Genomic DNA, 56,891 nt, shown 5'->3' on the forward strand with positions numbered 1-56,891 from the left:
AGCATGGGGGCGCTGTTCACGGTGCCGATCGTGCGAACGCCGTGGACGGAATTCATCGCGTGGCTGCGCCAGGGTCCGGGGCAGTTGGTGGGACTGAGCCTCCAGACCGAGGAAGGCTATCGCGATGCGCCCTATGCCGCCCCCACCTTCCTGCTGACCGGCAACGAGGCGCAGGGTCTGCCCGAGGATTACGAGGCGGCGTGCGACCTGCTGGTCAAGCTGCCGATGTGCGGCAAGGCCGACAGCCTGAACGCGGCGGTGGCGACCGCGGTGATGGCCTATGAGGTGCTGGCGCGGCACGGCCGCGGATGATCGCCGCGCTGGCAATCGCCGCGGCGACCCCGCCCGCCATCTACCGCGCGCTGGGAACCGAGCCGTTCTGGAACGTCGCGATCACCGGTCGCCGCGCGCGGATCGGCGAGCCGGGGCGGCGCGACGTGGTGGTGGCGGTCGATCACCCCGAACGCCGGCCGCGCGGCTGGCGCTGGCGGTCCCGGGCGCTGACGATCACGACCGAGCGGACTGCATGTAGCGACGGAATGAGCGATCGCGTCTATCCCGACCGTGTCACGATCGTCTGGCGCGGCCGGCGGCTGGAGGGATGTGGCGGGCACCGGCCCTAGGTCGGATCGACCCTCAGGCCCACGATCCGTTCATGCTGAGGAGAGGCTGAGCGAAGTCGAAGCCTCGTCTCGAAGCGCATGCTGGGAAACATGCCACCGATAGATTCAGGATCGTCCGGGAGACGATCCGATCTGGGCATCCCTTCGAGACGCCGTTTCGACAAGCTCAACGGCTCCTCAGGGCGAACGGAGGCGAATGTCGATCGGCCCTAGCGCCATCGCTATTCCGCCGCATCGTCCAGCGCTGCCAGCTTGGTGAGCGGGCGGGCGATCTGTTCGCCGACCGGGAGCGCCTCGATCGAGCGGTTGCCGGTGTCGACGTTAAGCGTCTCGAACCGTTTCGCGCTGGTCAGCACCTGGCTTTCGAGGCTGCCCACGAAGGCGTTATAGGCGCCCATCGCGGTATCAAGGTTCTTGCCGAGTTTCGACACATGCCCGCCCATCACCGCGAGGCGCGCGTAGAGTTCCTTGCCGAGCGCGGCGATCTCCTGCGCCTGCGCGGCCAGTTTTTCCTGTCGCCACACCGCCGAGACGGTGCGCGCGATCGCGATCAGGTTGGTCGGCGTGGCCAGTAGCACGCGGCGGTCGAAGGCGAAGTCCCACAATGTCGGATCATGTTCGAGCGCGGCGGACAGGAAATGTTCGCCCGGCACGAACATCACCACATATTCGGGCGCATCGGCGAACTGCGTCCAATAGGCCTTGGCTCCCAGCGCGTTGACATGCGCGCGCATCGAGGCGGCGTGCGCGGCGAGGCCCAGCTGGCGCTCGCCCTCATCCACCGCGCCGAACGCATCCTGGTAAGCGTTGAGCGATACCTTGGCGTCGATGATGAGCGACTTGCCGCCGGGCACGCGGACGATCGCGTCCGGACGCAGCCGGCCCTGCCCGTCCTCGGCCGCGACGCTGACCTCCATCTGGAAATCGGTGTGCTCGGCAAGGCCGCAGCTTTCGAGGACGTTGCGCAATTGCTGCTCGCCCCACCGGCCCCGCGCCTTGGGCGCGTTGCGCAGCGCGTTAACCAGCTTGGCCGCCTCGCCCGAGACGCGCTCCTGCCCGGCGCGCATCGCCTCGATCTGCCCATGCAACTGGCCGAAGGCATCGCGGCGCTCCGCCTCGATCTTTGCCACGCCTTCCTCATAGCGCAGCAGCCGGTCGTTGACGGGTTGCAGCAGCGCCTTCAGCCCCTGCCCGGCCTGTTCCTCCGACTGGCGCAGCCGCGCCTCGGCACGCTCCAGGAACGCCTTTTGCGCGTCGGTCAGCGCGGTCTGCGCCACTTCCTTGAAGCGCAGCGTCATCTCGTCCGCGGCGACCTTCAGGTCGGCGATGCGCTGCTCGGCGGCGCGACCCTCGGCGGTCAGGCGCGAGACGTCGAGGCGCGCGGCCTCGCGCTCGTCACGCGCCTGCGTCAGCTCTTCCCGGAGCGTCTCGGCTGCTTTCGCGCGCTCCTCCGCGGCGGCCAGATCGGTGATCGCGCGGCGAAACTGCTCGGCCTGCGCATCGCGGTCGGTGCGCAGCGCCGCGACCTCCCGCTTGCCCGCTAGCCAGCCGATGAGAAGGCCCAGTGCGACGGCGACGAGCGCGATGAGGAGATATTCGACCATGCGCGGAACATAGATCGAACGACGGCGTGGCGGCAACCGCTAATCGGCCGGGGCGGGTGCGCCATTCAAGCGGATGCTTCGTCGTCCCGGAGCGCCTGCTTACAGGTGCAACTGTCCCGCTGGACCGAGGGCGTCGTGTATGCGGCGCGGTGGATGCCGGAACAGGTCCGGCATGACGGTGGGACTTTCCGCTTCGGCGGGGTCAGCCGCGGCGCAGCTTGTCGAGCTTCTTCATCAACATGCTCCGCTTCAGCCGCGAGATATGGTCGATGAACAGCACGCCGTTGAGATGATCGATCTCATGCTGCATGCACGTCGCCATCAGGCCGTCATACTCGGCCTCCTGCCGGGCGCCGTCGGTGTCGAGCCACGTCACACGGCAGCGCGCGGGGCGCGTCACCTCGGCATATTGCTCCGGGATCGACAGGCAGCCCTCGTTGTAGGTCGACAATTCCTCGCTGACCCAGGTGATTTCCGGGTTGATATAGGCGTGAGGATCGCGCGCCGCCTCGGGCGCGGCTTCCTCGCCTTCCTCGATGCCGTCCTGCAGGTCGATGACGACGATGCGCTTCATGATGCCGACCTGGATCGCGGCGAGGCCGATGCCACGCGCGGCGTACATCGTGTCGAACATGTCGGCGACGATGCCGCGCACCTCGTCGGTCACCTCCGCGACGGGGGCGCAGGTTTCGCGCAGGCGCGCATCGGGGACTTCGACGATCGGAAGAATGGCCATGCGCGCCAGCTAGGGGCGCGGCCCGACAGCGTCAAGCGAGGGGGCTACCACGCCATCGTTCATCCGGTGCGTGGCGAAGGCTTTTGTCCCAAGCCCCCTTCAAGACGCGGTTCCGGCAGGCTCAACGGCTCCTCAGAGCGAACGGAAGTGAAGGGACGCGGATACGGACGGCGCGGATCACGCCACCGGGCGGCGGGCGCGCAGCGCCTGCGCCAGCGTGCCTTCGTCGAGATAGTCGAGTTCGCCGCCGACCGGCAGGCCGTGCGCCAGCTGGGTGAGGCGGATGGGGAATTTCTCCAGCCGCTCGGCGAGGTAATGCGCGGTCGTCTGCCCCTCCAGCGTGGCGTTCATCGCCAGCACCACTTCGTCCACCCCGCCGCCCGCGACACGTGCGAGCAGGCTGTCGATCGCCAGATCCTCCGGCCGGACGCCCTCCAGCGCGGACAGCCGCCCGCCCAGCACGTGGTAGCGGCCGGGGAACAGCCGCGACCGATCGAGCGCCCACAGGTCGCTGACATCCTCCACCACGCACAATGCGCGATCGTCGCGGCGCGGATCGGCGCAGATGCCGCACGGATCGGTGGTGTCGACATTGCCGCAGATCGAACAGGTCGCCAGCCGTTCCTCCACCGCGACCAGCGCGGCGCGCAAGGGGACGAGCGCGCCCTCGCGCTTCTTGACCAGATGCAGCACCGCGCGCCGCGCCGAGCGCGGGCCGAAGCCGGGAAGCCGCGCCAGCGCGCTGGTGAGCGCGTCGATCTCCTGAGATGCCATGCCGGAACAGATAGGGGGTTGCGCGACGCGCCGCCAGCGTGTCGAGAGCGGGCCATGCGGATCATCTTCATGGGGACGCCCGAGTTCGCGGTGCCGACGCTGGATGCGCTGGTCGCAGCGGGGCATGACGTCGTGGCGGCGTACAGCCAGCCGCCGCGGCCGGGCGGGCGGCGCGGGCGCGAGCTGGTGCCCTCGCCGGTGCAGCGGCGGGCCGAAGCGCACGGTATCCCGGTGCGTAGCCCGGTGTCGTTCCGCGAGGACGGCGCGGTTGAAGCGTTCGCGGCACTGGGCGCGGATGTCGCGGTGGTGGCGGCCTACGGCCTGATCCTGCCGCAGGCGGTGCTCGATGCGCCGCGCCTGGGGTGCCTGAACGTCCACGGATCGTTGCTGCCGCGCTGGCGCGGGGCGGCGCCGATCCAGCGCGCGATCATGGCGGGCGATGCCGAGACGGGCGTGGGAATCATGCAGATGGAGCGCGGGCTGGATACCGGGCCGGTGCGGCTGGAGGGGCGCACGCGGTGCGCGGGCAAGACGACCGGCGAGCTGACCGAGGAGCTGGCGGCGATGGGCGCCGCGCTGATGGTCCGGGTGCTGGCGGACCCGGATGCCTTTCCGCCGGTGCCGCAGCCCGAGGAGGGCGTCACCTATGCCGCGAAGATCGCCAAGGAGGAGGCCCGGATCGACTTCGCGCGCCCAGCGATCGAGGTCGACCGGCTGATCGATGCGCTGAACCCCGCGCCGGGCGCGTTCCTCGAACATGGCGGGGAGCGGATCAAGGTGCTGCGCGCCGACATCGAGGACGGGCGCGGCGCGCCGGGTGAGGTGCTGGACGACCGGTTGCTGATCGCGTGCGGCGAGGACGCGATCCGTCCCTTCCGGGTCAAGCGCGCGGGGCGTGGCGAGATGGGGGTGGAGGACTTGCTGCGCGGCTTCCCGGTCGCGGCGGGAACGCGCCTTTGACCCGCTTCGCGCTGACGGTGGAGTATGACGGCCGCCCGTTCATGGGCTGGCAGCGGCAGGCGCACGGGCCGAGTGTGCAGCAGGCGATCGAGGACGCCGCCGCGACGATCACCGGCGAGACGGTGACGTGCCATGCCGCCGGGCGCACGGACGCGGGGGTCCATGCGCTGGGGATGCGCGCGCATGTCGAGATCGCCAAGCCGATCGAGCCGTTCCGGTTGATGGAAGCGCTGAACGCGCGGTTGCGGCCGGCGCCGGTCGCGGTGCTGGCGTGCGAAACGGTCCCCGACGACTGGCATGCGCGTTTTTCGTGCCTGGGCCGCGCCTATGAATATCGCATCGCCAACCGGCGCGCGCCGTTGACGGTCGAAAAGGGGTTGGCGTGGCAGGTGCCGCAGCCGCTGGACGCCGGAGCGATGCATGAGGCCGCGCAGCTGCTGGTCGGGCGGCATGACTTCACCACCTTCCGCTCGGCGCATTGCCAGTCGGCCAGCCCGGTCAAGACGCTGTCGCGGCTGGACGTGGCGCGCGACGGCGACCGGGTAACGGTGCGCGCGGCAGCGCGATCGTTCCTGCACCATCAGGTCCGCTCGATGGTCGGGTGCCTGGCGATGGTGGGCATGGGGCGGTGGACGTGCGACGACCTGGCCGATGCGCTGGCGGCGGCGGATCGCCAGCGGCTGGGGCTGAACGCGCCGCCCGACGGGCTGTTCTTTGTCGAGGCTGTTTATTGAAGCGCGCGGCGCTTCGGGGAAGCTATCTACTGAAGCGCGCGGCCAGTTCGACATGCGTCGACCAGCGGAACTGGCCGACCGGCTGCACCCAGTCGAGCCGCCAGCCGCCCTCGCACAATGTCTTCGTATCGCGTGCGAAGCTGCTGGGATTGCAGGAGACATAGGCGATGGCCTGCACGCTGGAGGCGGCCAGCTGCACCGCCTGTTCGCGCGCGCCGGCGCGCGGCGGATCCAGGACGATCGCGCCGAACCGGTTCAGCTCGGCCGTGGTCAACGGGCGGCGGAATAGGTCGCGATGTTCGGTGAAGACCAGCCGCTGCGTGCGGGCCGCGGCGGCCTTCAGCGCGGCGATCGCGTCGCGCGCGCCCTCCGCTGCATAGACGCGGCCGGGCAGCGCGAGCGCGAAGGTGCCGAGGCCGGCGAACAGGTCAGCGACGGTGCCGGCATCGCCGATCGCCTCGCGCACCGCGGCGACCAGCGCGGCCTCCCCCTCGCGCGTCGCCTGAAGGAACGCGGCGGGGGGTAGCGGAACCGCCACGCCGCCCAGCGTGACCGTCACCGCATCGGGTTCCCAGCGGGTTTCCGGCCCCATGCCGTCGTCGAACGCGAATCGCGCGAGGCGATGCTCCTGCGCGAAGGCGGAGATCGCATCGGCATGGGCCAGCCCCTCCGGCGCGATCCCGGTGACGATGAGGTCCACGCCCTGATCGGCGAGCGCCAGATGGACGTCGAGGCGGCGTTTCGGCTTGAACGAGGGGAGCAGGCGCTTGAGCGGCTTGACCAGCGCGAACAGTTCGGGCGCGAGGACGTGGCATTCCTGCACGTCGACCAGCTGGTGGCTCTTTTCCTGCGCGAAGCCGAGCCGGCCGGCGGGATCGAAATGGAGCGTCGCTCGGCGGCGGGTGCGCGGCGGCGACAGCTGCGGCGCGCGGATCGGCGCGGACAGCCCCTGCGCGGCGAGCGCGGAGGCGACCCGTTCGACGATGAAACCGGACCAGCTTTGGTCGTCGAGATGCTGGAGCCGGCAGCCGCCGCACGCCGGGAAGTGGCGGCACGGCGGCGCATGGTGATGCGGGCCGGGCTGGACGGTACCGTCCGCCGCGATCGTATCGCCGGGCGCGGCGAAGGGGATGTGGCGGCCGTCGTCGGTGACGCCGTCACCGCGCGCGGCGACGCGGACGATCGTGGTCATGCCAATATCCCTGCCAATCGTGCGGCAAGATCGTCCGCGATGAACGCCGGGCCGGCGCGGCGCGCGGCCTCGGCATGGAGCCAGACGCCCGCGCCGGCGGCGGCGAAGGGGTCGCGCCCGCCCGCCAGCATCGCCGCGATCGCCCCGGCCAGCACGTCGCCGGTGCCCGCGGTCGACAGCCAGGCGCTGGCCGCGGGAGCGAGCGTGGCGCGACCGTCGGGGGCGGCGATGACGGTGTCGGCCCCCTTGAAGACCACCACCACGCCGCTCGCCCGCGCGGCGGCACGCGCGGCGTCGAGCTTCGATCCGGCGGGGGCGCCAAACAGCGCCGCGAACTCGCCGGCGTGCGGGGTCAGGATCATCGGCGCGGTGCGGGCGGCGAGCCGCTGCGGCGTGACCAGATGGAGCGCGTCGCCGTCGATCACCAGCGGATGCGCGGCCGCCAGCGCGCGGTCGAGCAGCGCCTGCGCCTCGTCATCGCGGCCAAGGCCGGGACCGACGACAAGCGCGCCGATGCGCGGGTCACCAAGCGTCGCATCGTCGAGGCGGCGGCGGACCAGGGCGTGCGGCGCGCCGGGGATGGTGGGGCCGAGCAGCGCGACATAGCCAGCGCCGGCATGCATCGCGGCGGTCGCCGCCAGATGCGAGGCGCCGGCCATCCGCCCCTTCACCACCGCGACCATGCCGCGCGTGAACTTGTGGCTGTCGGGCGCGGGCGCGGCGAGTGCCGGGGCGGCCAGGACGTGCGCGGCGGGGGCGCTTTCCACGCCGATCGGTATGAGGCGCACCGCGCCGCAGCGGCTGGCGCCGGGCTGGAGCAGATGCGCGGGCTTCACCGCGCCGAGCGCGAGCGTGACGTCGAACGCGGGCACGTCGCCGAGCAACGCGCCGGTATCGGTGGTGATGCCGCTGGGCAGGTCGACCGCGATCGACAGCGTCGCCGGCGTCGTCAGCCGCGCGAGCGCGGCGGCATCGGCGGGGTCAAGCGGGCGCGACAGGCCGGTGCCGAACAGCGCGTCGACCACCACCGGCGCGCCGCGCGCGGTGGCGAGCGGTTCGACCACCCCGCCCCACCCTGCGCGCGCCACCCGTGCGGCATCCCCGCGCGGATCGCCGGCGGCGGCGATGCGGACCTTGCGCCCGGCGGCGAGCAGGCGCGCGGCGGCGACATAGCCGTCCCCGCCGTTGTTGCCGGGGCCGCACAGGATCAGGATCTCATGCGGGCCGGCGAGCCGCAGCACGGCGTCGGCGACACCCTGGCCGGCGCGCTGCATCAGCGTACCGACACCGGTGCCCGCGGCGATCGCGCTGTCTTCCGCGGCACGCATCTGCGCCGCGGTCAGCACCGGCAGACCGGAAAGGGGGATCATTGCGGTCGGGCCGTTTCCGATGGCGTGGGCGACGGCGCCGCCGCGGGGGAAGGCGTCCCGGTGGGCTTCACCGTGGCGGGAAGGCGATAGATATCGCTGCCGACCGCGACCTCTATCTCACCCGCGTCGACGATCCCGACCTTCGCCGGCTGCGCGCCATCCGCCGCGGTGACGCCACGGCCATCGCGCGTCACCAGCAACCGGCGGAAGCCGCCGTCCGGGTGATGGACCGTCAGCACCAGCCGCCCGGCGGTGTCGGTGCCGCGATCGACGCGGCACGCGCGCTGGAACGTGTCCGCCCCGGCGAGCGCGCAGTTGATGCGTCCTTCGTCGGCGGCGGCGCTGGTCTGATCGGCCTCCACCTTCGCCAGTACCGACGTGTCGGTGGTGCGTTCCTTGCACGACACCAGCAGCGCCAGCGCCGTCAGCACGACGGGGAGGATGGACCGATCAGATATCCGCGTAAACATGCCGCTCCGCTGCCGCGCCGGGGTGGGTGACCGCCCCCTTATAGGCAGGGCCGACATTCTGCGCATAGCGCCACAATGCGCCGGCGCCATAGTCATTCTGTCGCGCGGTCCAGCGCGCGCGGCGATCGGCAAGCGCGGCGTCGTCGACCATCAGGTCGATCGTCCCCGCTTCCGCATCGATGCGGATCGTGTCGCCGTCCTCGACCAGCGCGATCGGGCCGCCGTCCGCCGCCTCCGGCCCGACATGGCCGATGCAGAAGCCGCGCGTCGCACCCGAGAAGCGCCCATCGGTGATGAGCGCGACCTTTTCCCCCAGCCCCAGCCCGTAGAGCGCGGCGGTGGTGGACAGCATCTCGCGCATCCCCGGCCCGCCCTTTGGCCCTTCGTAGCGGATCACCACGACCTCGCCCTCGCGGATCGCGCGCGCCTCCACGGCGGCGAAGGCATCCTCCTCGCAATCGAAGCAGCGCGCCGGGCCCTCGAACTGGAGCCGGTGCATCCCCGCGATCTTCACGATCGCGCCATCGGGGGCGAGCGTGCCGCGCAGGCCGACGACGCCTCCGGTCGGGGTGATCGGCGCCTTCGCGTCGTAGATCACCTTCTGATCGGGGTTCCACGTCACCTGATCGATATTCTCGCCCAGCGTCCTGCCGGTGACGGTCATGCAGTCGCCCTGCAGCAGCCCTTCGGACAGCAATGTCTTCATCAGCATGTAGACGCCGCCGGCCTCGTACATGTCCTTGGCGACATATTTCCCGCCCGGCTTCAGATCGGCGATGTACGGCGTCGACTTGAAGATTTCCGCGACGTCGAACAGGTCGAACGCGATCCCCGCCTCATGCGCCATCGCGGGCAGGTGGAGCGCGCCGTTGGTCGATCCGCCGGTGGCAGCGACGATGCGCGCCGCATTCTCGAACGCATCGCGGGTGCAGATGTCGCGCGGGCGGATGTTCTTCGCCAGCAGTTCCATCACCTGCGCGCCCGCCGCGACCGCGATCTGTTCGCGCGTGGTGTAGGGCGCGGGGACCATGTTGCTGTTGGGCAGCGACAGGCCGATCGCCTCACCGACGCAGGCCATGGTATTGGCGGTATATTGCCCGCCGCACGCGCCGTGACCGGGGCAGGCGACCTTTTCGAGCGCATGCACCTCGCTGATCGGGCAGGTGCCCGCGGCATAGCGGCCGACCACCTCGAACACATCCACGACGGTGACGTCGCGATCCTCGAACCGGCCGGGCAGGATCGATCCGCCGTAGACGAAGATCGAGGGCACGTTGAGGCGCAGCATCGCCATCATCATCCCCGGCAGCGACTTGTCGCACCCCGCGAACCCGACCAGCGCGTCATAGCAATGGCCGCGCACCGACAGTTCGACCGAATCGGCGATCACCTCGCGGCTGACCAGCGAGGATTTCATCCCCTGGTGGCCCATCGCGATCCCGTCGGTCACGGTGATGGTGTTGAAGCGGCGCGGCATCCCCCCGCCCTGCTCCACCCCGCGGCGGGCGGCATCGGCCTGCGCATCGAGCGTGGTGTTGCACGGCGCGCTGTCGTTGCCCGCGGAGGCAAGCGCGACGAACGGGCGCGCGATCTCCTCCTCCGACAGGCCCATGGCGTAGTAATAGCTGCGGTGCGGCGCGCGCTCCGGCCCGACCGAGACGTGGCGGCTGGGCAGGCGGGATTTGTCGAACATGTGGGTCATAACGCGCACGCCTATGTCGCGGAAGGCGGGTCAAACGCAAGGATATTAGCGTTGCCGCATGACGGCACCGCGTGCCATGCTCGGCTAATACAGCAGGGAGGATTCAAGCATGATGAAAGCGATTCTGGCCGCCGGTGCGGCGCTGCTCGCGATCCAGCCGGTGATGGCGGCGATGGCGAACAAACCGGGCGCGGTGCCGCTGATCGAGCGCGCCAAGCTGTTCGGCAACCCGACGCGGACCGGGGGCAAGCTGTCCCCCGACGGCAAGTGGATCACCTTCATCGCGCCGCGTGACGGGGTGCTCAACATCTGGGTCGCGCCATCCGACAAGCCCGACCAGGCCCGCCCGCTGACCGCCGAGAAGGGGCGCCCGATCCGGCAGAGCTTCTGGGCGCCGGACTCGCGCTCGATCCTGTACGTCAACGACAAGGGCGGAGACGAAAATTTCCTGCTGTACGGCGTCGATATCGCCACGGGCGCGCAGAAGACGCTGACCCCGTTCGAAAAGACCCGCGTGATGGTGATCGGCGCCAGCCAGACGATCAAGGACCGCATCCTGATCGGGGTCAACAACCGCGACCCGCGCTGGCACGACGTCTATGACCTGAACCTCAACACCGGGCAGTTGACCAAGGTGATGCAGAACGACGGCTATGCCGGGTTCGTCGCCGACGATCAGCTGAAGCTGCGGCTGGCCAGCAAGGCGCGACCCGATGGCGGCAGCGACTATTTCCGCGTCACCGGCACGACGGTGGAGACGACGCCGGTCGCGCAGGTCGGGCTGGAGGATTCGCTGACCACCGCCCCGCTGGGTTTCACCACCGACGGAAAGACCCTGTACTGGACCGATTCGCGCGGGCGCGACACTGCCGCGCTGATCGCGCAGGACGTGGCAAGCGGGAGGACCGCGATCGTCGGGCAGAGCGCTAAGGCGGATGTCGACGGCGGGCTGTTCAACCCCGTGACCGGTCAGCTCGAGGCCTATTCGGTCGATTACCTGACCAACGAATATGTCCCGGTGGGCGATGCGGTGAAGGCGGACCTGGCGTTCCTGAAGGCGCAGAACAAAGGCGAGTTTTCGATCGGCAGCCGCACCGATGCCGACGACAAGTGGCTGGTGACGTTCGACCCGGTCGATGCGCCGGTCGCCACCTATGTCTACGATCGCAAAGCCAAGGCGCTGACGCAGCTGTACGTGACCCGCCCGGAACTGGTCGGCGCACCGCTGGTCGCGATGGAGCCGGTGGAGATCAAGGCGCGCGACGGGCTGACATTGGTGTCGTACCTGACGAAGCCGAAGGGCGCGACCGGGCCGGTGCCGATGGTGCTGTTCGTCCATGGCGGGCCGTGGGCGCGCGACGGATACGGCTATAACGGCTATCACCAGTGGCTGGCGAACCGCGGCTATGCGGTGCTGTCGGTCAATTATCGCGGATCGACCGGGTTCGGGAAGAATTTCGTGTCCGCCGGCGACCTGCAATGGGGCCGCAAGATGCACGACGACCTGATCGACGCGGTCGACTGGGCGGTGAAGCAGGGCGTCACCGCCAAGGACAAGGTGGCGATCATGGGCGGCTCCTACGGCGGCTATGCCACGCTCGCCGGGCTGACGTTCACCCCCGATGCGTTCGCGTGCGGCGTCGATATCGTCGGGCCGTCGAACCTGTTCACCCTGCTCAAGACGATCCCGCCGTACTGGGAAGCGGGCAAGCAGCAATTCTACAAGCGGATGGGCGATCCGACCACCGAGGCGGGGCGCGCGCTGCTGAAGGAGCGCAGCCCGCTGACGTTCGTGGACCGCATCAAGAAGCCGCTGCTGATCGGCCAGGGCGCCAACGACCCGCGCGTCAACGTCGCCGAAAGCGACCAGATCGTCGCGGCGATGGCGGCCAAGAACATCCCGGTCACCTATGTGGTGTTCCCCGACGAGGGCCATGGCTTTGCCCGGCCGGTGAACAATATCGCGTTCAACGCGGTGGCGGAAAACTTCCTGGCGCCGTGCCTGGGCGGACGGGCCGAGCCGGTCGGCGGCGCGCTGGCCGCGTCCACCGCGCAGGTGAAGCATGGCGCGCAGTTCGTGAAGGGGCTGGACGCGGGGACGGCGACCGAGGGTCAGTAGGCGGTTCGTGGGCGCGCGCGGGAGGGGGTGACCTCTTCCGCCGCGCCCCGTCCCGCTCCTATGTCCCGGATCAGCGTGAGGGTTGGCGCATCATCCAGCCGACCCGAGACGTCGCCCCAGCGAAGGCCGGGGCCTTCAGCGGTTGTCGCGACGTGCTATCGCCGGGAGATCCCAGCCTTCGCTGGGATGATGACCGGTGCGACCAATGCCGCAACAGGTCCGGCATGACGAACCGGGTACCCGCTGCGATCACGCCTCAGCCAAGCTGGGCGAGCGCCTGGTCGACGCCGTCCATCGTGAACGGTTTCGACAGGCGCGGGCGGTCGCGGTGTTCGGGGGCGATTTCCTCCCCGCCGCCGCCGGTCGCGAAGACGAACGGGATGCCGCGTGCGGCGAGCGCGTCGGCGATCGGGAAGCTCTTCTCCCCGCTGCGCAGGTTCACGTCGAGGATCGCCGCGTCGATACCGCCGGCAGCCACCATCGGCAGCGCGGCGGCGACGCAATCGGCGGTTCCGGCATGCCCCTTGTCCAGGGCTTCCAGGAAATCCTCCAGCATCATCGCGATGAGGGGTTCGTCCTCGACCAGCAAAACGCGCATCGTCATATATCCCGCCATAGCGTGATGCGGCGCGCGCGCAATGGCTTCACGATGCCGCAGGCGTCCCCTGTTGCGCCAGCAGGACGTCGCGGGTCGCCTCCGCCAGCTGCTGGACCGAGAAGGGCTTGGGCAGGAACGACACGTTGTCGAGGTCGATCGAGCGGCGCAGCTGTTCCTCGGCATAGCCCGACATGAACAGGATCGGGATGCCGGGATGCAACTGGCGCAGCGCCTGCGCGAGCGTCGGGCCGTCCATCACCGGCATCATCACGTCCGAGATCACCAGCGTCGGGCGATCGACCCCGGCGAGCAGCTCCAGCGCCGCCTCGCCATTCTCCGCCGCCAGCACGGTATAGCCCTGCCGCGCGAGCGCGCGTTCGGCGACGGCACGGACCATGTCCTCATCCTCCACCAGCAGGATCGTGCCGGTCCCCCACAGATCGCTCGACCGTTGCCGCGCGGAGGGGGTCGGCACCGTCAGCAGCGTCGCCGGCTCCTGCCCGCTTGCCGCATGGACCGGCAGGTAGATGGTGAAGGTGGCGCCCTGCCCCGGCTTGGAATCGGCGAAGATGTAGCCGCCCGACTGCTTGACGATGCCGTAGACGGTCGACAGGCCCAGGCCGGTGCCCTTGCCGACTTCCTTCGTCGTGAAGAACGGCTCGAAGATCTTGGGCAGCACCTCCGGCGGGATGCCGGTGCCGGTGTCGGAGATTTCCAGCGCGGTGTAATCGCCGATCGGCACGATATCGCTGCCGCGGCGGCGCACCTCCGCGATCGGGACGGAGCGGGTCTGGATCGTCAGCTTGCCGCCATTGCCCTTCGCCAGCATCGCGTCGCGCGCGTTGACGGCAAGGTTGACGACCACCTGTTCCAGCTGCCCCGGATCGGCGCGCACCGGCCCCAGATCCCGTCCGTGCTTGACCTCCAGCACCACCGTTTCGCCCATCAGCCGGCGCAACAGGTTCGACACTTCCGACACGACGTCGGGCAGTTGCAGCACCTGCGGACGCAACGTCTGCTGGCGCGAGAAGGCGAGCAGCTGACGCGTCAGGCTGGCGGCGCGGTTGGAATTGGCGCGGATCTGCTGGATGTCGTCGTAATCGCTGTCGCCGGGGGAATGGCGCATCAGCATCAGGTCGCAATGGCCGATGATCGCGGTCAGGATATTGTTGAAATCATGCGCCACGCCGCCGGCCAGCTGACCGACCGCCTGCATCTTGGTGGCCTGCGCCACCTCGCGCTTGAGGCGGTTTTCCTCGTTATTGTCCTTGAGGCTGAGCAGCACCGCCGCCTCGCCCAGACCGCGCGCGGCGGCGATCGACAGCGCCACCGGTTCGTCCGGGTGATCCTTGAGCCGCACGGCGAGGTCGGTGGAGCGCGCCGCCCCGCTGGCGAAGCGGCGCACCGCATCGGCGACCGCGCTCTTGTCCTCGCGCACCACCAGATCGCCGGGATAGACCGGCAGCTGGCCCGGCTCGACTCCGGCGGCGCGCGCGAACGCCTGGTTCATCTGCACGAAGCGGCCGTCGCGATCGACCAGCGCGATGCCGAACGGCATCAGCATCAGCAGCGCCTCGACATCCTCCGCGCTGCCGGCGACGCCGGTGTCGACGTCGACCATCGCGATCAGGATCGGCGCTTCCTCATCGTCGGACAGCGGGATCTGCAGCAGCCGCAGCGGGTTGGCGCCCTCCCCTTCGGAGATGAAGCGGACGGTGCCGCCCTGGTCCTCTGCCAGGAAGCGCGCGAGATCCTCGCCGGTCAGCACGCCGTCGGGGGTGCCGGTGGCGCGGGTGCGCAGCACCGCGTTGGCGGCAAGGACATGGCCGTGCGCGGTGACCAGCGCGGCCATCACCCCGGAGGCGCCAAGCTGCGCGCCCAGCGTGCCGTCGATCGACTCGGCGAAGCGCGCCGGCTGCCCCGACGGCGCCGGGCCATGCGCGAAGCGCCAGACCAGGATATCCTGTTCCTGCCCCGCGCGGGTGATCGTCGCGTCGATCGCGCCGACCGCGCCGCGCAGCGCCGCCGATGCGCGACCGTCGCGCCACGCCGCGCGGCCCGCGACCGCCAGCTGCCCCGCGCCGTCGCCCGCCAGCGGCAGCGAGGGCGGCGTGGGAAAGCCGGCGAACAGGTTTTCGTAGCAGTCGTTCGCGCACACCAGCCGCCCGGACCGATCGGTGACGGCGATGCCGTCGTCGCTCGATTCGACCAGCGCGCGGATCAGTTCCCAGTCATGCTCGACCGCAGTCGCAGGGGTATCGACACGCCGCAGCATCGCGATCGCCAGCGCGACGCCTGCCAGCACGATCGCCGCGCCGAAGAATCCTGCCGCGATCGTCGCGTCATGGACCAGCCACAACACCAGCCCCGCCGCCGCGAGGCCGGCCAGCGCCGCCAGCGCCAGCCCGATGCGCCAGCGGCGCCGCTGCGCCCCGCGTCCGTCGATCACCCCCAGCGGCATCGCCTTACCAGATCCGCACGCGCGCGTCGGGGGCCAGGTACAGGCGGTCGGTCGGCGCCGGGCGATAGGCGTCGTACCAGGCATCCATGTTGCGCACGATCCAGGTGCGCTGTTCGGACGGCGCGTGCGGATCGGTCAGCAGCCGCTGGCGCAGGTTCGCCTCGCGATAGTTGCGCCGCCACACCTGCGCCCAGCCGAGGTAGAAACGCTGGTCGGCGGTAACGCCGTCGATCACCGGGGGCTTGGCCCCCTTCAGCGAGGCGAGATAGGCGTCGTGCGCGGCAGCCAGCCCGGCGAGGTCGGCCGAATTCTCGCCAAGCGTCAGCTGCCCCTTCACATGCAGGCCGGGCAGCGGCTGATAGGCGTCGTACTGCGCGACCAGTTTCTGGCTGAGCGCCTTGAACCGCGCGACGTCGGCGTCGGTCCACCATTGCGTCAACCGGCCGCGCGCGTCGAACTTCGCCCCCTGATCGTCGAAATGGTGGCTCATCTCATGCCCGATCACCGCGCCGATGCCGCCGTAGTTGACCGCCGGATCGGCCTTCGGATCGAAGAACGGCGGCTGGAGGATCGCGGCGGGGAAGGTGATCGCGACCAGGCCGAAATTGGCCTGCGCATTCACCGTCATCGGCGCCATGCCCCATTCCCAGCGGTAGATCGGCTTGCCCAGCTTCCCGACGTTATAGTCGTGCTGCCACTGGTTGGCGCGCAGCATGTTGCCGAACGCATCGCCCGCGCGGATCGACAGCGCGGCATAGTCGCGCCAGCGATCGGGATAGCCGATGCGCGGGACGAAGGCGGCGAGCTTGGCATGCGCCTTCGTCTTGGTTTCCGGCGCCATCCAGTCGAGCGTGTCGATGCGGCGGTTCATCGCGGCGATGATGTTGCGGACCATGTCGTCCGCCGCCGCCTTGGTCGCGGGCGGGAAGTAGCGCGCGACATAGACCTTGCTGACGTCGTCGGTCAGTGCCGAGGAGGTGAAGCCGACCGCGCGCTTCCACCGTTCGGACTGTTCGGGGGTGCCGTTGAGCACCGTTTCGTTGAACGCGAAGCTTTCGCGGTCGATCGCGGCCGGAAGGACGTCGGCGAAGCCGTCGAGGCTGCGCACGATCAGCTGGTCGCGCAGCACCGCGATCGGCGTCTTCGCGATCAGTGCCGCTTCCCCCGCGATCGCGGTCGGCTGCCCCACGATCAGCGCGTCGGGGGAAAGGCCGCCGGCCTTCAGATAGGCGGCGAAATCGAACCCCGGCGCGGCACGCGCGAGATCGGCGAGCGTCATGCGGTTATAGGTCTTGTCCGCGTCGCGGCTGTCGATACGGGTCCAGTGCGCCCGCGCGATCTGCGTTTCGAACGCGACGATCGCGGCGGCGCGCGCGTCGGCATCGCCTTCACCGGCCGCCTCCCCGGATAGCGTCAGCAGCCGCGCCACATGCGCGCGATAGGCGGTGCGCGCCTCCACCAGCTTGGCATCGTCCGACACATAATAGTCGCGGTCGGGCATCCCCAGACCGGACTGGCGAAGGTTCACGACATAGGCGTCGGGATTCTTGCTGTCCTGCCCAACGTACAGGCCGAAGGGCGTGTCGACGCCGTTGCGATCGGCCTGCGCCAGCAGCGCGGCATAGCCGGGCTTGTCCGCCGCCTTGATCGTCGCCAGCCACGGGCGGATCGGGGCAAGGCCCGCGCGCTCGATCGCGGCGGTATCGAGAAAGGCGGCATAAGCGGTGCCGATCTTCGACCGGGGATCGCGACGCGCCGCGTCGAGGAGCCCGCGGGTGCGTTCGCGCGACAGATCCTGGAGGACGGAGAAGGCGCCGTAATTCGCCTCGTCCGCGGGGATGACGGTGTTCTTCGCCCAGGTGCCGTTGGCGAAGGCGTAGAAATCGTCGCCCGGCTTGACCGAACGGTCCATGCCGGCGGTGTCGAAACCGAACGTGCCATATTGCGGCGCATCGGCGGTTCGCGTGGCAGACTGGGCGATCAGCGCAGCGGGGACGAGCGCGGCGAGCGCGGACAGGGTGATGAAGCGGCGACGCATGTACGAAGGCATCCTTTGTTGATGATCCTCCCCCCAAGGATGCCCGTGTCTTAGAGCGGGAGTTTGCCATGCGCCAGCGTGGCGAGTGGGCGGTTAGCGATGATCCTCGCGATGCTGGTGGCGATGCCGCCATTTGCGCCCGATCCACGCGCGCCACCCGAGCATCGCCGCGCCATAGCCGAGCGCCGCGGAGGCGCCGGCGATCACCAGCAACCCGACGATCAGCGCCGGGCCGGCATCCCACGCCCATTGCAGCCAGCTGGTCGCCGCCTCCGCCACCGGCTGCGCCACCGCAGTGGCGTGCGAGTGCAGCAGCCACGCGCCGATGCGATAGGCGGCGAACAGGATGAACGGCGTGGTCAGCGGATTGGTGACGAACGTCACCAGTGCCGCGACGGGCACGTTGGCGCGGAACGGAAAGGCGATCAGCGCCGCGATCGCGATCTGCGCGACCGGGAACAGGATGCCCGCGATCATCCCCAGCGCAACGCCGCGCGGGACCGAGCGGCGGGTGAAGCGCCACAGTTCGGGCGCCAGCACGCGATGCGCGACCGGGCGCAACAGGCGAATGCGCTCCATCGATTCGCGGGTCGGCAGGTTGCGCCGGCTCCACGCCGCGATCCTGTCCCACCCCGTCATCGGACGCGACGCCACCTCAACCGTGCTCGCGCAGGACGCGCCCGGCCTCGCGCTTCCAGTCGCGTTCCTTGATATGTTCGCGCTTGTCGTGCGCCTTGCGCCCCTTGGCGAGTGCCAGTTCCACCTTCGCGCGCCCCTGCCCGTTGAAATAGACGGTGAGCGGGACCAGCGTCATGCCTTCCCGCGCCACCGCGCCGTGCAGTTTGTTTATCTCACGCTCATGAAGCAGCAGTTTACGGGGCCGCTTGGGTTCGTGGTTGAACCGGTTGCCGTGGCTGAATTCGGGGATGTTCGAGTTGACCAGCCACACCTCGTCCCCCGACACCTCGGCATAGCTTTCCGCGATCGATCCCTCGCCGAAGCGCAGGCTCTTCACCTCGGTACCGGTCAGGACGATCCCGGCCTCATAGGTGGTGTCGATCGCATAGTCGAACCGCGCGCGGCGGTTTTCGGCGACGACCTTCTTCTTGTCGAACGTGGCGGGTTTGGGACGCGGCATACGCGGGTGATGTAGGGGTTCGCGGCGAGGAGGGAAAGGAAGATAGCATATCCGTGCTCCTGCGAAGGCGGGAGCCACGGGTCACGCCACCCGACAGCGGCCGTCCTGCGCGACCCCGGGGTTCCGGCGTTCGCCGGAACGCCCTGGCTACAGCCCCGCCGCGGCCAGCCCGGCATCGACCGCCGCCCGGCTCGCCTCCGACGGCCAGGTCATCGGCAGTCGCAGCCCGTCGGGGAAGCCGGGGCGTACCTTCGTCATCGCATACTTCACCGGGCCGGGCGAGGCATCGGTGAACAGCGCGACGTGAAGCGCGAAGAGCCGGTCGTTGAGCGCGCGCGCCAGCACATAATCCCCCGCCGCGCAGGCCGCCTGGAAATCGGCACACAGCCGCGGCGCGACATTGGCGCTGACCGAGATGCAGCCGACCCCGCCGGTGGCGTTGTAACCCAGCGCCATGTCGTCATTGCCCGACAGCTGGCAGAAGTCCTCGCCCAGCGCGATGCGGTGGTCCGACACCCGCTGGAGCACGCCCGACGCGTCCTTCACCGCGACGAATACCTGGGGGAAGGCCTGGACGATGCGTACCAGCGTGGAGGGCTGGATGTCGGTCACCGTGCGGCCGGGCACGTTGTACAGGACGATCGGCAGCGGCGATGTCGGCGCGAGCGCCGCGAAATGCTGGAAGATCCCCTCCTGCGACGGGCGGTTGTAATAGGGCGGGACCATCAGCGCGGCATCGGCCCCGGCCTCCTTGGCGGCGATCAGGTTGCCCGCCGCGACGCGCGTGTCGTTCGATCCGGCGCCCGCGATCACCGGCACGCGCCCGCGCGCCTGATCGACGCAGACGCGGACGATCGCGAACTGTTCGTCCTTCGTCAGCGTCGCCGCCTCCCCCGTGGTGCCGCAAGGAACGAGCGCGGCGGAGCCTTCGGCGATCTGCCATTCGACCAGTTCGCGATAGGCGCTCTCGACGAAATCGCCATGCTGGTCGAAGGGCGTCACGAGCGCGGGGATGGAACCGGAGAACATGGGCAGCGATTGCTCCTGGAGCGTAAACAGGGGGCGTCGTTCAGGCCAGATACGGCTAGCATCGCTAGTCTGTCCACCGATGGTGTCCGTCGAACAGTGAAGGCAGGTGCGTTGATCCTTTTCGTTGCAGCAGCAGGGGCGGTCGCGATCGTCGCCGGGGGCCAGTACGGGCCGACCAACCTCGTCCCCGAGCAGCTATCCGCGCCGGCGCCCTCCCCCGCCCCCGCCGCGCCGCTGCCGGGGATGGCGCAGCCGATCGCGCAGTGGAAGGCGCTACAGCAGACCGATGCGCTGCCGTTCGACAGTTACGCCGGGTTCCTGGCGCAGCATCCCGGCTGGCCCGGGCAGAACGCGCTGCGCCGCACCGCCGAGAAGAAGGCGGCGACCGATCCCAATACCCCGGCGGCCAGCGTCGTCGCCTTCTGCCGGCGGTGGTCGCCGCTGACGACGCAAGGCTGGGTGGCGTGCGCGCGCGCCTATGCCGCGACGGGTGCGACGGTGCAGGCACAGGCGGCGGCGCGCGCCGCATGGCGGCTGGGCACGCTGGCCCCGCAGGACGAGGCGACGATCACCAACCAGTTCGCGGGCGCGCTGACCAGTGCCGACCACGACCGGCGGATGGACACCTTGTTGTGGCAGGGGGCGACCAGCGCGGCGGCGCGGGTGCTGCCGTACACCAGCCCCGCCGCGCGCCCGCTGTTCGAGGCGCGGCTGGCGTTCCGCAGCGATGCCGCCAATGCATCGGCACTGGCGGCGGCGAACGATGCGGCGGGTGCGCGCGATGCCGGCTATATCGCGGACAAGGCGACGTGGCTGCGCGGCAACGGCGCCTCCCCCAGTGCGCGCGGCTGGCTGGCGCGGACGCGCGCGGCCATGACGCTGCCGGGGAATGTCGAGAAGTTCTACGAGGCGCTGCTGGTCAATGCGCGCGGTGCGGCGGCGGACGGCCAGTGGCAGACCGCCTATGACATCGCGCGGCAGATCGACGATGCCTATCCGGCGGGGACCGACGTATCGACCAAGCCCTATGGCGAGCGCGACGATTATACCTCGCTGGCGTGGTTGGCGGGTCAGGCGGCGCTGAAGCTGGGGCGCCCCGCCGATGCGCGCGCGATGTTCGAACGCTATGGCCGCGGCAGCCAGTCACCGCAGACGCGCGCCAAGGGCTTCTACTGGGCGGCGCGCGCGGCCGAGGATGCGCGGATGGTGGATACCAACGCGTTGTTCGAACGCGCCGCGGGGTTCCGCGACCAATATTACGGGCAGCTGGCGATCGAGCATCTGGGCCGCGCGCTGACCGCGCCCCCGCCCGCCCCGGCGCCGATGATCCCGGCGGCTGCGCGCAACGCCTTCTACGCGCGCGAGACGGTGCGCGCGGCACAGTTCCTGGGCAGCGCCGGCCTGTACCAGGACCAGACCGCGTTCGTGAAGCAGATCGCCACGGACGCGACCAGCGATGCCGATCATTACCTGGCGGATGAACTGTCCCGCTTGCTGCGCCGCCCGGACCTGGGCGTGCTGGTGGGGCGCAGCGCGATGCAGAACGGGCTGACCGAATATAGCGCCAACGGTTTCCCCACGGTGGCGGTGCCGGCGGGGTATGAGAGCCAGTGGTCGATGATCCACGCGGTCGCGCGGCAGGAAAGCCAGTTCGATCGTGCCGCGCGCAGCCCGGTGGGTGCGAGCGGGCTGATGCAGCTGATGCCCGGCACCGCGCGCGAACAGGCGGGCAAGCTGGGGCTGCCCTACGATCCGGCGCGGCTGGTCAACGACACCGGCTACAACATCCAGCTGGGGTCGAGTTATTTTCAGCGGATCTTCAACCTGTACGGCAGCTATCCGCTGGCGATCGCGGCGTACAATGCCGGGCCGGGCAATGTGAACAAGTGGCTCCGCGCCAACGGCGATCCGCGCACCGGCGGGGTCGATGCGGTCGACTGGGTGGAGGCGATCCCGTTCGGGGAGACGCGCAACTATGTCCAGCGCGTGCTGGAAAATGCCGTCGTCTACGACCTGATGAATCCGCCGCGCGCGAAGAGCCGCGGGCCGCACAACCTGAGCTGGTATCTGGGGCGGTCGCGGGGCGGTTGAGGGGTTCACGCGACGCCGCGAAGACGCGAAGGTGCCGCGACGCGGACATCGCGATCGGTAGACGAGCTGGCGTGCCGTGCTTCGCCACGCCTCCGCGCGGGATGAATGTCTTCGCGGCCTCGCGGCTTCGCGTGAGGCCCTCTTCATCCTGCGGCCCTTTGCGCCTAACCGCAGGCCGATGACCGATCGCCCCAATTACATCACCCCCGCCGGCTTCGCGACGTTGCGCCAGGAGTACGAGCGGTTGTTCGCGCACGAGCGCCCCGCATTGGTCGAGACGATTTCCTGGGCGGCGGGCAATGGCGACCGGTCGGAGAACGGCGACTATATCTACGGCCGCAAACGGCTGCGCGAGATCGACCGGCGGCTGGGATGGCTGTCGCGGCGGATGAAGGCGGCCAAGGTGGTCGATCCGGCGCAGCAGCAGGACCGGTCGCGCGTGTGGTTCGGCGCGACCGTGACGATCGCGGACGAGGACGACAATGAGCGCATCCTGACGCTGGTCGGCGACGACGAGGCGGAGGCGGGCGCCGGGCGCGTCGGGTGGAATGCGCCGATCGCGCGGGCGCTGCGCGGCGCGGCGGCGGGCGACCTGCGCCGGGTCACGTTGCCCGCCGGGGAGCGCGAATATGAGATCGTCGCGATCGCCTATCCCGCGCCCTCCCCCTCGCTAAACGATTGACGTCACCGCAATGGCGGTCGATGCACCGGGCATGGCCACCAACGACATGACCCCGACGCGCAACGTCGCGCTGCTGATCGACGCGGACAATGCCTCCGCCGCGACGCTGGACCCGGTGCTGACCGTGCTGGCGGAGCTGGGCACCGTGAACGTGCGGCGCGTGTACGGCAACTGGTCCAAGCCCGCGCTCAATTCGTGGCGCGACATGACGGTGAAGCACGGCATCGAGCCGCAGCAGCAGTTCGACCTGACCAAGGGCAAGAACGCCACCGACATGAAGATGACCATCGACGCGATGGACCTGCTCTTCCGCGGCAAGGTGGAGGCGTTCGGGATCATGTCGTCCGATTCGGACTTCATGCCGCTGGCCATGCGCATCCGGCAGGAAGGCATTCCGGTCTACGGCTTCGGCACCAGCCGCGCGCCCGAGGCATTCCGGCGCGCGTGCACCCGCTTCATCGACGTCAACGCCATCTCTCTGCCGGTCGAGGAGGATGCCGCGCCGGTGCCGACGCCCGCCGCCGTTCCGCCCCCCACCCCGGCGGCCAGCCCTGCGCCGGCCGCCACCCCTGCGCCGCGCGTGCCGGTGCAGACCGACGTGCCGATCGCCGAATCGCTGCCGCCGCCGATCGCGGCGCGGCCCAAGCTGCCGGTCGACGACGAGCTGCTGAAGCTGTTGATCGACGCCTATGATGCGTCGAAGCGCGACGAGAAGGGCTATGTGAACCTGTCGGCGATGGGACAGCTGGCGGCCAACCGATCGAGCTTCGACGTGCGCAACTATGGCTACAAGAGATTGTCGGACCTGATCGAATCGGTCGCCAATTTCAAGCTGGAGCGCCGCGAAGGCGGCCAGTCGTACGTGAAGCGGGTCCGCTGATGCGCGCGCTGCTGATCGCCGCAGCGACGCTGGCCGCGCTGCCCGTCGCCCTCCCCGCTGCCGCGCAGACCCGCGTCGATCCGGCGCGGCTGTCCGCCGACGTCCGCACGCTCGCCTCCACCGACTTCGGCGGGCGGGCGCCGGGCACGCCGGGGGAGAAGAAGACGCTCGACTGGCTGGTCGCGCAGTTCAAGGCGATCGGGCTCGAACCCGGCGGCCCGGACGGCAAGTGGCTTCAACCCATCCCGCTGATCCACACCCGCATCGCGCCCGATGCCTGGATGACGATCGGCGACACCCCGCTCAAACAGGGTCGCGACATCGCGGTGACGACGGTTCGCCCCGAGGATGCGATCGCGATCACCGCCTCGCCGATGGTCTTCGTCGGCTATGGCGTGTCCGCGCCGGAGGTCGGGTGGGACGATTTCAAGGGCGTCGACGTGAAGGGCAAGACGGTCGTCTTCCTCATCAACGATCCCGATTTCGAGGCGCAGGCCGGCGACGACGCCAAGGGCCGGTTCGGCGACCGGCGGATGACCTATTACGGCCGCTGGACCTACAAGTTCGAGGAAGCCGCGCGGCGCGGGGCGGCGGCGGCGCTGATCGTCCACGACACCGCCGGTGCGGGCTATCCGTGGTCGACGGTCAATGCGTCCAACGGGGAGAATTACGATATCGTGCGCGCACCCGGCGACGAGCGGGTGCCGTTGCAGGGGTGGATCGAGCATGACGCGGCCGACCGGCTGTTCGCTGCCGCCGGGCTGGACCTGAACGCGCTGCGGATCAAGGCGCGCTCGGCCGGTTTCCGCCCGGTCGAGATGGCCCCGCGCTTCACCGCCGTCGCGAAGGTGGCGGTGGAACGGATCGAGAGCGCCAATGTGCTCGCCAGGCTACCCGGCACGCGCCGCCCGGACGAAAGCGTGATGTTCGCGGCGCACTGGGACGCCTATGGCGAGGGGCCGGCGGATGCGTCGGGCAAGACGCTGCGCCCCGGTGCGAACGACGATGCGCTGGGCGTGGCGGGCGTGCTGGAACTGGCGCGGCTGTTCAAGGCCGGGCCGAAGCGCGACCGGACTTTGGTGTTCGCGGCCTGGACCGGCGAGGAGCGCGGGTTGCTGGGGTCCGAATATTACGCCGCGCACCCGGTCTATCCCGCGGCGACCACCGCGGCGAACCTGACGCTGGATATCCTGCAGACCGCCGGGCCGGCGAAGGATGTGGTGCTGGTGGGCGCGGGCCAGTCGTCGCTCGACGCGCTGCTGGCCGATGCGGCGCGGGCGCAGGGCCGCACGGTGACGCCCGAGACGTTCAGCGAGCGCGGGCTGTTCTATCGCGCCGACCATTTCTCGCTCGTCCGGCGCGGCGTGCCGTCGCTGCTGCTGATGGCGCTGGGCGGTGCATCGGACCTGCGCACCGGCGGCCGCACGGCGGGACAGAAGTGGCTGGACGACTACATGGCCTGCTACCACAAGACCTGCGATGCCTGGGACGCGGGCTGGAACCTGACGGGTGCGGCGCAGGACGTCGACCTGTTCCACGCGATCGGCGCACGGCTGGCGACAGCGGGCGTTTGGCCGACGTGGAGCGCGGGCAGCGAGTTCGTGGCGATCCGCGACAGGAGCGCGGCGCAGCGGAAGTAGCCGCTGTGGCGCTCGGCGAGCCGGTGACCGCGGCGACGGTGGCGGAGACCGCGCGGCTGTAACGCGCCGGGCGCGGTCACGACCCCGGGGACGGTTGGACGGCAGCACGGGCGGCGCGCAACGGCGCCCCGCCCGGCCCCGGATCAGCGGGTCAGTTTCTTGTACGCCAGCCGCGTCGGGCGATCGGCGGCGTCACCCATGCGACGGCGCTTGTCTTCCTCGTAGCTTTCGTAATTGCCCTCGAACCATTCGACGTGGCTGTCGCCCTCGAACGCCAGGATGTGCGTGCACAGGCGATCGAGGAAGAAGCGGTCGTGGCTGATGACCACGGCGCAGCCCGCGAACGTCTCCAGCGCCTCCTCGAGCGCGCGCAGCGTCTCGACGTCGAGGTCGTTGGTCGGTTCGTCGAGCAGTAGGACGTTGCCGCCCTCCTTCAGCATCTTGGCCATGTGGACGCGGTTGCGTTCACCGCCCGACAGCTGGCCAACCTTCTTCTGCTGGTCGGGCCCGCGGAAGTTGAACGCGCCGACATAGGCGCGCGTCCCGATCTCCTGCTTGCCGAAGCGGAAGACCTCCAGCTTGTCGGAGATTTCCTCCCACACGTTCTTGTTGGGATCCAGATCGTCGCGGCTCTGGTCGACATAGCCGAGCTTCACGGTCGAGCCGACCTCGATCGTCCCTGCGTCCGGCTGTTCCTGCCCGGTGATGAGCTTGAACAGCGTCGACTTGCCGGCGCCGTTGGGGCCGATCACGCCGACGATGCCGCCCGGCGGCAGCATGAAGTCGAGGTTCTCGAACAGCAATTTGTCGCCATAGGATTTGGTCAGCCCCTTGGCCTCAATCACCTTGCCGCCCAGCCGTTCGGGGATCTGGATCAGGATCTGCGCCTTGCCCGCGGCGCGGTTCTCCTGCTGCTCCATCAGCTGTTCGAAGTTGCGGATACGCGCCTTCGACTTGGTCTGGCGCGCCTTCGGGGTCTGGCGCATCCACGCCAGTTCGTCGGCGATCGCGCGCTGGCGCCCGGCCTCCTCGCGCTCTTCCTGCTCCAGCCGCTTGGCCTTCTTTTCCAGATAGCCGGAATAGTTCGATTCGTAGGTGTAGTAGCGCCCGCGATCGAGCTCGAGCACCCAGTTCACGACATTGTCCAGGAAGTAGCGGTCGTGGGTGACGAGGATGACGTTGCCGGCATATTCCTTGAGGAAATTCTCCAGCCACGCGACGCTTTCGGCGTCGAGGTGGTTGGTCGGTTCGTCGAGCAGCAGGATGTCGGGCTTTTCCAGCAGCAGCCGGCACAGCGCGACGCGGCGGCGTTCACCGCCCGACAGCTTGGTGACGTCGGCATCGCCCGGGGGACAGCGCAGCGCCTCCATCGCGACTTCCAGCTGGTTGTCGAGCGTCCAGCCGTCGACCGCGTCGATCCGCGCCTGGAGATCGCCCATCTCCTCCATCAGCGCGTCGAAATCGGTGTCGTCCGTGGGATCGCCCATCTCGGCCGAGATCGCGTTGAAGCGATCGACCAGATCGGCGATCGGGCGCACGCCGTCCTTGACGTTGCCCATCACGTCCTTCGACGGATCGAGCTGCGGTTCCTGCGCCAGATAACCGACGCGGACGCCCTCGGCGGGCCAGGCCTCGCCGGTGAAGTCGGTGTCGATCCCGGCCATCACCTTCATCAGCGTCGACTTGCCGGCGCCGTTCGGACCGATGATCGCGATCTTCGCGCCCGGAATGAACTGCAGGTGGATGTTGTTGAGGACGGGCTTGTTGGCGCCCGGGAAGGTCTTGGTCAGACCCTTCATGACATAGGTGTACTGGACGGCCATCTGGCGCGCATGCTCCGTGTTCGATGCGGTCGGCGGAAATTCCCCGCGCATCTAGGCGTGTCCCGGCGCGTTGGCAAACCGCGCGATCACGGTTACGCCATGGCGCCATGACGTTTCGCCGGATCGCGGCCCGCGCCGCCTGCTCGCTCGCCCTGCCCCTTGCCCTGTCGGCCGCGCCGGCCTGGGGGCAGCGGACCGCCCCGCCCCCGGCCCCGCCGGTCGACCCCAAGGTGGCGGCGCTGCGCGATGCCGCGCTGAAGGACGATCTGGCCTATGCGATCATCGAGGGGCTGACCACCGAGGTGGGCCAGCGGCTGGCGGGCACCGAGGCGGAAGCGCGCGGCCGCGCATGGGGCGCGGCGAAGCTGAAGGCGCTGGGGTTCAGCAACGTGGCGATCGAAACCTATCAGATGCCGGTATGGGTGCGCGGCGAGGAGACGGCGGAGATCGTCGCCCCGGTGCCGCACAGGCTGCATCTGGCCGCGCTGGGCAATTCCGGATCGACAGGGCCGAAGGGGCTGACCGCCGAGGTGGCGGTGTTCCCGACCTATAACGATCTGGCGGCCGCGCCCGACGGCAGCCTGACGGGCAAGATCGCCTATGTCGGCAATGCCATGCAGCGGACGCAGGACGGTTCCGGCTATGGCGCGAACGGCGCGGCGCGGTTCGTCGGCCCCGCGCTGGCCGCGCGCAAGGGCGCGGCGGCGATTGTGATCCGCTCGATCGGCACCGATCACCACCGCCTGCCGCACACCGGCACCACCAACTTCGCCGAGGGTCAGGCGCCGATCCCCGCGGCGGCGCTGTCGGTCCCCGATGCCGAGCTGATCGAGCGGCTTGCGACGCGCGGCCAGCCGATCCGCTTGCGGCTGCTGCTGACGCCGCAGCAGACCGGCATGCACGAATCGGGGAATGTCATTGCCGAGGTCCCGGGGACCGACCCTGATGCGGGGATCGTCCTGATCGGCGGGCATCTCGACAGCTGGGATCTGGGCACCGGCGCGATCGACGACGCCAGCGGGCTGGCGATCACCACCGCCGCGGCCAAGCGCATCCTCGATTCGGGGATGCGCCCGCGCCGCACGATCCGTGTCGTATGGTTCGGCGCGGAGGAAGTCGGCGGGCCCGGCGGGCGCGACTATGCCCGCCGTCACGGCGGCGAGCGCCACGCGCTGGCGGCGGAAAGCGATTTCGGCGCCGACCGCGTGTGGCGGTTCGAAACCGCACTGCCCGACAGCGCGGCGGCGGTCGGTGCGCGCCTGGGCAGCGCTTTGGCACCGCTGGGAATCGTGCGCGGCAATGGCGTCGCGGGCGACGGGGCGGATATCGCGCCGATCATCCGCACCGGCGTGGCGGGCGTCGACCTGAACCAGTCGGGGCTGGATTATTTCGACGTCCACCATACCGCCGACGACGTGCTTGACCGCGTCGAGCCGGAGGCGCTGCGCCAGAATGTCGCGGCGTGGACCGCGATGCTGGCGATCGTCGCCAACGCTCCGGAGGCGATCGGCCCGGTCGTCCGGCCGAAATGACCCGCCCGAATCCGGTCGATCGGCGCCGTCCCGTGCCCGTTGCGGGACATTCGGTTCGTCGCAACCTTTCCCAAAGATGAATTTTGGCCATTGACCCCCGTATTCGGTAGGGTATTGCGGCGTTTCGCGACGGCGTTGGGGTCGGGCGCGATTGGTTTTTGATGCTTGGGAGCATTCCTATGAAGAAGATCCTGCTCGTTGCCGCCGCCGCCGGCCTGATGTCGGTTGCCGCCTGCTCGAAGACGGAAACCCCGGTCGAGAACAACGCCGACATGATCGCCGACAACATGGACGCGATCGCCGACAACCTGGCGGACGTCTCGAACACCACCGCGAACCCGTTCGCGCAGGACAATGCCGAAGCGGCTGCCGAGAACATCCACGGCGCCGCGGACAACGTCCGTGAGGCTGGCGAGGAAGCTGCCGAGAACCACAAGTAAGCTGGTTTCCGACATCGGTTCGGAGGGGTGATGCGGCGCGCCGCCGTCCTGCTGGCGATCGTGGCCCCTTTGGGTGCCACGGCCTGCGGGTCGCCCTCCGAACCGGCGTCGGTCGGTAACAATGCCGAGATGATCGCCGACGCGCTGGAGCGCCGGGCCGACAATCTCGAGGCGATGGCCAGTGCCAGCGCCAATGACAGCGTCGCCGCCATGCTGGCCGGTGCCGCAGACAATCTGGACGATCCGGCGGATAACATCGCAGAGGCGGCGGGCAGCAACGCCCGGTGACGCTCTGGCAGCCCGTATCGTCATGACCATCAGGCGCCCGCGACGGCGCCTTTTTCATTGATGCAACCCGCTTGCGCCGGCTCCCGGCCGCGCCTAGCAACCGCATCCATGCGTCGGGGAGTGGCGCAGTCTGGTAGCGCGCCTGCTTTGGGAGCAGGATGTCGCAGGTTCAAATCCTGTCTCCCCGACCAACTCCCGCTAAGACTTTGATTTCACGTCGCCAACCCGGCGATCGGGAACCGTTGTACCCACGGTTGTACCCATCGCTGTACCCATCGGGGGCCAAGGCGTGGGATTGCCGAACCTGAAACTGCGCGGCGGCAGCTATCATTGGCGGCGCAAGATCATGGTGGCAGGCCGGCCGCTGCCGCTCTCCATTTCGTTACGCACCGGGAATTTTTACCGCGCCCGCCTTATATCCGACCGACTGAGCGTCGCAGTCGAGGGTTTGCGCATGGCCTATGGTCAGTTCACCGGCATGAGCCGCGAGCAGATGAAGCAGGTGTTCGGCGACGCCCTGCGCTGGCAGTTGCAGCGGATCGAGCAGGATCAGGCCGGCAGCCTGGCGGACGCGGGCGATCACGCCACCGCCAACTCGCTTCATGCCGAGGCATGGGAGTTCCTCGCCCGCGGCGGTGTCGCGGCACGCTGGACACTCGACGAGCATCAGCGCCTCGTTGCGAACGGCTGGAGCCCTGCGCAGGCCAAGACCGTCGCGAACATCGTCTTCGATCTTCAGAACGGCGGCACCATTTCCGGTGCGCAGGTGGCGACCTATAGCGCGGCCTTCGGCTTCCCCGTCACGGCGGACAATGTCGGGCGCGTTCAACGCCTGATCTGCAAGGCGAAGGCAGCGGCGTGCCGCGAGGCGACGGCGCGGCTTTCCTGGCGCGAGGACGAAAGCGAGGCATGGATCGACGAGGCACTCGGCGACGACGCCCCCTTCGCTTTCGAACGATCCGGGCCCACCGCCGCCCCGGAGGTCGTCGCGCCTGTCCTGCCTGCCCCGGTTGTGGAAGACGAACCGACGCCGCCGCTACCGATCCGTCCGAAGAAGGATTTGATCGAAGCCAGCGAGGAAGCCATTGCCGAGCACCAGAAGGCCGGCGACTGGGACACCGACACGGTCAAGCAGGTGCGAACCGGCATCCGCCTGTTCGATTATGCCTGCGGCACCGGCATCATGATCGAAGACCTCCAGCAATCGCATGTGAAGGCCTTCACCACGCTGTGCGCCGCCCTGCCGAACCGCTGGGGCCGAACTCGCGAGGAACGCGCCGGCGGCTTCGAGGCCAGCCTTGCCCGTGCCACGACCCTGCCCGCGTCCGAAGTCGGCCTCGGCCAGGTGACCATCAACAAGCATCTGACGTGGGTGACGTCGGTCCTCGACCATGCCGCGGGCGAGGATGGCGATGAAACGGGGCATCGCCCTGCGATCCCGCTTCTGTTCAAGACGGCGCGAAAGGGTGCGGGCAAGGGCCCGCGCAAGGATCGCAAGCGCAAGCGTGACAAGCGCGCCAACTGGACGAAGGCCGAGGTCGCGCGGCTGCTGTCCGCGCCGATCTGGACGGGCACCAAGGGGATCGACCATCGCCTGACGACCGGGACCGAGATCATCCATGACGCCTGGTACTGGTTGCCGCTCATGCTGCCCCTGTATGGCGGCCGCAGCTCCGAACTCGCTGGCCTAGGGCTGGCGGAAGTTCACGAGCAGGACCCGATCCCCTATTTCGTCATCGACTATACTGAGGATCGCGCGCTCAAGAATGTCCAGTCGATCCGCAAGCTGCCGATCCATCCCGAACTGATCCGGCTCGGCTTCATCGACTATATCGGTGAATTGCGGCGCGCCGGCTGCACGATGCTCTTTCCAGAAATGGTGTCGGCCGACTCGGCCAGCTTCGCGAGCACCTTCTACAAGACCGTCTTCAGCAAGTTGCGGCGCTGGGCGTTCCCCGAGGGCACCGAATGGCGTCGCCGTATCGGCGGCGCGTGGAAGGACAAGGACGTCCACAGCTACCGCGGCCTCGCCACCACCATGCTGAAAGGCCGCGTCAGCGACAGCCTGCGGTGCGATATCTTCGGTCACGAAGGCGAAACCGAAACCGCCAGCACCTATGACGATGAGGCAGATCTGGACTTAAAGCTCGGCGCTTTGATGCTGCTGACGCCCCTTACCGCCCAGATCCAGCCCCATCTTCCGATCAGGATCCGGCCATTGGATCGGCTTCGTCACGGCGCGTCGTGGCGGCGACCACGTTTGAAGACCACGAAGTCGGGAAGCTTGAATGGTGCGGCTCCAATCGGGAAGACGTAGGGCCTTCCCTGGCCGACTCACTCCCTCAGCCCGGGTGTTAGAAAGACCCAGAAGACGACATTCAAAGCAGTTTGAGTGAACTCCAAAAGCGGTCGCTGGTTCAGGTTCTCGCCGACGGCCGAACCTGGGCCGTTACGGACCGGCAGGTTCAGGGCCACTGACCGTATTGAACTGCCTTTTGCTTGATCCGGACGGCGGCGGCCGCGTCGCCCTCTGATCGTTCAAGCAAACGAGAACAAGCCGGCCATGCTGTTCTGGCCGAACCTCATGATCACACCCGCAAGTTTGAGCGTCTGACAAAGGCGCTCAACAAACCGGAGAGGGGGACATTAAGCTGATCTCAAATGGCAACTGTAGGCCTGGACTGGCTTACCAGGTCGGCCCCGGCCCAGTTTAGTCGCCTACGCACTCGCTCCCCATCTCTGGTCGAAGATCATACGAAATTACTTCCGGCGAACGCCCGGTTGCGATTACGGTCACCGAACCGTGGCCGACAGCCGCCAATTCTCCCGGTGCCATTCCGAGCAAAATCTTTAGGATGCCTCGGATGACGCCGCTGTGGGTAACCAAAAGGATTTTGCCCGGCGATGTTTCAAGCAAGGAAAGGCCGCCACGGATTCGCTTTTCAAATGCGGCCCATGATTCGCCGTCGGGCGGCGCGAAATGACCCGAGCGCCAGCGGGCATACGAATCTCCCTCTTGCGCGATAATGTCGCCTACCATGCGGCCACTCCACCGACCGACGTCAAATTCGCGCCAGGATGAATCGGTGCGTCCGCCACCGTACCCCGCCAAAGCGGCCGTATCCCGGGTGCGTCGCAGATCGGAACTGATAACCGTATTGAATTGCACACCCCCGAGAAACGCACCGAGCGCGACTGCCTGTTCGCGTCCACGTACAGACAGCGGCCTGTCCGCATGGCCCTGTAGGCGGCGTTCCGCATTCCAGTCCGTTTCCGCATGCCGTACGAGATAAAGTTGTTCCACTCACAGCCTCAATTTCGATGTACGCGTGGCCGCATGCCCGCTCGGAAAATTCGGCGCAATCGGGGAGTGGAATATCGTACGACGCGCAATCATTCATCGCTTAAAGGTAGCCGCTGGCGCACCGGCAGCGTACCTATGGAAAGCACGGAAAGAGGCAGTATCCTCGTGAACGCGCGGATTCGGCCAAGGGGCGTAACATTGTATTTTGACGCATCACCCACTTTTGAACCGGTAACGGACCGTATGATTGGTGAGGAATTCCGACCCTATGATTACCAGCATCCGGTTCCGGCGAGCGTCGCCGGTTCCGATCCACTTCTCCGCGACCTGATGGCTACGGCGGCTTTCAGGCGGCTGGCTGATATCCGTTTTCTTGGCGGTATAGATTATTTCCTCGTTCGCTATCCCAACGGGGCGCTCGGCAACCGTCGATATAATCGACTGCAGCATAGCGTTGGCGTGGCTCACCTCGCCAAGCTTTACGCGGACGTTAAAGGTTTGCGTCTAAAAGAAGCTAGGCTGGCCTACGTGGCCGCCCTTTTGCATGACGTCGGCCACGCCCCCCTCTCGCACACGCTGGAGGCCGCTTTCAAACGGTCGTTTGGAATTGATCATCATATCGCGGGAAGTGAGATCCTTCTAGGGCACTCGCCATATGGTCGAGAAATAACCGATGTTCTCACCTCGTATGGCCTCGATCCTGAGGAAGTCTTAGCCATCGCCAGTGGTGAGCAAGATCGCTTTGACGGCTTCTTTAGTGGACCAATCAACTTTGATACGATTGAAGGTATATTGCGTTCGTGGATGTATGTGAAAAAGAATACGAACGCCGTCACTCCAGAGAAAGTGGTTCTCGCCTCCATAAATCGAGCAAACGACACTGATATGCGAACCGTGGACGCTTTTTGGGAATTCAAGGATCACGCATATCGCTTCATTGTACGGTCGGAGTTTGGGGTGGCCTCCGATTTCCTCTGCGAGTCCATTGTCTTGCAAAACATAACTCGGCTGGAGAGGAATGACTATTTCCTCACTGAAAAGCAGATTTTTAAGAAAATACCCGACCTCAAGCGCCTGCTTCTCAAGTTTCAGTTCCGTCGTCAGAAAGCTCAATCGGAAAGAGAGGAAATCCCCTATAAGGCTAGATTTTTCTCGATCGACCAGCGGTTTGACTTCTATTCACGTAATGATAGAGGTCGTTATACGCAGCGGAAGGAGGACCGGGTGATGAGGGCACCTAATCCCGCCTCTGTGGATGATCTGCCCAGCCCCTCGATACCGGCTTCATTCAATGGACTCGACATTTAGCAAGACGACTGCCGCGTCCAACGACGCGCTAAAAAATCTGCGTGAATCTCTCGAGCCTATCGTTCCAGCCGACGCTGTTGCGCTAACCTGCGGCTCATACTCCCGACGTGAGGCAACTGTCGGTTCTGACCTAGACTTTTACGTCCTCGTGCCAGATGTCCCGGACCATGAGCCCGATTGGTTCACGGAGGCGAAAACCGCGATCACCGCTGTCGTCAAAAAGCCGCCGGCCGCAGGTGGAGCGTTTGACTCGCTTAACCGGATCGAAGAGCTGTTGACCAATTTCGGCGGCAACAAGGATACGAATCAGACGATTACTAGAAGAATGCTCTATCTCCTTGAAGGAGATTATTTGACAAACGAGACTCTTTTTAAAAGTATTCGTCGTAATATCATTGAACATTATGTGAGCGGGACGCGTGAGGATCATAGCATCGCTCAATATCTCCTGAATGATATTATTCGTTATTGGCGAACTATTACCGTTGATTATGCCTTTAAAACGCAAGAAGAGAATAAGCCTTGGGCCATCAGAAACATCAAGCTAGTTTTTTCGCGTAAGCTCATATATGCGAGCGGGCTTTTCAGCGTGGCTATGACTGCGGATCGGAGCCATGACGCAAAGGTCGAGATCCTTGAGAAACTTTTCTCGATGACGCCACTTGATCGACTAATTGATATCTGCGGCGAAAGTCGCACTCGTGGGTTGGTAAAAAGCTATAACCTGTTCCTCAGTCGCATCGACGATGCAGGCACACGGGCTCATTTGGAAGAGCTTCAGAAAAATGAACGGGATACCGACGCCATTTTCCGCGAGCTCAAGAATGAAGGATACCATTTCGCGAGTGAGCTCATGATGGCTTTTGAAAAGACATTTCACTCGACCCATCCGATTCATAGAGCGGTCATCTTCTGATGCGATTGAACATCATTGGTTGAAAATAGCACGATAGTAAATGGATCTTCGGGAATTAGCAGCTTATTCTAATGAATAAGATCGGGGCGCCCCGGTGTCGGCGTCAGCGTATGCACCACCGTTTCAGCCCGCGACCGCGCCATCGTGACAACGACATGGGCAAGTTCGCGCTGAAGCCGCCGCCGGATCAGCCGCCGTTCCAGTCGTTCGTAGCGTTCGAGCGCCGCGACGGCGGCGAGATCATTCGCAACGATGGTGCGGATCAGCGCGAGTTCGCTCACAAGCGCCGCTTCCGCTTCGGTGGCTCGCTTCTCGCGCGCCGCGGCCTCATCGGCGAAGATGCGGCGGGCATTGCGCGATCCGACCTCCGTTTCGATCCCGCGCGACTCCAGACCGATCGCGCGATTGCCCATATGGTCGAGCGGGGTCAGGCCGATGCCATTGTCAGCATAGGTGCCGTGCAGATACCGCACGACGTCCGGTCGATCACCGACCACCTCATTGACGATGGTGATGAAACGCTCGCGCAAAATGCCTGCCGGCGGTGCGTCGTAGCGGACCTTATTCTGGCGCTTCGGATGCGTGACCTTGCCGTTGCGCCGCTCGACATATTCGAAGTCCCAGCAGCCATGCGCGTCGAGCCATTCGGCCGGGCGATCGACGGCATCGACATGGATATGGAAGTTGCGGCGGTCGTTGTGGCGGTCAGGCTGATGGATCGCGCCGACCACCATCCAGCCGTCATCCGCCAGGCTGTCGCAGAAGCGCGACATGATGTCGTGGCGGTCGACCGCTGAAAGACCGTCGGGCAGTTCGCCGACGAACCGGTGTTGGGAGCGCTGGGTCCGGCCCTGCTTCCACGATATGAGATCGCGAGCGAACCTCCTGCGTTCGAACCAATCAAGCCGCTCATAGGCTTCCTCGGCCGACACCTCGGCGATCGTGACCGTGCGATGCCGCTCGGGCCGCCCACGCTCGATCGCCTCGCGCTCGACCTCGGTCGCTTCCGCCTGCAATCGCCGGGTCATCTCGCGGAACCAGGTCGGGGCACCGCCGAACTTCAGCTGATACTCGAAGCTGGTGACCTGCGCGGTCGAGGCTTGCAGCAGGTGCGACTTCGGTGGTGGTGCCGCTCGCTCGGCCGCCTCGAACAGGTTGCGTGCCCGATCCCAGCCGCCAGGGATGTTGGTGTAGCAGGCGAGCTTGTTCTTCTCTGCCCGGGCCTCCTGCTCGTCCAGCATGTCGAGCAGCATCTCGCCGGCCGGATCATCGATGCCGGTCTCGCGCCGGATATACTCGATGTGGGTCGCAAGCCCGATCCTCGCCCCATCGGTCACATAGTCGAAGTGTGCCGCGGCACTCATTCCCCCGCCGCCGCATCGCGGATGAGCGACGCCGTTCCGGGACGGCGGGTGGATCGCCACGACCGCCTTCACGTCGAAATGCGGCACCCGGAACCTGCCCGTCTGCCGGTCACGCCGGGTCAGCGGGCTGGCGGCATGGAAGTCCACCGTCCGCTCGCGGCCGGATGTAAGCGGGCCGACGTGCGAACCGCGGCCCTCGCGATCGTCGCCCTGCGCGCGGAAGCCCGTCCGCTTCAGGGACCCGGCAATCGCTTCCTCGTCCTCGCGCCGCTGCCGGGCGAGAAGCGCACGCACGTGGTGCGCGAACACCGCAGGCTCTTCACCGATGGACCAAGACGACGACATGCCCCTGATTGTCGATGCGTCCCGCGGACCACACAATACCCCCCTCGGACCGCCTTCCGGAAACCGTCAGGTTGGAGGACCCGCCGCGGCCGATCAGGCACCGGCGGCGCACCGTAATTTGGCGGCCCCGCCAAATTGCGCTGTTGCGCCTGAATTTCCTCCTCCCTCACTATGCGGCCGCTTTCCTCGTCGCTCAACGACTTCCGCGCACCACCAATCTGCTCAACGCTACCGCACGTTCGCGCCGGCGGCTATCGGTGCGCGCGGTCCAGGAAAGCGGACAGGCGATCGTCGTCGCTCATCGCGACGTTGAAGCGCATGTGGTCGCGCCACCCGCCGCTGGTGCTGAACACCGGGCCGGGCGCCAGCACGATGCCATCGGCGATGGCGCGGCGGGCGAGGTCGACGGCATCGACGCCGTCCGGCAGCCGTGCCCAGAGGAAGATGCCCGCCGCCGGCTCGATCCACGGCTCGATGCCGACCGCGCACAGCCGCTTGCTCACCCGCGCCGTGGCACGCGCGAGCCGTGCGCGGACGCCCTCAACATGGCGGCGATAGCTGCCGTCGGTCAGCACCGCATGGAGCAGGTTGGCCGCCAGAGGGCTGCCCGCCATCGAGGTGGCGATGCGCAGATCGGCGAGCGCCTCGATCCAGTCCGGCCGCGCAGCGATATGGCCGCAGCGTACCGCCGCCGACAGCGATTTCGAGAAGCTGCCGATGCGGATCGTCCGGTCGAGGCCATCGAACGCGGCCAGCCGCGGCGACAGTGCATGTTCGAAATCGGCGAAGATATCGTCCTCGACGATGACCAGATCGTGTGTATCGGCGATCTTAAGCAGCCGGTGCGCGGTGGCCGCCGCGAGCGAAGCCCCCGTCGGGTTGTGGACGCCCGAGTTCGTCAGATAGAAGCGCGGCCGATGCGTCGCGGTCGCCTCTGCGAAGGCGACGACGTCCGGTCCGCCCGGCGTCATCGGCACGCCGATCACCTTGGCCCGATGTGCTCGGAGCAGAGCCAGAAAGTTGAAGTAGCACGGATCGTCGACCAGCACGGTGTCGCCGGGCTGAAGCAGGAACCGGCACACCAAATCGAGCGCATGGGTGCCGCTGTCGGTCAATAGGATCTGGTCGGGGCCGGTGTAGATACCCTGATCCGCCATCCGCCGCGCCAACAGCGTGCGGAGCGGAAGAGAACCGCGCGGCGAGGCGTAGCCGGCCAGCGTGCCATCATCGATCGTCCGCGCGGTTCCGCGCATTGCCTTGCGTAATGCGTCCCCCGCGAGCCAGTCGTCGGGCAGCCACCCACATCCCGGCTTCAGGTCATGCCGATCTTCACGCAACGACTGACGCAACATCCACAGCGGATCGACCTCCCGTTCGGGCGCGGGTACAAGCCGGTCGAGCGCCAGCGGGGCCAGCGGCGCGGCGACGTAGAAGCCAGACCCCGGCCGCGAGCGGATCACACCATCGCCGGCCAATCGCTCGTAGGCTTCGACGACGGTCGAACGCGCGACGCCGCTCGCCTCCGCCATGGCGCGGATCGAAGGGAGGCGGGCGCCGGGCGTAAGCGTGCGCGCCTCAATACGGTCGCGGATCGTGCGTGCCACCATCGCGGTGCGGGTTTCATCAGGCCGGGCTGCCACCGTGCTGCACCTTCCACCAATACAGTTCGGTCGGATCGTATCGTTCCGTCACTGTCCGCGCCAGCCTGCCGGCGCCTACATCAGGGCAGCACCAATAGGAGATGCCCGCCCGTGACCCGCCCGTTCCACCTCGTCGACGTGTTCGGCACCGACCCGCTGACCGGCAACCCGCTCGCCGTGATCGTCGACGCAGAGGGGCTGTCGGGCGAGGACATGCAGCGCATGGCCAATTGGCTCGACTTCGCGGAGACGACGTTCCTGCTCCAGCCCGACGACACGGCCGCCGATTATCGCGTCCGGATCTTCACCCGCGAGCGCGAGCTACCCTTCGCGGGACATCCGACGTTGGGGAGCGCGCACACCTGGCTCGAAGTGGGCGGGCAGCCGAAGCAGGACGGCGTGGTCGTGCAGCAGTGCGGCGTCGGGCTGGTGACAATCCGCCGTAATGACGATCGCCTGTCCTTCGCTGCCCCGGAACTGCTGCGGGGCGGCGCGCCCGACGAAGCGGATCTAATGCGGGTCGCGGACCTGCTGCGGATTGACCGCGGTGCGATCGTCGACGCCAGCTGGGCGGATAACGGACCGGGCTGGCTGGCTGTCATGCTGGAGTCGGCCGACGCGGTGCTCGCGGTGGAGCCGGTCTGTCCGCCAGCGGGATCGGAGCGGCTGAACGTCGGCGTGGTCGGGCCGCATCGACCTGGTGGCGTCGCATCGTTCGAGGTGCGCGCGATCATTTCGCCGGGCCACGGCAGCCTGCTGGAAGACCCGGTCACCGGCAGCCTCAACGCATCGGTCGGCCAGTGGCTGTTCGCAAGCGGCCGCGCGACCGGCAGCTACGTCGCCGCGCAAGGCACCCGGCTGGGCCGCACCGGGCGCATCCACGTTTCGCAGGACGACGCCGGGCAAGTATGGGTCGCCGGCGCGACGCGGACCCTGTTCCGCGGTTCGGTGCAAGGCTGATGCAGGTCGCGGTCCTCACCTTCGACGGCTTCAACGAACTCGACTCCTTCGTCGCCGCCGCGATCCTCAACCGGCTGCGCCCGCAAGGCTGGACCGCGCACATCACCGCGCCCACCGATACGGTGACGTCGCTGAACGGCGTGACCGTCGACCGCCAACAGCCGCTCGGTTTCGTCGAGGAGGCGGACGCAGTCCTGATCGGCAGCGGCTATCGCACCCGCGAGATTGCCGCCGACCCCGCGATACTGGCGCAACTGCGCCTCGATCCGACGCGACATCTGATCGCGGCTCAATGTTCGGGCACGCTGCTGCTGGCGAAGCTGGGGCTGATCGGAGACCTGCCGGCCTGCACCGATCTAACCAGCAAGCCGTGGGTCGTCGAGGCCGGCGTCACGGTCATCGACGCCCCCTTCGCCGCGCACGGCAACGTCGCCACGGCCGGCGGCTGCCTCGCGGCGCCATACCTCGCCGCCTGGATGATCGCGCGCGGCGGCTCGCCCGACCTTGCGCGCGAGGCGCTGCACTATGTCGCGCCGGTCGGCGAGAAGGACCGCTTCGTCGAGCACGCGCTATCCGTGATTGGCGCCCAGCCTTAGTCCCTAAAGCTGGCCTGAAAACTGGTCGGCATCAGTGACACATGCGCGTGCAGCGGCGGCCGCAACTCGAACCCGCGTGGATCTCGGGCGAAGTTCCAGAGCCGCACAAGGCACCAATCGCGGCGATGCTCTTCCGACACGGACAGTTCGTTGCGGCTGATGTGAAAGGGCGTGCGCTCCCATCCATTGGTGGTCTTCACCTCTATAAGGCGAGGACGACCATCGATCTCGAAGCTAGCGATGTCATAGCCGGCGCCATCGCCATCCTGGTCCGAAACCCAGCGGACGCGATCGGCCAGATCGTCGCGCCCGGCGGCAATAAGCGACGATCGTTCGTGAAGGACGATACGCTCCTCGCCAGCGCGACCGAGCGCACGGTTGCGGGCATCGCGCTCCGCCACGTCGAAGCGCCGGGCGATATGCTGCATCTGTTCCAGTTCATCCGGAGGCGGAACGTTGCCGAGCGTAGGCGGCGGGCCGATCCACAGGGTCGACGCTTCCCGCACACGCGACGGCGACGGTTCCCCGGCTAGCGACAGGCGCGTCTCGGGTGACAGCCACGTCGGATGCGCAGCCAGCCAGCGCGCCACGGCATCGGCCAGCGAGCTCTGGAAGTTGAAGGCGGGCTTGTAGCCGGGGATCCAATCCTCACCGAGCCCCTTTAGGACGGCACTGATATTCTGATGCTTGTATTCAATTGACCCGCGCGGCCTTCCGATCGCCGCCTGCAACCGACGATTATGCTCGGCCTTGCTATAGGGGCGGCCCGCCTCATCATCGGCCAGCATCGCGAAATAGTCGGCGACGATCGCGTCATTTTGTTGATCGGTCCAGTCGCCGGATGCCATCGGCCGAAGCTAGGCCATGCGGGCAAAGCTGTCACGACGAAGTCCGCGCCTGTTCCTCCTGCCGCTTCCATTCCGCCGTCCGCAGTACGACATAATCTCGCAGAAGCTGCACCCGGCGGGGGCGGAAACTGTGTCCGCCACGCTCCAGCGCCTCGATCCGCGGCACCTCAAACGTCCTATGCGCCTCGCGCAACAGGCACCAGCCCACCAGCATCAGCGTCTTCGGGCTGTAGGACATGCCGAGTGGCAGGATCTCGCGCTCGGTCCGCCGTCCCTTCGCGTCCCGATAAGCGATCCGGACGCTGAACTCGTCCCAGCAGGCTTCGCGCAACAGATCGAGGTCGATCGTGATGGCAGCGCGGGGCTCCGGCGGGCGCCACGATCGCATCGTCGCGTGTGCGGCTTGCCGCGCCTGCCGGTCGGGCAAGGTGGCGACGATCCGCGCCAGCGCATTGCGCCCCGCCGTCGCCAGCGGCTCGTCGCCGAAGTCGCCGAGACTCGCGACGCCGAGCATCAGCGCCTCGATCTCCAGCCGAGAGAAGCTTTGCGGCGGCAAGGCCGGGTCCTCGGTCAGCGTGTAACCGTAGCCCGCCGTCCCGTCGATCAGCACACCGCCGGCCCGCAGAGTGGCAATGTCGCGATAGAGCTGCCGCGTCGACACTTCCGTCTCCGCCGCGAGGCGGGTTGCCGTCACTGGCTTGGGTAGCCGCCGCAACGCGTCGAGCAACCGCATCAACCGATCCGATCGTGCCATCCCTACTGCCCGAAACTGTCAGGAGCCTCTCGGTAAATGGACGGCGTCATCCAACGCAAGGAGCAATCGATGCGCACCCTCTATTACTCGCCCAATTCCCGGTCCGACACGGTCGTCGCGCTCGTCCGAATGCTCGATGCCGACATCGAGATGCGCGAGGTGAGAATCGCGCGACAGGACGGGGCGGGCAGCCCCGATCCCGCCAATCCGCACCCGGAGGGCAAGGTGCCCTATCTGACCGACGGCGACGATGCGGTGCGCGAGCGCGGCGCGATCATGCTCTACCTGACCGACGCCTATCCCGATGCCGGGCTCGGGCCGTTGCCCGGTGAGGCCCGGCGCGGCGCCTATCTGTCGTGGCTGTCCTACTATCAGGGCGTCATCGAACCGCTGCTGATCCTGAAGTGGGCGAACGTCAGCCATCCCGCGATCACCGCCGGTCTGCGCGACTTCGATACGATGATCGAGCGACTGGCCGAGCCACTCCGCAAGGGGCCTTGGCTGCTCGGCGAGCGCTTCTCCGCCGCCGACATGCTGTGCAGTTCGCCGTTCTTCTGGTTTACCGACATGATGCCCGCCGACCCGGCGATCCGCGACTGGGTGGCGCGGTGCGCCAAACGGATGGGTGACGGGAAGTAAGACCCCATCGGCCCACAGTCCCGTGACGGTGCCGGACAGGATTCACCTCCTGGATTCGCCATCGATCGGCGGTTGAAAAATACCGCCGACCGATCATCGGCCGCTTGCCATTTTGCGGACCCTTTTGTACCCATCGCTGTGCAACTCGCGGACAGACGAGTTGGTCGTTGACGTGGAATCAACGACTTAGCGGGCCGGGGAAAATTTGGAGGAATCCTGTCTCCCCGACCAACTCCCGCCAAGTTACTGATTTCACGTCGCCAACCCGGCGATCGGGAACCGTCGTGCGCGCGGTCGCAGCTATTTGCGCCATTGTTTGGCATTGGCGAAGCCGAGGTTTCGCGGTGGCAGCGAACAGCCATGGTGGCGGGAGAGCCCTGCCGCTCTCGACCGACTGAGCGACGCCCTGCACTGGTGTGGAGCGGTGAAGTGCTCGGCGATCACAGCCCCTTCGCCCACAAACGGCCCACCCATCGCGCCGGAAGCGCTCGCCGTCCCACCTCCGTTGCCAGCCGTGGCCGGGCGATGCGACCTCAATCGGTGCGCGCCACCACGCCCACCCGGACCACCCCCAGGCCGAGCCAGGCCGCCATCCGATCCAGCTCGATTTGTAGACGCTCCAGGGTATCGGCGGGGGCCGCGGGTTCCAGCGTGATGCGGTGTGCGAGCAGCAGCCCGGCCTGTCGGTCGGCCTTCAGATCGACCCGCGCGACCAGCGCTTCGTCCATCAGGAAGGGCAGCACGTAATAGCCGTGCGTGCGGCGGTCCTGCGGCACATAGATCTCGATGCGATAACGGAAGCCGAACAGGCGCTCGGTGCGGGCCCGCTCCCAGATCAGCGGATCGAACGGCGCCAGCAACGCCGCACTGCGCGCGCGGCGTGATACGCGCGCGTCGCGGTGCATCCAGGCCTTCTGGCTCCACCCTTCGACCCGGACCGGCACCAGTACGCCATCCTCGGCCAGATCGGCGATGGCGTGATCCGCCTCGATCGGCTTCAGCCGGAAATAGTCGCGCAGGTCGCTGGCGGTGGCGACGCCCAGCGCACGGGCGCTGCGTTCGACCAGTGCGCGCTGCGCCGCCTCGGCCGATGGCGTGGGGAGCGCCATCGCCGCCGGCGGGATGACCCGCTCGGTCAGGTCGTAGAGGCGCGCGAAGCTGCCCCGCCGCGTCGCGGTCGTGATCCGCCCGGACCAGAACAGCCATTCCAGCGCGTGCTTGACGTGGCTCCATTCCCACCAGCCGCTGCGGCTCGCCCCGTTCTCGAAATCGGCGGCCGCCAGCGGACCTTCAGCGGCGATCCGTTCGAGCACCGTATCTGCCTCGGCGCGGCGGTCGACCGCGAAACGACGCAGCGCCTGATAACCGATCTCGCCCCGCTCCGCCCGCGCCATCCGCCAGCGGAGCAGCGGGTGCAGTTCGAGCGGCAGCAACGACGCCTCGTGCGCCCAATATTCGAACATCCGGCGCTGACGTAGCGGACCCCACGCATCATCCTCCAGCAGCGCACGGTCATAACCGCCGATCCGGGCAAAGGCCGGCAGATAATGCGCCCGCGTCAGAACGTTGACGCTGTCGATCTGGAAGAGGTGGAGCCGGTCGGCAAGGCTGCGCAAGTGGCGCTTCGACGGGCGCGCGGGGTGCGAACGGCTGAACCCCTGTGCCGCCAATACGATCCGACGCGCGTCCCTTCGAGACATATCCATGGCGAGCGAGGATGGCGTCGGATCGCCTTCGGTCAATATATCCGAGTCCGGCATCAAAGCGCCTTCATCTACGCGGCACCTTTCAGAAACGCGTACAGCCGATCGTCATCGCTCATCGCGACGTTGAAGCGCATGTGATCGCGCCATCCCCCGCTGGTGCTGAAGACCGGCCCCGGCGCCAGCACGATCCCTTGCGCAACGGCCCGGCGGGCAAGATCGACGGCATCCGCGCCACCCGGCAGCCGCGCCCATAGGAAGATGCCGGCCGCCGGCTCGATCCACGGCTCGACACCGACGTCCCGCAGCCGCCTCGCGACCCTGGCGGTCGCGCGGGCCAGCCGTGCCCGAATGCCCTCGACATGGCGGCGATAGCTGCCATCGGTCAGCACGGTGTGGAGCAGGCTGGCGGCGAGCGGGCTGCCCGCCATCGACGTGGCGATGCGCAGGTCGGCGAGCGCCTCGATCCAGTCCGGCCGCGCCGCGATGTGGCCGCAGCGCACCGCTGCGGACAGCGATTTCGAGAAGCTGCCGATGCGGATCGTGCGGTCGAGGCCGTCGAACGCGGCCAGCCGCGCCGACGGCGCATGTTCGAAATCGGCGAAAATGTCGTCCTCGATGATGACCATGTCGTGCGCATCGGCGATCTTGAGCAGCCGGTGCGCGGTGGCCGCGGTGAGCGCTGCCCCCGTTGGGTTATGGACGCCCGAGTTCGTCAGATAGAAGCGCGGCCGATGCGCCGCGGCGGCCTCGGCGAAGGCGACGACGTCGGGTCCGCCCGGCGTCATCGGCGCGCCGATCACCTTGGCCCGGTGCGCCCGTAACAATGCCAGAAAATTGAAATAGCACGGATCGTCGACCAGCACGGTATCCCCTGGCTGAAGCAGGAACCGGCACACCAGGTCGAGTGCGTGCGTGCCGCTGTCGGTCAGCAGGATCTGGTCGGGGCCGGTTTCGATCCCCTGGTCCGCCATCCGCCGCGCCAGCAGCGTCCGGAGCGGCAATGAGCCGCGCGGAGAGGCATAGCCGGCCAGCGTGCCATCATCGATCGTCCGCGCCATGCCGCGCATCGCTTTGCGCAACGCGTCCCCCGCGAGCCAGTTGTCGGGCAGCCAGCCGCATCCCGGCTTTAGGTCGTGCCGATCGTCACGCAGTGACTGGCGCAACATCCACAGCGGGTCGACCTCGCGTTCTGGCACGGGCGCAAGCCGGTCGAGTGTCAGCGGGGCGAGCGGCGCGGCGACGTAGAAGCCGGATCCAGGCCGCGAACGGATCACGCCATCGCCGGCCAGTCGCTCATAGGCCTCGACCACGGTCGAGCGTGCGACGCCGCTCGCCTCCGCCATGGCGCGGATCGAGGGAAGCCGCGCGCCGGGCGTGAGCGTGCGCGCCTCGATACGATCGCGGATCGTGCGCGCCACCATCGCCGTGCGCGTTTCGTCAGGCCGGGCCGCCACCGTGCTGCACCTTTCACCAATACAGTTCGGTCGGATCGTATCGATCCGTTCCTGTTCGCGCCAGCCCGCAAGCGGCTACGTCGGGACGTCGTCAACAGGAGATATGCCGCCGTGACCCGCCCCTTCCGCCTCGTCGACGTGTTCGGCACCGACCCGCTGACCGGCAACCCGCTCGCGGTGATCGCCGATGCGCAAGGGCTGTCGGCCGAGGAGATGCAGCGCATGGCCAACTGGCTGGATTTCGCGGAGACGACGTTCCTGCTCCAGCCCGACGACACGGCCGCCGATTATCGCGTCCGGATCTTCACCCGCGAGCGCGAATTACCCTTCGCCGGACACCCGACGCTGGGAAGTGCGCATGCCTGGCTGGAGGCGGGCGGGCAGCCGAAGCGAGACGGCGTGGTCGTGCAGCAATGCGGTGTCGGGCTGGTGGCGATCCGCCGTGACGCGGATCGGCTATCCTTCGCGGCCCCGCCACTGCTGCGCGGCGGCACGCCCGACGAAGCCGACCTGAGCGGGTCGCGGACCTGTTGCGGATCGATCGGGAGGCGATCGTCGATGCCAGCTGGGCGGACAACGGACCGGGTTGGCTGGCGGTGATGCTGGCGTCGGCCGACGCGGTGCTGGCGGTCGAACCTGCCTGTCCACAGGCGGGATCGCAGCCGTTGAACGTCGGTGTGGTCGGGCCGCACCGTCCGGGCAGCGAGGTGGCGTTCGAACTGCGGGCGATCATCTCGCCGGGCCATGGCAGCCTGCTGGAAGACCCGGTGACGGGCAGCCTCAACGCCTCGGTCGGCCAGTGGTTGTTCGCCAGCGGCCGCGCGAGCGGCAGCTACGTCGCCGCGCAAGGCACCCGGCTGGGGCGGACCGGGCGCATCCACGTCTCGCAGGACGACGCCGGGCAGGTCTGGGTCAGCGGCGCGACGCGGACCCTGTTCCGCGGTTCGGTGCACGGCTGATGCAGGTCGCAATCCTCACCTTCGACGGCTTCAACGAACTCGACTCCTTCGTCGCCGCCGCGATCCTCAACCGGCTGCGCTCGCATGGCTGGACCGCGCACATCACCGCGCCCACCGAGACGGCGACGTCACTGAACGGCGTCACCGTCCACCGCCAACGACCACTCGAATTCGTCGAGGAAGCGGATGCGGTCCTGATCGGCAGCGGCGTCCGCACGCGCGAGATCGCCGCGGATGCGGCGATGCTGGCGCGTTTGCGGCTCGACCCCACGCGGCAGTTAATCGCAGCGCAGTGTTCGGGGACGCTGTTGCTGGCCAAGCTTGGCCTGATCGGCGACCTGCCGGCCTGCACCGACCTCACCACCAAGCCGTGGGTCGTGGAAGCCGGCGTCACCGTCATCGATGCGCCGTTCGCCGCGCACGGCAACATCGCGACGGCCGGCGGCTGCCTCGCGGCACCCTATCTTGCCGCCTGGATGATCGCCCGCGGCGGGTCGTCCGATTTAGCACGCCAGGCGCTGCACTATGTTGCGCCGGTCGGTGAGAAGCGTCGGTTCGTGGACCATGCCTTGTCGGTGATCGACGCGGCGACTTAGCGTGCACGCCTACCAGCGGCGGCAACGCGAACGTCCGGGGAATCGCAGGCGAAGTCCTATGGCCGAACGCGCCTTCTCGCGCCGAAACGATCGGTTTCGCGATCGGCGGCGTGCAGCCGCCCGCGCCGCGCCTATATCGGCAGCATGAAGAACATCGGTTTCCTGTCGTTCGGGCATTGGTCCGCCTCCCCCACATCAGCGACGCGATCGGCGAGCGACGTGCTGTTGCAGTCGATAGACCTCGCCGTCGCCGCGGAGGAACTGGGGGCGGACGGCGCCTATTTCCGGGTGCATCATTTCGCGCAGCAGCTCGCCTCCCCCTTCCCGCTGCTGGCGGCGGTGGGGGCGAGGACGTCGCGGATCGAGATCGGCACCGGCGTGATCGACATGCGCTACGAAAATCCGTTCTACATGGCGGAGGACGCCGGATCGGCGGACCTGATCGCGGGCGGGCGGTTGCAGCTGGGGATCAGCCGCGGATCGCCCGAACAGGTGGTCGAGGGCTGGCGCTATTTCGGCTACGCCCCTGCCGAGGGGGAGAGCGACGCCGATATGGGGCGCCGCCATGCCGAGGTGTTCCTGGCGATCCTGAAGGGCGAAGGCTTCGCCAGGCCGAACCCGCGCCCGATGTTCCCCAACCCGCCCGGTCTGCTGCGCATCGAGCCGCATTCGCCGGGGCTGCGCGAGCGGATCTGGTGGGGTTCCGCCTCTGACGCGACCGCGGTGTGGGCCGCTCAACAAGGGATGAACCTGCAAAGCTCCACGCTGAAGGCGGACGAGGGCGGCGAGCCGTTCCACGTCCAGCAGGCTCGGCAGATCCGCGCGTATCGCACCGCCTGGACGGAAGCGGGCCATCAACATGCGCCGCGCGTTTCGGTGTCGCGGTCGATCTTCGCGCTGACCAACGACCAGGACCGCGCCTATTTCGGGCGGGGCGACAGCCGCGACGAGGTGGGCGAGATCGACAATATGCGCGCGGTGTTCGGCCGATCCTATGCCGACGAGCCGGACAGGTTGATCGCACAGCTGCGCGCTGACGAGGCGATCGCGGAGGCCGACACGCTGTTGCTGACCGTGCCCAACCAGCTGGGCGTCGATTACAACGCGCATGTGATCGAGAGCATCCTAACGCATGTCGCGCCCGCGCTGGGGTGGCGGTAGGTGACGCCCCCGGACGCCCTTGCCAGCGGGCCGGGCCTACCGCTACGGGAAGCTCGACGGGGGGCCTGTAGCTCAATGGTTAGAGCTGGCCGCTCATAACGGCTAGGTTGCGGGTTCGAGTCCTGCCGGGCCCACCGTCGGTCGGAAAGGAACGGCATGGACGCCAGCGACGATGCGGCCTGCGACCGCCGCATCTGCGAAAGCGGGCTGCTGGTGCGCGACGGCGCCGCCCTCGTCCTGCGGCGCGATGCCGGCGGGGTCTATCGGCTCGACCTGCCGCGCGTGCCCGTCGACCATGTGCAGAAGCGCGTGCGCATCACCGGCGTGCTGGAGGCGGACGGGCGCGTGACCGTGGAGGGCGTCGCCCCCGCGTGATGGTCAGACGGCGCGGATCACCTCGTCCAGCGTGACCGGCGCGAAGCCGTGGCGTTCGAGCGCGTCGAGCACCCCGCCCCACCAGCGATGAAAATGCGCCAGATCCGCCGCATCGCGGACATAAGGCGTGTTGCCCGGCACCAGCGAGGGCGAGTGGAACGCCAGTTGCAGCAGCCGCGCGCCGTCCCGCGCCGCCCGGCGGATCGCGCGGACCGCGTCGGGCAGCGGCGTCCCCTCCGGTGTCAGCGGCACGCGCGAGAGCAGGCCGGTGCGCGCCAGCACGCCGCCGCCGCGCGACACGCGTGTGGCCACGGGATGAAGCCAGCGGCCGGCGCGGTGGAGCAGCCCGGTATAGACGACCGACAGCGGCAGTTCGATCACGCCATCGACGGTGCGGAACGCCGCGCCGTCGACGCCGGTGAAATCGGGGCCGCCATGGTCGCGGTAATCGAAGCGCGCACGCATCGAGGCATCGACCGCGATCCCGCGCCCCGCCAGCAGCCGCAGCGTCGCCGGACCCAGACCGTAGCGGCCGGCGCGGTACAGCCGCGGCGCACGCCCGAACGCGGCGGTGAGCGCGCCGAACAGCTCGTCGATCTTCGCCGCCTCCACCGACTCCGGCAGATTGCCGGCGAAGGACGCCAGCTCGCCCGGCACCTCGACCTGGGGCGGGTTGACCCAGGGGTGAAGCTGGGCGCCCGCCTCGCTGCCATCGGTCAGCAGCGGCGCGATCAGCGCCGCGGCCGCGGGATCGGTGGCGACGGGATGATCGACGACATAGACCGGCGCGACGCCGCGGTCGCGCATCGCGACGTGCCACGCGGGGAGCGCGGCGACCGCCGCCACCTGCCGCGCCGCGCCGGAAAACGGCCGCGACCAGTCGAACTCCTCCTCCACATCGACGGTGACGAGGAAGCGGCGGCCGAACGATGCCGGCCAGCGAACACATGTCGCGGGATCGGTGGCGAAGCGCAGGCGATGCGCCGTGACGTCGACCGGCGGGAAAGCGGCACCGGACCCGATCACGGGGCGAACGTCGATGCCTGCTCCATGTCGCCATTCAATGCCGCGGGCAGCTCCAAGGTCAAGCGATCCGCGCCGAACATCAGTCGCCCGCCCAGTTCCGCCGCCAGATTGCGCGCCAGCCGCAGCGCGAAGCCCGCCCCCAGCAGCGGCGCGCCTTCGTCCTCGCCTGCATCCTCGTCATCGAGGGCGAGGAGCGCGGCTTCGTCACGGTCCACCAGGGCCGCGGGACGCGCGATCGACAGCGCCAGCCGGTCGCCCTGCGCCGCGACCGCGACATCCAGCATCTCGCCGGGAGCCACCATGCCCAGCAACGTCGCGAACAGGCGGGACACCAGCCGCTCCGCGGCGTGCGAATCGACCGACCAGGCGCCCGCCACCGGGGCCGGCAGCGCGAGGCCACCGCCGCGCAACCCCGCCAGCGGCGCCAGATCGTGCGCGACCCGCGACAGGAGCGGCGACACCGCGACCGTATCGGCGCGCAGGTCGAGCGCGGAACCCTCGATCCGCGCGGCAAGGTCGAGATCCTCGATCGCGCCGATCAGGCCGGCGACATGCCGCCGGATCGTCGCCGCGCGATCGCGATAGGCGGGCGCGACGGGGCCCAGCAATTCCTGTTCGATCAGTTCGGAAAAGCCCGCGATCGCATTGGTAGGCGTGCGCAGTTCGTGGACCAGCCGCCGCAGACCCTCCGCCCCCGCACCGGCGCGCGCGGCGGGCGCCGACGACGGCATCCGCGGCGGCGCGGCGGTTTCCTCCGCGCGCGGGCGGCGCGCGCGGCCGCGAAAGCCGATGAAGCTGCCGGTCGCCTGATCGAACACCGGCACCCCGGAAATCCGCCAGTCGCCACCAAGCGCCGATTCGCCGGGCACCGCCAGCCGCGCATCGGCGAAGGCCGCGCGCTTGCGGAACGCGCCCGCCGCGACGCCATCGACGCTGAGCGCCTGTCCGCCCGCGCTATCATGGCTGAGCGACAGGCCGATGATCGCACCGCGCGGGGCGCTGTCGATCCAGCGGATCGTGCCCGCGGTGTCGGTTTCGAAGCGAAAGGCGCGGACCCCCACGCTCGGCCGCGGCGGCGTGGCGGGCGACGGCGCGACCGGCGCGGGTGCCGGCGGGGGACGATCGCGCTGGAACGCCTCGATACGATGGACCAGATCGGCGATCTCGAACCGTTCGGGCGGTGTGTCGGCGACGTCGTGCGCCGCGGGCATCGCCGCCGCGACCGCCGCCAGCGGATCCTCGACCGCGGTCGGTGCAGGATCGGCGGGCAGCGCCGCCGGCTCCGGGATCGCAGGTCCGTCATGCCCGAGCACGAAATCGGTCGCGCCGAACGCATCGAGCGCGCGCATCACGCTGGGCGGCAGGTCGCGGCGGCGGCGCAGGACGCTGCGGCCGAGCGGACCGACGCGCGGCAACAGCGCCTCCCAATCCTCCGGCTCCAGCCGCGCGGCGAGCAGGGTGGCGCCGACCACCTCCGGCGCGTCCTCCGCGAACAGCGCGACCAGCGCGGCAGGCGGATCGGCCAGCGCCAGCCCGCGCGCGCAGGCCATCCGCACCTCCAGCGACACCATGTCGCGCAGCGTGCGCAGCCGGTCGAGCAATTCGGCATCGGCGGGCGCGCGTCCACGCCCGATCAGGTCGACCAGCTGGCGGAACGCGGCACGCGCGCCGAAAGCGGTCGAAACGTCGGCGGCCAGAACGGTCTTCAGGCTGTCATCGAACCGCACGAACGCGCCTACCTCTATCTCGTGACCGCAGCGCGTGAGCACCGCTGTCCCCCACCTTTATGCCGCCGACGGCGCGCGCGATACGGGGCAGTTGCGGGTTACGGTGCAAATGTAGCAGCTTGGCACAATTGCGTTGGAGCGTAATTTTCCTGTAGCGAGACTTTCCGAAGCTATCGCGATGATGCGCGATCGACAGATGTGAGGCGTAATGACCCTGGACCGGATCGACCGCGAAATCCTCTCGCTCCTGCAGGAGGACGGCCGCATGACCAATGTTGAGCTGGCCGAGCGCGTCGGCCTGACGGCACCGCCGTGTCTGCGGCGCGTCCGTGCGCTGGAGCAGGCAGGCGTGATTCGCGGCTATCACGCCGAATGCGACGCGGCGCAGTTGGGCTTCCCGATCACCGTCTTCGCGATGGTCAGCCTGCGCAGCCAGGCCGAGCACGATCTGGAGGCGTTCGAGGCGCATGTCGCCGCGATCCCCGAGATCCGCGAATGCCACATGCTGAACGGCGAGATCGACTTCATCCTGAAGATCGTCGCATCGGACCTGGAGAGCTTCCAGCGCATTCTGACGACCAAGCTGACACCGGCGCCCAATGTCGCGAGCGTCAAGTCGTCGCTGACGATCCGCACCGCCAAGTCGTTGGTCGGCGTCCCGATCGAATAGCATGAAAAAAGGGGCGACCCGTCGCCGGGCCGCCCCCTTTCGTCATCGTCGCCGGATGGCTCAGCCGACCGGCGGGTGATCGAGGAAGTCGATCCACCATGCGGCGATGTCCGAACGCGGCGGGGTCTTCACCGCCTGGAACGCCGCCTTCGCGCCTTCCTTGTCGCCCGAGCGGGCCAGCGCGATGCCGAGGCGGGTGTTCACGGTGTCGGCGTCCACGCCGCCCTTCTGGAGCGCGACGCGGTACAGTTCGACCGCCTTGGCATATTGGTCAGAGCCGAGATAGGCGTCGGCGGTGCCGGCGGCGAGCTTGCCGTTCGCCGCCGCCTTGGCCTTCGTCTCCAGCCCCGACAGGGATCCCTCGTTGCTGATGAAGCGGTTCGCTGCAGTCAGCAGGCCGGTGGCATTGGCGCTGTCGGCCGGCACCTTGCCCGCGGCCTTGCCCTCGGTCAGGATCGTCTTCGATTCCCACGGCAGGCCGACGTCGGTCGCCCATTGCGCGTAGATTTCGTAGTCATACTGGTCCGCCAGCGACTTGCCGAGGCGCAGCAGGCGATACAGGTCGATCTTCTGCTGCTTGTCGAGCGTCACGACCGACTGCGGCTGGATGCCCCAAAAGACGACCATGTCGCGCCAGTTCTTCATCGTCGGATAAGCGGCGAGATAACGGCGAATCCACGCCATCGTCTCCGCATTCATCTTCTTCTGATTGGTCTTGGCGATGGCGTAGCGGTAGATGTCCTCGGTCGGCTTCTGGCCGGCGGCGGTCTGCGCATCGACCATCTTGGTCAATTCGGCGAGGCCGCCGGCGGTGTCGCCCGCGTCCATCTTCAGCTTGACGATCTGCAGCGGCAGGTTGGGATCGGTGTTGCCCAGCTGACGCGCCTGTTCGAAGAACGCCGCCGCGCCGGCATTGTCCTTCTTGTTCGCGGCGATGATGCCGCGCTGATAGGCGTAGCGCGCCTTGTCGGCCTGCGGCGTGCGCGCATTGGCGATAAGCGCGTCGAGCGGCGCGACCAGCGCATCGGCGTTGCCGCCGCTGTCCATGCGGATCGCCTCGAGATTCAGGCGCAGTGCGGCCGCGATATACTTTTCGTCGTCGGTCTTCGCCGCCGCCTCGACCGCGGCGACCAGCGGGGCGGCTGTCGCCACGTCCTTCGCCGCGAGCGCGGTCTGCGCCTGCGCCGCGGGGCCGCGGACTTCATTGCTCAGCTTCAGCGCCGGGGCGCCCGCCTGCTGCTTCTCTTCCTTCTTCGCCAGTGCCGGCTGCGCGACCAGCAGGGTCGCGCCACTTGCCAGCAGCGTGGCCATCAGGGCGTTGGAAATGCTCTTCATCGACACGTCTCTCCACGGATAGATCGGGCGCGTAACGCTAGATGACGGCTCTAGTGTCCGCGCTGCTGCTGTTCAAGGAATCACAGGTTGCGAATGATGGCCGGCCGCTGAACCGCGATTGAACGTGCGGGTGGTGCGCGATACGGCACCGCGCATGATCGCCGTGCTTTCCCCCGCCAAGACGCTGGACCTGACCACCCCGCCCCCCTTCCCCGCCACCCCCGCGCGGTTCGCGGACGAGGCGGCGACGCTGGCGAAGGCAGCGTCGCACCTGACGCAGAAGCGACTGTCCGAGCTGATGAAGATTTCCCCCGCGCTGGCGAAGCTCAACGCCGACCGGTTCCGCGACTTCGACGATGCGGAGGAGCGGCCGGCGCTCTATACGTTTGACGGCGACGTCTACACCGGGCTGGACGCCGCGTCGCTGGACGAACCGGCGGTACGCTTTGCGCAGCATCACCTGCGGCTGTTGTCCGGGCTGTACGGGCTGTTGCGGCCGCTGGACGGGATGCGGCCCTATCGGCTGGAGATGGGTACGCGCTGGGCGCCGCGGCACCGGAAGCTGACCGACTGGTGGGGCACGCGCATTGCCGACGCGCTGGCGCACGACGTCGCGGCGGAGGGAACGGGCACGGTCCTGAACCTGGCCAGCCAGGAATATTGGGACGCGGTCGAGGGCAAGCTGCCCGCCGGCATCCGCGTGGTCGCGGTCGATTTCCGCGAGGTGGACGGGCGCTTCATCAGTTTCCACGCCAAGAAGGCGCGCGGGATGATGGCGCGCTGGATGGTCGAGCATCACGTGACCGATATCGATGCGATGAAGGGGTTCGACACCGACGGCTATCGCTTCGATGCGGGGGCGAGCGACGACGCGCGCTGGACGTTCGGGCGGACGGCGTGATGCGCGCGGTGGTGATCGGCGCGTCGGGCGGGATAGGCGCGGCGCTGGCCAATGCGCTGGCGGAGGAAGACGCCGACGTCGTGCGGCTGTCGCGCCCCGACCTGGACCTGACCGACGAGGCGACGATCGCCGCCGCGGCCGCGCGGGTCGGTACGCCCGAGCTGGTGATCGTCGCCACCGGGATGCTGCACCGTGACGGGTGCGGGCCGGAAAAGTCGATCCGCGAGCTGGATCCGGCATGGCTGGCGGAGCAATATGCGGTCAATGCGATCGGCCCGGCGATCGTCGCCAAGCATTTCCTTCCGATCATGCCGCGTACCGGGCGGTCGGTGTTCGCGGTGCTGTCCGCGCGCGTCGGCAGCATCGGCGACAACCGGCTGGGCGGCTGGTACGGCTATCGCGCGGCGAAGGCGGCGCTGAACCAGCTGGTGCGCACGCTGTCGATCGAGGACAAGCGCCGCAACGACCGCGGCATCGTGGTGGCGCTACACCCCGGCACGGTCGATACGGGGCTGTCAAAGCCGTTCCAGCAATCCGGCCGCGACCTGTTCCGGCCCGACCGCGCGGCGGTGCAGCTGCTGGACGTGATCGACGGGTTGAAGCCGACCGACAGCGGGCGGCATTTCGCGTGGGACGGCGCGGAGATCCCCGCCTGACCGACATGACCGATCGGTCATGTCGCGGCCATCGCGGCGAACACCGGCGCGGCCGATAACGCTTTCCCACGGCATCCCCATGAGAGGGGCGCCCTGACAGGAGCAGATGCGATGACCAGGAACCTTCCGTTCGCGATTCTCACCGCCGGCGCGCTGATGTCCGCTGGTGCGGCGGTCGCCGCGACGACGCCGGCAAAGCCGGCCGCGGCGCATGTCGTGCAGCACCAGCGGACGACCACCACGACCAGCCCGACCGGCGCGAAGAAGGCGACCGTGATGACCCGCACCGCGGCCGCCACGACCCGCCCCGCGCCGGGGGGCCATATGGTCACGACCAGGACTTCCACGGGCAAGACCGTCACCTACGATTGCCGCAAGCCCGGCAACGCCGCGAAGGCCGCCTGCCGGAAGTAATCCCGGCCCGGGCCACCCCCGCGCACGCGCCGCGCGCGGGGGTGGCCATCGCCGCAACGCCCCGCTAGTGCAGTACGATTACCTGACACACACGAAAGCGAAGCGTTGAGCGACGAAACCGCCGTGGCGGACCCTTCCGATATCGCCCCCATCTCCATCGTCGAGGAGATGAAGACCAGTTACCTGGATTACGCGATGAGCGTGATCGTCGCGCGCGCGCTGCCCGACGTGCGCGACGGGCTGAAGCCGGTGCACCGGCGCATCCTGTTTTCCGCCAACGAAAGCGGCTTCTTCTACAACCGGCCCTTTCGCAAGTCGGCGCGCATCGTCGGTGACGTGATCGGTAAATACCACCCACACGGCGACACCGCGATCTACGACGCATTGGCGCGCATGACACAGGACTGGTCGATGCGCGTGCCGTTGATCGACGGCCAGGGCAACTTCGGTTCGATGGACCCCGATCCGCCCGCCGCGATGCGCTATACCGAGGCGCGGCTGGCCAAGGCGGCGAATTTCCTGCTGGAGGATCTCGACAAGGACACCGTCGATTTCCAGCCGAACTACGACGGTTCCGAACGCGAGCCGCAGGTGCTGCCGGCACGCTTCCCGAACCTGCTGGTCAACGGCGCGGGCGGCATTGCGGTCGGCATGGCCACCAACATCCCGCCGCACAATCTGGGCGAGGTGGTGGATGCGTGCCTGGCCTATCTCGACAACGGCGCGATCACGACCGAGGAACTGATGGAGATCGTCCCCGGTCCGGATTTCCCAACCGGCGCGATCATCCTGGGCCGCGCGGGTGCGCGCTCCGCCTATGAAACCGGCCGCGGATCGGTGATCGTGCGCAGCCGCCACCTGATCGAGACGGGGCGCGGCGACCGCACGTCGATCGTCCTCACGGAAATTCCGTACCAGCAGGGCAAGAATGCGCTGGTCGAGAAGATCGCCGAGGCTGCCAAGGACAAGCGCATCGAGGGCGTCAGCGACATTCGCGACGAATCGAACCGCGAAGGCGTACGGATCGTCATCGACCTGAAGCGCGAAGCGACGCCGGAGGTGGTGCTGAACCAGCTGTGGCGCCACACCCCGGCGCAAGGATCGTTCCCCGCGAACATGCTGGCGATCCGCGGCGGGCGCCCCGAACTGCTGAACCTGCGCGATATCATCGCCGCGTTCGTCACCTTCCGCGAACAGGTCATCACGCGGCGTTCCAAGTTCGAGCTGAACAAGGCGCGCGAGCGGGCGCATATATTGCTGGGGCTGGTGATCGCGGTCACCAACCTGGACGAGGTGGTGCGGATGATCCGCGGTTCCGCCAGCCCGGCGGAGGCGCGCGCGAAGCTGCTGGCGCGCGAATGGCCGGTGGCGGAGATCGCCGGCTATCTGCGGCTGGTCGAGGCGCTGGAGACCGACCATGACGGCGACACCTATCGCCTGAGCGAGATTCAGGTGCGTGCGATCCTGGATCTGCGCCTGCACCGCCTGACCGCGCTGGGCCGCGACGAGATCGGCGAGGAATTGAAGACGCTGGCCGATTCGATCGCCGAATTGCTGGCGATCCTGTCCGACCGCGTGAAACTGTACGCGGTGATGCGGCAGGAATTCCGCGACGTGCGCGAACAGTTCGCGACGCCGCGCCGCACCGAGATCGCCGCCGCGGCGGACGGCATCGATGACGAGGATCTGATCGAGCGCGAGGACATGGTCGTCACGGTGACCATGGCCGGCTACATCAAGCGCACCCCGCTCGACGCCTTTCGTGCGCAGGCGCGCGGCGGCAAGGGCCGCAGCGCGATGGCGACCAAGGACGAGGACGTGGTCACCAAGCTGTTCGTCACTTCGACGCACACGCCGGTGCTGTTCTTCTCCACCCTGGGCCGCGTGTACCGCATGAAGGTGTGGCGCCTGCCCGAAGGCGGGCCGGCGACGCGCGGGCGGCCGATGATCAACCTCTTGCCGCTGGAACAGGGGGAGACGATCTCCACCGTCCTGCCGCTGCCGGAGGACGAGGCCGACTGGGGCAAGCTGCACGTCATGTTCGCCACCGCCAAGGGATCGGTGCGGCGCAACAGCATGGATGCGTTCACCAACGTGCCGTCGAACGGCAAGATCGCGATGAAGTTCGAAGGCGAGGACGCCGACGACCGGCTGATCGGCGTCGCGCTGCTGGACGAGGGCGACGACGTGCTGCTGGCAACGCGCAGCGGCAAGGCGATCCGCTTCGCCGCGGACGAGGTGCGCGAATTCCAGAGCCGCAATTCCACCGGCGTGCGCGGCATCGCGCTGAAGGGCGGGGACGAGGTGATCTCG

At 68.1% G+C, this 56,891-nt stretch carries 52 protein-coding genes and 2 tRNA genes (2 of these 54 cut by a window edge); 30 read left to right on the plus strand and 24 right to left on the minus strand.

Features of this window, described 5'->3' with window-relative positions; genetic code table 11:
* On the plus strand, positions 1–312 hold the final stretch of the coding sequence (locus COA17_RS11755) for a TrmH family RNA methyltransferase (RefSeq protein WP_096612757.1). The gene continues 492 nt to the left of window position 1, outside the view; only the last 312 of its 804 coding nucleotides appear in the window; the start codon falls outside the window, past its left edge; its stop codon occupies positions 310–312.
* Positions 309–623, plus strand: coding sequence for a hypothetical protein (locus COA17_RS11760; protein WP_066488763.1), 315 nt, complete (start codon positions 309–311; stop codon positions 621–623). Before COA17_RS11755 ends, COA17_RS11760 begins: the two co-directional genes overlap by 4 nt.
* Positions 624–844: 221 nt before the next feature.
* Here COA17_RS11760 and COA17_RS11765 read toward each other — a convergent pair whose 3' ends face one another.
* The 3 genes from COA17_RS11765 to recR all read right to left on the minus strand — a co-directional run bounded on the left by COA17_RS11765 (position 845) and on the right by recR (position 3,737).
* The gene (locus COA17_RS11765) at positions 845–2,227 is read right to left on the minus strand and encodes a DNA recombination protein RmuC (RefSeq protein ID WP_066488765.1); all 1,383 of its coding nucleotides are present in this window, start codon (positions 2,225–2,227) and stop codon (positions 845–847) included.
* Between the two features lie 202 nt (positions 2,228–2,429).
* Positions 2,430–2,963 carry a peptide deformylase gene (def, locus tag COA17_RS11770; RefSeq protein WP_066488768.1) on the minus strand — a complete coding sequence of 178 codons (534 nt, stop codon included), beginning with the start codon at positions 2,961–2,963 and terminating at the stop codon, positions 2,430–2,432.
* 177 nt (positions 2,964–3,140) lie between these two features.
* Positions 3,141–3,737 (minus strand): recombination mediator RecR, encoded by a 597-nt coding sequence (recR, locus tag COA17_RS11775; RefSeq protein WP_066488771.1) that lies wholly within the window; start codon positions 3,735–3,737, stop codon positions 3,141–3,143.
* Between the two features lie 54 nt (positions 3,738–3,791).
* On the opposite strand from recR, the gene fmt reads away from it, so the two are divergent.
* Complete coding sequence (fmt, locus tag COA17_RS11780; RefSeq protein WP_096612626.1) at positions 3,792–4,697, plus strand: methionyl-tRNA formyltransferase; 906 nt, start codon at positions 3,792–3,794, stop codon at positions 4,695–4,697.
* Positions 4,694–5,431, plus strand: coding sequence for a tRNA pseudouridine(38-40) synthase TruA (truA, locus tag COA17_RS11785; RefSeq protein WP_096612628.1), 738 nt, complete (start codon positions 4,694–4,696; stop codon positions 5,429–5,431). The genes fmt and truA overlap by 4 nt, the downstream gene beginning before the upstream one ends.
* Positions 5,432–5,453: 22 nt before the next feature.
* On the opposite strand, the gene COA17_RS11790 is transcribed toward truA, so the two are convergent.
* From COA17_RS11790 to ilvD, 4 genes are read right to left on the minus strand one after another with little or no spacing between them, the layout of a single operon-like run.
* Positions 5,454–6,623, minus strand: coding sequence for a class I SAM-dependent RNA methyltransferase (locus COA17_RS11790; RefSeq protein WP_096612630.1), 1,170 nt, complete (start codon positions 6,621–6,623; stop codon positions 5,454–5,456).
* The gene (locus tag COA17_RS11795; RefSeq protein WP_096612632.1) at positions 6,620–7,993 is read right to left on the minus strand and encodes an NAD(P)H-hydrate dehydratase; all 1,374 of its coding nucleotides are present in this window, start codon (positions 7,991–7,993) and stop codon (positions 6,620–6,622) included. The genes COA17_RS11790 and COA17_RS11795 overlap by 4 nt, the downstream gene beginning before the upstream one ends.
* Entirely contained in the window at positions 7,990–8,424 is a 435-nt protein-coding gene (locus COA17_RS11800; protein WP_176484884.1) for a hypothetical protein, read from the minus strand. The genes COA17_RS11795 and COA17_RS11800 overlap by 4 nt, the downstream gene beginning before the upstream one ends.
* 19 nt (positions 8,425–8,443) lie before the next feature.
* Entirely contained in the window at positions 8,444–10,165 is a 1,722-nt protein-coding gene (gene ilvD / locus COA17_RS11805; protein WP_096612634.1) for a dihydroxy-acid dehydratase, read from the minus strand.
* 109 nt (positions 10,166–10,274) lie between these two features.
* On the opposite strand from ilvD, the gene COA17_RS11810 reads away from it, so the two are divergent.
* Complete coding sequence (locus tag COA17_RS11810) at positions 10,275–12,284, plus strand: S9 family peptidase (RefSeq protein WP_217991007.1); 2,010 nt, start codon at positions 10,275–10,277, stop codon at positions 12,282–12,284.
* A 256-nt stretch (positions 12,285–12,540) separates the two neighbouring features.
* Here COA17_RS11810 and COA17_RS11815 read toward each other — a convergent pair whose 3' ends face one another.
* From COA17_RS11815 to dapA, 6 genes are all read right to left on the minus strand, one after another.
* Positions 12,541–12,888 carry a response regulator gene (locus COA17_RS11815; protein WP_066489670.1) on the minus strand — a complete coding sequence of 116 codons (348 nt, stop codon included), beginning with the start codon at positions 12,886–12,888 and terminating at the stop codon, positions 12,541–12,543.
* Positions 12,889–12,928: 40 nt separating this feature from the next.
* Complete coding sequence (locus COA17_RS11820; protein WP_066489661.1) at positions 12,929–15,343, minus strand: hybrid sensor histidine kinase/response regulator; 2,415 nt, start codon at positions 15,341–15,343, stop codon at positions 12,929–12,931.
* Positions 15,344–15,347: 4 nt separating this feature from the next.
* Positions 15,348–17,381, minus strand: coding sequence for a M13 family metallopeptidase (locus tag COA17_RS11825; protein ID WP_096612636.1), 2,034 nt, complete (start codon positions 17,379–17,381; stop codon positions 15,348–15,350).
* Positions 17,382–17,474: 93 nt separating this feature from the next.
* Complete coding sequence (locus tag COA17_RS11830) at positions 17,475–18,020, minus strand: DUF2062 domain-containing protein (RefSeq protein ID WP_096612761.1); 546 nt, start codon at positions 18,018–18,020, stop codon at positions 17,475–17,477.
* 16 nt (positions 18,021–18,036) lie between these two features.
* Positions 18,037–18,519: an SsrA-binding protein SmpB gene (gene smpB / locus COA17_RS11835; RefSeq protein ID WP_066489654.1), complete on the minus strand. Its 483-nt coding sequence runs from the start codon at positions 18,517–18,519 to the stop codon at positions 18,037–18,039.
* 147 nt (positions 18,520–18,666) lie between these two features.
* Complete coding sequence (dapA, locus tag COA17_RS11840) at positions 18,667–19,548, minus strand: 4-hydroxy-tetrahydrodipicolinate synthase (protein ID WP_096612763.1); 882 nt, start codon at positions 19,546–19,548, stop codon at positions 18,667–18,669.
* A 243-nt stretch (positions 19,549–19,791) separates the two neighbouring features.
* On the opposite strand from dapA, the gene COA17_RS11845 reads away from it, so the two are divergent.
* The 4 genes from COA17_RS11845 to COA17_RS11860 all read left to right on the plus strand — a co-directional run bounded on the left by COA17_RS11845 (position 19,792) and on the right by COA17_RS11860 (position 24,841).
* Entirely contained in the window at positions 19,792–21,639 is a 1,848-nt protein-coding gene (locus tag COA17_RS11845; RefSeq protein WP_245857762.1) for a lytic transglycosylase domain-containing protein, read from the plus strand.
* A 178-nt stretch (positions 21,640–21,817) separates the two neighbouring features.
* On the plus strand, positions 21,818–22,321 hold the full coding sequence (gene greB / locus COA17_RS11850) for a transcription elongation factor GreB (protein WP_096612640.1): 504 nt from the start codon (positions 21,818–21,820) through the stop codon (positions 22,319–22,321).
* Positions 22,322–22,331: 10 nt separating this feature from the next.
* On the plus strand, positions 22,332–23,201 hold the full coding sequence (locus COA17_RS11855) for an NYN domain-containing protein (RefSeq protein ID WP_245857730.1): 870 nt from the start codon (positions 22,332–22,334) through the stop codon (positions 23,199–23,201).
* Complete coding sequence (locus COA17_RS11860; protein WP_096612642.1) at positions 23,201–24,841, plus strand: M28 family peptidase; 1,641 nt, start codon at positions 23,201–23,203, stop codon at positions 24,839–24,841. Before COA17_RS11855 ends, COA17_RS11860 begins: the two co-directional genes overlap by 1 nt.
* A gap of 143 nt (positions 24,842–24,984) precedes the next feature.
* Here COA17_RS11860 and ettA read toward each other — a convergent pair whose 3' ends face one another.
* Complete coding sequence (ettA, locus tag COA17_RS11865; RefSeq protein ID WP_066491120.1) at positions 24,985–26,664, minus strand: energy-dependent translational throttle protein EttA; 1,680 nt, start codon at positions 26,662–26,664, stop codon at positions 24,985–24,987.
* A gap of 107 nt (positions 26,665–26,771) precedes the next feature.
* Here ettA and COA17_RS11870 point away from each other — a divergent pair, with 107 nt between their 5' ends.
* The 5 genes from COA17_RS11870 (at position 26,772) to COA17_RS11890 (ending at position 31,241) form a co-directional block, all read left to right on the plus strand.
* Positions 26,772–28,196, plus strand: a complete 1,425-nt coding sequence (locus COA17_RS11870) for a M20/M25/M40 family metallo-hydrolase (protein ID WP_096612644.1) — start codon at positions 26,772–26,774, stop codon at positions 28,194–28,196.
* Between the two features lie 179 nt (positions 28,197–28,375).
* On the plus strand, positions 28,376–28,636 hold the full coding sequence (locus tag COA17_RS11875) for a hypothetical protein (protein ID WP_096612646.1): 261 nt from the start codon (positions 28,376–28,378) through the stop codon (positions 28,634–28,636).
* 30 nt (positions 28,637–28,666) lie between these two features.
* Positions 28,667–28,924, plus strand: a complete 258-nt coding sequence (locus COA17_RS11880; RefSeq protein ID WP_066491114.1) for a hypothetical protein — start codon at positions 28,667–28,669, stop codon at positions 28,922–28,924.
* A gap of 114 nt (positions 28,925–29,038) precedes the next feature.
* Positions 29,039–29,115 (plus strand) — tRNA-Pro (locus COA17_RS11885).
* A gap of 104 nt (positions 29,116–29,219) precedes the next feature.
* The gene (locus COA17_RS11890; RefSeq protein ID WP_096612648.1) at positions 29,220–31,241 is read left to right on the plus strand and encodes a site-specific integrase; all 2,022 of its coding nucleotides are present in this window, start codon (positions 29,220–29,222) and stop codon (positions 31,239–31,241) included.
* Positions 31,242–31,634: 393 nt separating this feature from the next.
* Here the strand turns inward: COA17_RS11890 and COA17_RS11895 are convergent, their stop codons facing one another.
* Positions 31,635–32,228: a histidine phosphatase family protein gene (locus tag COA17_RS11895; protein ID WP_096612650.1), complete on the minus strand. Its 594-nt coding sequence runs from the start codon at positions 32,226–32,228 to the stop codon at positions 31,635–31,637.
* A 66-nt stretch (positions 32,229–32,294) separates the two neighbouring features.
* Between COA17_RS11895 and COA17_RS11900 the strand changes: the two genes are divergently transcribed.
* Entirely contained in the window at positions 32,295–33,536 is a 1,242-nt protein-coding gene (locus COA17_RS11900) for an HD domain-containing protein (protein WP_176484885.1), read from the plus strand.
* The gene (locus COA17_RS18830) at positions 33,520–34,452 is read left to right on the plus strand and encodes a nucleotidyltransferase family protein (protein WP_141397085.1); all 933 of its coding nucleotides are present in this window, start codon (positions 33,520–33,522) and stop codon (positions 34,450–34,452) included. Before COA17_RS11900 ends, COA17_RS18830 begins: the two co-directional genes overlap by 17 nt.
* Positions 34,453–34,520: 68 nt before the next feature.
* Here COA17_RS18830 and COA17_RS11905 read toward each other — a convergent pair whose 3' ends face one another.
* Together COA17_RS11905 and COA17_RS11910 are read right to left on the minus strand one after the other, a co-directional pair.
* Positions 34,521–36,125 carry a MobA/MobL family protein gene (locus COA17_RS11905; RefSeq protein ID WP_176484886.1) on the minus strand — a complete coding sequence of 535 codons (1,605 nt, stop codon included), beginning with the start codon at positions 36,123–36,125 and terminating at the stop codon, positions 34,521–34,523.
* 287 nt (positions 36,126–36,412) lie between these two features.
* Positions 36,413–37,801, minus strand: coding sequence for an aminotransferase-like domain-containing protein (locus tag COA17_RS11910; protein WP_245857731.1), 1,389 nt, complete (start codon positions 37,799–37,801; stop codon positions 36,413–36,415).
* Between the two features lie 111 nt (positions 37,802–37,912).
* Here COA17_RS11910 and COA17_RS11915 point away from each other — a divergent pair, with 111 nt between their 5' ends.
* On the plus strand, positions 37,913–38,761 hold the full coding sequence (locus COA17_RS11915) for a PhzF family phenazine biosynthesis protein (protein WP_096612656.1): 849 nt from the start codon (positions 37,913–37,915) through the stop codon (positions 38,759–38,761).
* Positions 38,761–39,357, plus strand: a complete 597-nt coding sequence (locus COA17_RS11920) for a DJ-1/PfpI family protein (protein ID WP_096612658.1) — start codon at positions 38,761–38,763, stop codon at positions 39,355–39,357. Before COA17_RS11915 ends, COA17_RS11920 begins: the two co-directional genes overlap by 1 nt.
* Here the strand turns inward: COA17_RS11920 and COA17_RS11925 are convergent.
* Both COA17_RS11925 and COA17_RS11930 read right to left on the minus strand, forming a co-directional pair.
* On the minus strand, positions 39,354–40,205 hold the full coding sequence (locus COA17_RS11925; RefSeq protein WP_096612660.1) for a protein NO VEIN domain-containing protein: 852 nt from the start codon (positions 40,203–40,205) through the stop codon (positions 39,354–39,356). The two genes, COA17_RS11920 and COA17_RS11925, sit on opposite strands and share 4 nt — an antisense overlap.
* Positions 40,206–40,236: 31 nt before the next feature.
* Positions 40,237–40,938: a helix-turn-helix transcriptional regulator gene (locus COA17_RS11930; protein ID WP_245857734.1), complete on the minus strand. Its 702-nt coding sequence runs from the start codon at positions 40,936–40,938 to the stop codon at positions 40,237–40,239.
* A 90-nt stretch (positions 40,939–41,028) separates the two neighbouring features.
* Here COA17_RS11930 and COA17_RS11935 point away from each other — a divergent pair, with 90 nt between their 5' ends.
* Positions 41,029–41,598, plus strand: a complete 570-nt coding sequence (locus COA17_RS11935; RefSeq protein ID WP_096612769.1) for a glutathione S-transferase family protein — start codon at positions 41,029–41,031, stop codon at positions 41,596–41,598.
* A gap of 533 nt (positions 41,599–42,131) precedes the next feature.
* Here COA17_RS11935 and COA17_RS11940 read toward each other — a convergent pair.
* On the minus strand, positions 42,132–43,358 hold the full coding sequence (locus COA17_RS11940; protein WP_096612664.1) for a winged helix-turn-helix domain-containing protein: 1,227 nt from the start codon (positions 43,356–43,358) through the stop codon (positions 42,132–42,134).
* Positions 43,359–43,372: 14 nt separating this feature from the next.
* On the minus strand, positions 43,373–44,758 hold the full coding sequence (locus COA17_RS11945) for an aminotransferase-like domain-containing protein (protein WP_245857736.1): 1,386 nt from the start codon (positions 44,756–44,758) through the stop codon (positions 43,373–43,375).
* Between the two features lie 111 nt (positions 44,759–44,869).
* Between COA17_RS11945 and COA17_RS20115 the strand changes: the two genes are divergently transcribed.
* The 6 genes from COA17_RS20115 to COA17_RS11970 all read left to right on the plus strand — a co-directional run bounded on the left by COA17_RS20115 (position 44,870) and on the right by COA17_RS11970 (position 47,849).
* Positions 44,870–45,358, plus strand: a complete 489-nt coding sequence (locus COA17_RS20115) for a PhzF family phenazine biosynthesis protein (protein WP_342746868.1) — start codon at positions 44,870–44,872, stop codon at positions 45,356–45,358.
* Entirely contained in the window at positions 45,289–45,717 is a 429-nt protein-coding gene (locus tag COA17_RS20120) for a PhzF family phenazine biosynthesis protein (RefSeq protein ID WP_342746869.1), read from the plus strand. Before COA17_RS20115 ends, COA17_RS20120 begins: the two co-directional genes overlap by 70 nt.
* Positions 45,717–46,313, plus strand: a complete 597-nt coding sequence (locus COA17_RS11955; protein WP_096612666.1) for a DJ-1/PfpI family protein — start codon at positions 45,717–45,719, stop codon at positions 46,311–46,313. The genes COA17_RS20120 and COA17_RS11955 overlap by 1 nt, the downstream gene beginning before the upstream one ends.
* A 144-nt stretch (positions 46,314–46,457) precedes the next feature.
* Entirely contained in the window at positions 46,458–47,474 is a 1,017-nt protein-coding gene (locus COA17_RS11960; RefSeq protein WP_096612668.1) for an LLM class flavin-dependent oxidoreductase, read from the plus strand.
* Positions 47,475–47,535: 61 nt separating this feature from the next.
* Positions 47,536–47,608, plus strand: a tRNA-Ile gene (locus COA17_RS11965).
* Positions 47,609–47,630: 22 nt separating this feature from the next.
* Positions 47,631–47,849: a DUF5818 domain-containing protein gene (locus COA17_RS11970; RefSeq protein WP_096612670.1), complete on the plus strand. Its 219-nt coding sequence runs from the start codon at positions 47,631–47,633 to the stop codon at positions 47,847–47,849.
* 3 nt (positions 47,850–47,852) lie between these two features.
* Here the strand turns inward: COA17_RS11970 and COA17_RS11975 are convergent, their stop codons facing one another.
* Positions 47,853–48,875, minus strand: coding sequence for a polysaccharide deacetylase family protein (locus tag COA17_RS11975; protein ID WP_245857739.1), 1,023 nt, complete (start codon positions 48,873–48,875; stop codon positions 47,853–47,855).
* A complete protein-coding gene (locus COA17_RS11980; protein WP_096612672.1) occupies positions 48,872–50,602 on the minus strand; it encodes a histidine kinase in 1,731 nt (576 codons plus the stop codon). The genes COA17_RS11975 and COA17_RS11980 overlap by 4 nt, the downstream gene beginning before the upstream one ends.
* Before the next feature lie 208 nt (positions 50,603–50,810).
* On the opposite strand from COA17_RS11980, the gene COA17_RS11985 reads away from it, so the two are divergent.
* The gene (locus tag COA17_RS11985; RefSeq protein WP_066487973.1) at positions 50,811–51,272 is read left to right on the plus strand and encodes an Lrp/AsnC family transcriptional regulator; all 462 of its coding nucleotides are present in this window, start codon (positions 50,811–50,813) and stop codon (positions 51,270–51,272) included.
* A 60-nt stretch (positions 51,273–51,332) separates the two neighbouring features.
* Here the strand turns inward: COA17_RS11985 and COA17_RS11990 are convergent, their stop codons facing one another.
* Complete coding sequence (locus COA17_RS11990; protein WP_096612674.1) at positions 51,333–52,607, minus strand: hypothetical protein; 1,275 nt, start codon at positions 52,605–52,607, stop codon at positions 51,333–51,335.
* A gap of 154 nt (positions 52,608–52,761) precedes the next feature.
* Between COA17_RS11990 and yaaA the strand changes: the two genes are divergently transcribed.
* The 4 genes from yaaA to gyrA form a co-directional block, all read left to right on the plus strand.
* Positions 52,762–53,508 carry a peroxide stress protein YaaA gene (yaaA, locus tag COA17_RS11995; RefSeq protein WP_096612775.1) on the plus strand — a complete coding sequence of 249 codons (747 nt, stop codon included), beginning with the start codon at positions 52,762–52,764 and terminating at the stop codon, positions 53,506–53,508.
* Positions 53,508–54,164, plus strand: a complete 657-nt coding sequence (locus COA17_RS12000) for an SDR family NAD(P)-dependent oxidoreductase (RefSeq protein WP_096612676.1) — start codon at positions 53,508–53,510, stop codon at positions 54,162–54,164. The genes yaaA and COA17_RS12000 overlap by 1 nt, the downstream gene beginning before the upstream one ends.
* 111 nt (positions 54,165–54,275) lie before the next feature.
* A complete protein-coding gene (locus COA17_RS12005; protein WP_066489583.1) occupies positions 54,276–54,578 on the plus strand; it encodes a hypothetical protein in 303 nt (100 codons plus the stop codon).
* 105 nt (positions 54,579–54,683) lie between these two features.
* Positions 54,684–56,891: the 5' portion of a DNA gyrase subunit A gene (gene gyrA / locus COA17_RS12010; RefSeq protein WP_066489581.1), read on the plus strand. The gene runs 561 nt beyond the window's last position; only the first 2,208 of its 2,769 coding nucleotides appear in the window; it begins with the start codon at positions 54,684–54,686; its stop codon lies beyond the right edge, outside the window.

Origin of the sequence: Sphingomonas ginsenosidimutans (genome assembly GCF_002374835.1) — a bacterium.
Taxonomy (GTDB): domain Bacteria; phylum Pseudomonadota; class Alphaproteobacteria; order Sphingomonadales; family Sphingomonadaceae; genus Sphingomonas; species Sphingomonas ginsenosidimutans.

What these genes read in the sequence shown, in the direction of transcription:
- yaaA (WP_096612775.1), top strand. Translation starts at nt 52,762, where the DNA reads ATGATCGCCGTGCTTTCCCCCGCCAAGACGCTGGACCTGACCACCCCG.
- COA17_RS11845 (WP_245857762.1), top strand. Translation starts at nt 19,792, where the DNA reads ATGGCGCAGCCGATCGCGCAGTGGAAGGCGCTACAGCAGACCGATGCG.
- greB (WP_096612640.1), top strand. Translation starts at nt 21,818, where the DNA reads ATGACCGATCGCCCCAATTACATCACCCCCGCCGGCTTCGCGACGTTG.
- def (WP_066488768.1), bottom strand. Translation starts at nt 2,963, where the DNA reads ATGGCCATTCTTCCGATCGTCGAAGTCCCCGATGCGCGCCTGCGCGAA.
- COA17_RS12005 (WP_066489583.1), top strand. Translation starts at nt 54,276, where the DNA reads ATGACCAGGAACCTTCCGTTCGCGATTCTCACCGCCGGCGCGCTGATG.
- fmt (WP_096612626.1), top strand. Translation starts at nt 3,792, where the DNA reads ATGCGGATCATCTTCATGGGGACGCCCGAGTTCGCGGTGCCGACGCTG.
- COA17_RS11955 (WP_096612666.1), top strand. Translation starts at nt 45,717, where the DNA reads ATGCAGGTCGCAATCCTCACCTTCGACGGCTTCAACGAACTCGACTCC.
- COA17_RS11985 (WP_066487973.1), top strand. Translation starts at nt 50,811, where the DNA reads ATGACCCTGGACCGGATCGACCGCGAAATCCTCTCGCTCCTGCAGGAG.
- COA17_RS11830 (WP_096612761.1), bottom strand. Translation starts at nt 18,020, where the DNA reads ATGACGGGGTGGGACAGGATCGCGGCGTGGAGCCGGCGCAACCTGCCG.
- COA17_RS11860 (WP_096612642.1), top strand. Translation starts at nt 23,201, where the DNA reads ATGCGCGCGCTGCTGATCGCCGCAGCGACGCTGGCCGCGCTGCCCGTC.
- COA17_RS11790 (WP_096612630.1), bottom strand. Translation starts at nt 6,623, where the DNA reads ATGACCACGATCGTCCGCGTCGCCGCGCGCGGTGACGGCGTCACCGAC.
- COA17_RS11765 (WP_066488765.1), bottom strand. Translation starts at nt 2,227, where the DNA reads ATGGTCGAATATCTCCTCATCGCGCTCGTCGCCGTCGCACTGGGCCTT.
- COA17_RS11855 (WP_245857730.1), top strand. Translation starts at nt 22,332, where the DNA reads ATGGCGGTCGATGCACCGGGCATGGCCACCAACGACATGACCCCGACG.
- COA17_RS18830 (WP_141397085.1), top strand. Translation starts at nt 33,520, where the DNA reads ATGGACTCGACATTTAGCAAGACGACTGCCGCGTCCAACGACGCGCTA.
- smpB (WP_066489654.1), bottom strand. Translation starts at nt 18,519, where the DNA reads ATGCCGCGTCCCAAACCCGCCACGTTCGACAAGAAGAAGGTCGTCGCC.
- ettA (WP_066491120.1), bottom strand. Translation starts at nt 26,664, where the DNA reads ATGGCCGTCCAGTACACCTATGTCATGAAGGGTCTGACCAAGACCTTC.
- COA17_RS11925 (WP_096612660.1), bottom strand. Translation starts at nt 40,205, where the DNA reads ATGGCATCCGGCGACTGGACCGATCAACAAAATGACGCGATCGTCGCC.
- dapA (WP_096612763.1), bottom strand. Translation starts at nt 19,548, where the DNA reads ATGTTCTCCGGTTCCATCCCCGCGCTCGTGACGCCCTTCGACCAGCAT.
- COA17_RS11810 (WP_217991007.1), top strand. Translation starts at nt 10,275, where the DNA reads ATGATGAAAGCGATTCTGGCCGCCGGTGCGGCGCTGCTCGCGATCCAG.
- COA17_RS11935 (WP_096612769.1), top strand. Translation starts at nt 41,029, where the DNA reads ATGCGCACCCTCTATTACTCGCCCAATTCCCGGTCCGACACGGTCGTC.
- COA17_RS11970 (WP_096612670.1), top strand. Translation starts at nt 47,631, where the DNA reads ATGGACGCCAGCGACGATGCGGCCTGCGACCGCCGCATCTGCGAAAGC.
- COA17_RS11990 (WP_096612674.1), bottom strand. Translation starts at nt 52,607, where the DNA reads ATGAAGAGCATTTCCAACGCCCTGATGGCCACGCTGCTGGCAAGTGGC.
- COA17_RS11760 (WP_066488763.1), top strand. Translation starts at nt 309, where the DNA reads ATGATCGCCGCGCTGGCAATCGCCGCGGCGACCCCGCCCGCCATCTAC.
- COA17_RS11880 (WP_066491114.1), top strand. Translation starts at nt 28,667, where the DNA reads ATGCGGCGCGCCGCCGTCCTGCTGGCGATCGTGGCCCCTTTGGGTGCC.
- COA17_RS11795 (WP_096612632.1), bottom strand. Translation starts at nt 7,993, where the DNA reads ATGATCCCCCTTTCCGGTCTGCCGGTGCTGACCGCGGCGCAGATGCGT.
- COA17_RS11820 (WP_066489661.1), bottom strand. Translation starts at nt 15,343, where the DNA reads ATGCCGCTGGGGGTGATCGACGGACGCGGGGCGCAGCGGCGCCGCTGG.
- COA17_RS11825 (WP_096612636.1), bottom strand. Translation starts at nt 17,381, where the DNA reads ATGCGTCGCCGCTTCATCACCCTGTCCGCGCTCGCCGCGCTCGTCCCC.
- COA17_RS12000 (WP_096612676.1), top strand. Translation starts at nt 53,508, where the DNA reads ATGCGCGCGGTGGTGATCGGCGCGTCGGGCGGGATAGGCGCGGCGCTG.
- COA17_RS11960 (WP_096612668.1), top strand. Translation starts at nt 46,458, where the DNA reads ATGAAGAACATCGGTTTCCTGTCGTTCGGGCATTGGTCCGCCTCCCCC.
- COA17_RS11940 (WP_096612664.1), bottom strand. Translation starts at nt 43,358, where the DNA reads ATGCCGGACTCGGATATATTGACCGAAGGCGATCCGACGCCATCCTCG.
- ilvD (WP_096612634.1), bottom strand. Translation starts at nt 10,165, where the DNA reads ATGACCCACATGTTCGACAAATCCCGCCTGCCCAGCCGCCACGTCTCG.
- COA17_RS11920 (WP_096612658.1), top strand. Translation starts at nt 38,761, where the DNA reads ATGCAGGTCGCGGTCCTCACCTTCGACGGCTTCAACGAACTCGACTCC.
- COA17_RS11815 (WP_066489670.1), bottom strand. Translation starts at nt 12,888, where the DNA reads ATGACGATGCGCGTTTTGCTGGTCGAGGACGAACCCCTCATCGCGATG.
- COA17_RS11875 (WP_096612646.1), top strand. Translation starts at nt 28,376, where the DNA reads ATGAAGAAGATCCTGCTCGTTGCCGCCGCCGCCGGCCTGATGTCGGTT.
- COA17_RS11930 (WP_245857734.1), bottom strand. Translation starts at nt 40,938, where the DNA reads ATGCGGTTGCTCGACGCGTTGCGGCGGCTACCCAAGCCAGTGACGGCA.
- COA17_RS11870 (WP_096612644.1), top strand. Translation starts at nt 26,772, where the DNA reads ATGACGTTTCGCCGGATCGCGGCCCGCGCCGCCTGCTCGCTCGCCCTG.
- recR (WP_066488771.1), bottom strand. Translation starts at nt 3,737, where the DNA reads ATGGCATCTCAGGAGATCGACGCGCTCACCAGCGCGCTGGCGCGGCTT.